Annotated in this window: 55 protein-coding genes, 1 tRNA gene and 1 other RNA gene (1 of these 57 running past the window's edge); 9 read left to right on the forward strand and 48 right to left on the reverse strand. The window is 73.4% G+C overall.

Annotated elements, in window-relative coordinates; genetic code table 11:
* Positions 1-475: 475 nt before the first annotated feature.
* From tyrS to Q0963_RS15355, 29 genes are all read right to left on the reverse strand, one after another.
* Positions 476-1,750: a tyrosine--tRNA ligase gene (gene tyrS, locus Q0963_RS15215; protein WP_299447694.1), complete on the reverse strand. Its 1,275-nt coding sequence runs from the start codon at positions 1,748-1,750 to the stop codon at positions 476-478.
* Positions 1,751-1,863: 113 nt separating this feature from the next.
* Positions 1,864-2,475 (reverse strand): DNA-3-methyladenine glycosylase, encoded by a 612-nt coding sequence (locus tag Q0963_RS15220; RefSeq protein ID WP_299447696.1) that lies wholly within the window; start codon positions 2,473-2,475, stop codon positions 1,864-1,866.
* Between the two features lie 25 nt (positions 2,476-2,500).
* Positions 2,501-3,946, reverse strand: coding sequence for an argininosuccinate lyase (argH, locus tag Q0963_RS15225; RefSeq protein ID WP_299447698.1), 1,446 nt, complete (start codon positions 3,944-3,946; stop codon positions 2,501-2,503).
* The gene (gene argR, locus Q0963_RS15230; protein ID WP_299447700.1) at positions 3,943-4,446 is read right to left on the reverse strand and encodes an arginine repressor; all 504 of its coding nucleotides are present in this window, start codon (positions 4,444-4,446) and stop codon (positions 3,943-3,945) included. Before argR ends, argH begins: the two co-directional genes overlap by 4 nt.
* Positions 4,443-5,390, reverse strand: a complete 948-nt coding sequence (gene argF / locus Q0963_RS15235) for an ornithine carbamoyltransferase (RefSeq protein ID WP_299447702.1) — start codon at positions 5,388-5,390, stop codon at positions 4,443-4,445. The genes argR and argF overlap by 4 nt, the downstream gene beginning before the upstream one ends.
* Positions 5,387-6,607: an acetylornithine transaminase gene (locus Q0963_RS15240; protein ID WP_299447704.1), complete on the reverse strand. Its 1,221-nt coding sequence runs from the start codon at positions 6,605-6,607 to the stop codon at positions 5,387-5,389. Before Q0963_RS15240 ends, argF begins: the two co-directional genes overlap by 4 nt.
* A complete protein-coding gene (gene argB, locus Q0963_RS15245) occupies positions 6,600-7,547 on the reverse strand; it encodes an acetylglutamate kinase (protein WP_299447706.1) in 948 nt (315 codons plus the stop codon). Before argB ends, Q0963_RS15240 begins: the two co-directional genes overlap by 8 nt.
* Positions 7,548-7,570: 23 nt before the next feature.
* A complete protein-coding gene (gene argJ / locus Q0963_RS15250) occupies positions 7,571-8,722 on the reverse strand; it encodes a bifunctional glutamate N-acetyltransferase/amino-acid acetyltransferase ArgJ (RefSeq protein WP_299447708.1) in 1,152 nt (383 codons plus the stop codon).
* Complete coding sequence (locus Q0963_RS15255) at positions 8,722-9,126, reverse strand: ACT domain-containing protein (protein WP_299447828.1); 405 nt, start codon at positions 9,124-9,126, stop codon at positions 8,722-8,724. Before Q0963_RS15255 ends, argJ begins: the two co-directional genes overlap by 1 nt.
* A 5-nt stretch (positions 9,127-9,131) precedes the next feature.
* Entirely contained in the window at positions 9,132-10,172 is a 1,041-nt protein-coding gene (gene argC / locus Q0963_RS15260; RefSeq protein ID WP_299447710.1) for an N-acetyl-gamma-glutamyl-phosphate reductase, read from the reverse strand.
* 158 nt (positions 10,173-10,330) lie between these two features.
* Positions 10,331-11,155, reverse strand: coding sequence for an SDR family NAD(P)-dependent oxidoreductase (locus tag Q0963_RS15265; RefSeq protein ID WP_299447712.1), 825 nt, complete (start codon positions 11,153-11,155; stop codon positions 10,331-10,333).
* Positions 11,152-13,701, reverse strand: a complete 2,550-nt coding sequence (pheT, locus tag Q0963_RS15270) for a phenylalanine--tRNA ligase subunit beta (protein WP_299447714.1) — start codon at positions 13,699-13,701, stop codon at positions 11,152-11,154. The genes Q0963_RS15265 and pheT overlap by 4 nt, the downstream gene beginning before the upstream one ends.
* A complete protein-coding gene (gene pheS, locus Q0963_RS15275) occupies positions 13,701-14,795 on the reverse strand; it encodes a phenylalanine--tRNA ligase subunit alpha (RefSeq protein ID WP_299447716.1) in 1,095 nt (364 codons plus the stop codon). Before pheS ends, pheT begins: the two co-directional genes overlap by 1 nt.
* A gap of 105 nt (positions 14,796-14,900) precedes the next feature.
* On the reverse strand, positions 14,901-16,100 hold the full coding sequence (locus Q0963_RS15280; RefSeq protein WP_299447718.1) for an MFS transporter: 1,200 nt from the start codon (positions 16,098-16,100) through the stop codon (positions 14,901-14,903).
* An 85-nt stretch (positions 16,101-16,185) separates the two neighbouring features.
* Entirely contained in the window at positions 16,186-17,253 is a 1,068-nt protein-coding gene (locus Q0963_RS15285) for an ATP-binding protein (RefSeq protein WP_299447720.1), read from the reverse strand.
* Positions 17,254-17,313: 60 nt separating this feature from the next.
* On the reverse strand, positions 17,314-18,123 hold the full coding sequence (locus Q0963_RS15290; RefSeq protein ID WP_299447722.1) for an RNA methyltransferase: 810 nt from the start codon (positions 18,121-18,123) through the stop codon (positions 17,314-17,316).
* Positions 18,124-18,137: 14 nt separating this feature from the next.
* The gene (gene rplT / locus Q0963_RS15295; RefSeq protein ID WP_299447724.1) at positions 18,138-18,515 is read right to left on the reverse strand and encodes a 50S ribosomal protein L20; all 378 of its coding nucleotides are present in this window, start codon (positions 18,513-18,515) and stop codon (positions 18,138-18,140) included.
* A gap of 49 nt (positions 18,516-18,564) precedes the next feature.
* Positions 18,565-18,759 (reverse strand): 50S ribosomal protein L35, encoded by a 195-nt coding sequence (gene rpmI / locus Q0963_RS15300; protein WP_299447726.1) that lies wholly within the window; start codon positions 18,757-18,759, stop codon positions 18,565-18,567.
* 56 nt (positions 18,760-18,815) lie between these two features.
* Positions 18,816-19,559, reverse strand: a complete 744-nt coding sequence (gene infC / locus Q0963_RS15305) for a translation initiation factor IF-3 (RefSeq protein ID WP_299447728.1) — start codon at positions 19,557-19,559, stop codon at positions 18,816-18,818.
* A gap of 258 nt (positions 19,560-19,817) precedes the next feature.
* The gene (locus Q0963_RS15310) at positions 19,818-20,546 is read right to left on the reverse strand and encodes an SseB family protein (protein ID WP_299447730.1); all 729 of its coding nucleotides are present in this window, start codon (positions 20,544-20,546) and stop codon (positions 19,818-19,820) included.
* Positions 20,543-21,286: a bifunctional 1-(5-phosphoribosyl)-5-((5-phosphoribosylamino)methylideneamino)imidazole-4-carboxamide isomerase/phosphoribosylanthranilate isomerase PriA gene (gene priA, locus Q0963_RS15315; RefSeq protein WP_299447732.1), complete on the reverse strand. Its 744-nt coding sequence runs from the start codon at positions 21,284-21,286 to the stop codon at positions 20,543-20,545. The genes Q0963_RS15310 and priA overlap by 4 nt, the downstream gene beginning before the upstream one ends.
* 206 nt (positions 21,287-21,492) lie before the next feature.
* Positions 21,493-22,134: an imidazole glycerol phosphate synthase subunit HisH gene (gene hisH, locus Q0963_RS15320; RefSeq protein WP_299447734.1), complete on the reverse strand. Its 642-nt coding sequence runs from the start codon at positions 22,132-22,134 to the stop codon at positions 21,493-21,495.
* Positions 22,131-22,799 carry a hypothetical protein gene (locus Q0963_RS15325; protein WP_299447736.1) on the reverse strand — a complete coding sequence of 223 codons (669 nt, stop codon included), beginning with the start codon at positions 22,797-22,799 and terminating at the stop codon, positions 22,131-22,133. Before Q0963_RS15325 ends, hisH begins: the two co-directional genes overlap by 4 nt.
* A 4-nt stretch (positions 22,800-22,803) precedes the next feature.
* Entirely contained in the window at positions 22,804-23,418 is a 615-nt protein-coding gene (gene hisB / locus Q0963_RS15330) for an imidazoleglycerol-phosphate dehydratase HisB (protein WP_299447738.1), read from the reverse strand.
* Positions 23,415-24,539: a histidinol-phosphate transaminase gene (locus tag Q0963_RS15335; RefSeq protein WP_299447740.1), complete on the reverse strand. Its 1,125-nt coding sequence runs from the start codon at positions 24,537-24,539 to the stop codon at positions 23,415-23,417. The genes hisB and Q0963_RS15335 overlap by 4 nt, the downstream gene beginning before the upstream one ends.
* Positions 24,540-24,610: 71 nt before the next feature.
* The gene (gene hisD, locus Q0963_RS15340) at positions 24,611-25,960 is read right to left on the reverse strand and encodes a histidinol dehydrogenase (protein WP_299447742.1); all 1,350 of its coding nucleotides are present in this window, start codon (positions 25,958-25,960) and stop codon (positions 24,611-24,613) included.
* A 62-nt stretch (positions 25,961-26,022) separates the two neighbouring features.
* Entirely contained in the window at positions 26,023-29,019 is a 2,997-nt protein-coding gene (locus Q0963_RS15345) for a bifunctional [glutamine synthetase] adenylyltransferase/[glutamine synthetase]-adenylyl-L-tyrosine phosphorylase (protein ID WP_299447744.1), read from the reverse strand.
* Positions 29,020-29,026: 7 nt separating this feature from the next.
* Positions 29,027-30,364: a type I glutamate--ammonia ligase gene (gene glnA, locus Q0963_RS15350; protein WP_299447746.1), complete on the reverse strand. Its 1,338-nt coding sequence runs from the start codon at positions 30,362-30,364 to the stop codon at positions 29,027-29,029.
* 95 nt (positions 30,365-30,459) lie between these two features.
* The gene (locus tag Q0963_RS15355; RefSeq protein WP_299447748.1) at positions 30,460-32,796 is read right to left on the reverse strand and encodes an immune inhibitor A domain-containing protein; all 2,337 of its coding nucleotides are present in this window, start codon (positions 32,794-32,796) and stop codon (positions 30,460-30,462) included.
* 287 nt (positions 32,797-33,083) lie between these two features.
* Between Q0963_RS15355 and Q0963_RS15360 the strand changes: the two genes are divergently transcribed.
* The 3 genes from Q0963_RS15360 (at position 33,084) to Q0963_RS15370 (ending at position 37,123) form a co-directional block, all read left to right on the forward strand.
* Positions 33,084-35,471 (forward strand): immune inhibitor A domain-containing protein, encoded by a 2,388-nt coding sequence (locus Q0963_RS15360; RefSeq protein ID WP_299447750.1) that lies wholly within the window; start codon positions 33,084-33,086, stop codon positions 35,469-35,471.
* An 87-nt stretch (positions 35,472-35,558) separates the two neighbouring features.
* Positions 35,559-36,440, forward strand: a complete 882-nt coding sequence (gene panB / locus Q0963_RS15365) for a 3-methyl-2-oxobutanoate hydroxymethyltransferase (protein WP_299447752.1) — start codon at positions 35,559-35,561, stop codon at positions 36,438-36,440.
* Positions 36,441-36,448: 8 nt separating this feature from the next.
* Positions 36,449-37,123 (forward strand): bifunctional 2-polyprenyl-6-hydroxyphenol methylase/3-demethylubiquinol 3-O-methyltransferase UbiG, encoded by a 675-nt coding sequence (locus Q0963_RS15370; protein WP_299447754.1) that lies wholly within the window; start codon positions 36,449-36,451, stop codon positions 37,121-37,123.
* Between the two features lie 6 nt (positions 37,124-37,129).
* Here Q0963_RS15370 and Q0963_RS15375 read toward each other — a convergent pair whose 3' ends face one another.
* The gene (locus Q0963_RS15375; protein ID WP_299447756.1) at positions 37,130-37,336 is read right to left on the reverse strand and encodes a methionine aminopeptidase; all 207 of its coding nucleotides are present in this window, start codon (positions 37,334-37,336) and stop codon (positions 37,130-37,132) included.
* A gap of 43 nt (positions 37,337-37,379) precedes the next feature.
* On the opposite strand from Q0963_RS15375, the gene map reads away from it, so the two are divergent.
* The 3 genes from map to Q0963_RS15390 are packed head-to-tail and all read left to right on the forward strand — an operon-like array spanning position 37,380 to position 39,512.
* Positions 37,380-38,252, forward strand: a complete 873-nt coding sequence (gene map, locus Q0963_RS15380) for a type I methionyl aminopeptidase (RefSeq protein WP_299447757.1) — start codon at positions 37,380-37,382, stop codon at positions 38,250-38,252.
* A complete protein-coding gene (gene ppgK / locus Q0963_RS15385; RefSeq protein WP_299447759.1) occupies positions 38,249-39,028 on the forward strand; it encodes a polyphosphate--glucose phosphotransferase in 780 nt (259 codons plus the stop codon). Before map ends, ppgK begins: the two co-directional genes overlap by 4 nt.
* A 7-nt stretch (positions 39,029-39,035) precedes the next feature.
* The gene (locus tag Q0963_RS15390) at positions 39,036-39,512 is read left to right on the forward strand and encodes a DUF1772 domain-containing protein (protein ID WP_299447761.1); all 477 of its coding nucleotides are present in this window, start codon (positions 39,036-39,038) and stop codon (positions 39,510-39,512) included.
* Between the two features lie 12 nt (positions 39,513-39,524).
* On the opposite strand, the gene Q0963_RS15395 is transcribed toward Q0963_RS15390, so the two are convergent.
* From Q0963_RS15395 to Q0963_RS15430, 8 genes are all read right to left on the reverse strand, one after another.
* The gene (locus tag Q0963_RS15395; protein WP_299447763.1) at positions 39,525-40,184 is read right to left on the reverse strand and encodes an MBL fold metallo-hydrolase; all 660 of its coding nucleotides are present in this window, start codon (positions 40,182-40,184) and stop codon (positions 39,525-39,527) included.
* A gap of 46 nt (positions 40,185-40,230) precedes the next feature.
* On the reverse strand, positions 40,231-40,887 hold the full coding sequence (locus tag Q0963_RS15400) for a B12-binding domain-containing protein (protein WP_299447765.1): 657 nt from the start codon (positions 40,885-40,887) through the stop codon (positions 40,231-40,233).
* A gap of 309 nt (positions 40,888-41,196) precedes the next feature.
* Complete coding sequence (locus Q0963_RS15405; RefSeq protein ID WP_299447767.1) at positions 41,197-41,454, reverse strand: Txe/YoeB family addiction module toxin; 258 nt, start codon at positions 41,452-41,454, stop codon at positions 41,197-41,199.
* Positions 41,451-41,696 carry a type II toxin-antitoxin system Phd/YefM family antitoxin gene (locus Q0963_RS15410; RefSeq protein WP_299447769.1) on the reverse strand — a complete coding sequence of 82 codons (246 nt, stop codon included), beginning with the start codon at positions 41,694-41,696 and terminating at the stop codon, positions 41,451-41,453. Before Q0963_RS15410 ends, Q0963_RS15405 begins: the two co-directional genes overlap by 4 nt.
* Positions 41,697-41,846: 150 nt before the next feature.
* Positions 41,847-43,019, reverse strand: a complete 1,173-nt coding sequence (locus Q0963_RS15415) for an IS110 family transposase (RefSeq protein ID WP_367180075.1) — start codon at positions 43,017-43,019, stop codon at positions 41,847-41,849.
* A 259-nt stretch (positions 43,020-43,278) separates the two neighbouring features.
* Positions 43,279-44,376: a Gfo/Idh/MocA family protein gene (locus Q0963_RS15420; RefSeq protein ID WP_299447771.1), complete on the reverse strand. Its 1,098-nt coding sequence runs from the start codon at positions 44,374-44,376 to the stop codon at positions 43,279-43,281.
* A gap of 255 nt (positions 44,377-44,631) precedes the next feature.
* Positions 44,632-45,011: RNase P RNA component class A (rnpB, locus tag Q0963_RS15425), an RNA gene on the reverse strand.
* 20 nt (positions 45,012-45,031) lie between these two features.
* On the reverse strand, positions 45,032-46,480 hold the full coding sequence (locus tag Q0963_RS15430) for an RNB domain-containing ribonuclease (protein ID WP_299447773.1): 1,449 nt from the start codon (positions 46,478-46,480) through the stop codon (positions 45,032-45,034).
* A 32-nt stretch (positions 46,481-46,512) separates the two neighbouring features.
* Between Q0963_RS15430 and Q0963_RS15435 the strand changes: the two genes are divergently transcribed.
* Both Q0963_RS15435 and Q0963_RS15440 read left to right on the forward strand, forming a co-directional pair.
* Positions 46,513-47,259 carry a YaaA family protein gene (locus Q0963_RS15435; protein WP_299447775.1) on the forward strand — a complete coding sequence of 249 codons (747 nt, stop codon included), beginning with the start codon at positions 46,513-46,515 and terminating at the stop codon, positions 47,257-47,259.
* Positions 47,260-47,335: 76 nt separating this feature from the next.
* Entirely contained in the window at positions 47,336-48,229 is an 894-nt protein-coding gene (locus Q0963_RS15440; RefSeq protein WP_299447777.1) for an oxygenase MpaB family protein, read from the forward strand.
* An 18-nt stretch (positions 48,230-48,247) separates the two neighbouring features.
* On the opposite strand, the gene Q0963_RS15445 is transcribed toward Q0963_RS15440, so the two are convergent.
* The 3 genes from Q0963_RS15445 to Q0963_RS15455 are packed head-to-tail and all read right to left on the reverse strand — an operon-like array spanning position 48,248 to position 50,373.
* Complete coding sequence (locus Q0963_RS15445; RefSeq protein ID WP_299447779.1) at positions 48,248-48,715, reverse strand: SRPBCC family protein; 468 nt, start codon at positions 48,713-48,715, stop codon at positions 48,248-48,250.
* Positions 48,716-48,740: 25 nt separating this feature from the next.
* The gene (locus tag Q0963_RS15450; protein WP_299447780.1) at positions 48,741-49,955 is read right to left on the reverse strand and encodes an O-succinylhomoserine sulfhydrylase; all 1,215 of its coding nucleotides are present in this window, start codon (positions 49,953-49,955) and stop codon (positions 48,741-48,743) included.
* 4 nt (positions 49,956-49,959) lie between these two features.
* Positions 49,960-50,373, reverse strand: coding sequence for a rhodanese-like domain-containing protein (locus Q0963_RS15455; protein ID WP_299447782.1), 414 nt, complete (start codon positions 50,371-50,373; stop codon positions 49,960-49,962).
* A 91-nt stretch (positions 50,374-50,464) separates the two neighbouring features.
* Between Q0963_RS15455 and Q0963_RS15460 the strand changes: the two genes are divergently transcribed.
* Positions 50,465-51,025, forward strand: coding sequence for an NYN domain-containing protein (locus Q0963_RS15460; protein WP_299447784.1), 561 nt, complete (start codon positions 50,465-50,467; stop codon positions 51,023-51,025).
* 31 nt (positions 51,026-51,056) lie between these two features.
* On the opposite strand, the gene Q0963_RS15465 is transcribed toward Q0963_RS15460, so the two are convergent.
* The 7 genes from Q0963_RS15465 to Q0963_RS15495 all read right to left on the reverse strand — a co-directional run.
* Positions 51,057-51,977 carry a reverse transcriptase-like protein gene (locus Q0963_RS15465; RefSeq protein WP_299447786.1) on the reverse strand — a complete coding sequence of 307 codons (921 nt, stop codon included), beginning with the start codon at positions 51,975-51,977 and terminating at the stop codon, positions 51,057-51,059.
* On the reverse strand, positions 51,974-52,711 hold the full coding sequence (locus Q0963_RS15470; protein ID WP_299447788.1) for a zinc ribbon domain-containing protein: 738 nt from the start codon (positions 52,709-52,711) through the stop codon (positions 51,974-51,976). The genes Q0963_RS15465 and Q0963_RS15470 overlap by 4 nt, the downstream gene beginning before the upstream one ends.
* Complete coding sequence (locus Q0963_RS15475) at positions 52,708-53,559, reverse strand: Nif3-like dinuclear metal center hexameric protein (protein ID WP_299447790.1); 852 nt, start codon at positions 53,557-53,559, stop codon at positions 52,708-52,710. Before Q0963_RS15475 ends, Q0963_RS15470 begins: the two co-directional genes overlap by 4 nt.
* Before the next feature lies 1 nt (position 53,560).
* A tRNA-Val gene (locus tag Q0963_RS15480) sits at positions 53,561-53,633 on the reverse strand.
* Positions 53,634-53,702: 69 nt separating this feature from the next.
* Positions 53,703-54,182, reverse strand: a complete 480-nt coding sequence (locus Q0963_RS15485; RefSeq protein ID WP_299447792.1) for a peroxiredoxin — start codon at positions 54,180-54,182, stop codon at positions 53,703-53,705.
* A gap of 61 nt (positions 54,183-54,243) precedes the next feature.
* Positions 54,244-54,681, reverse strand: coding sequence for a DUF3052 domain-containing protein (locus Q0963_RS15490; protein ID WP_299447794.1), 438 nt, complete (start codon positions 54,679-54,681; stop codon positions 54,244-54,246).
* 36 nt (positions 54,682-54,717) lie between these two features.
* Positions 54,718-55,847, reverse strand: partial view of a PH domain-containing protein gene (locus Q0963_RS15495; protein ID WP_299447796.1) — the 3' portion only. It continues 430 nt past the right edge of the window; the window shows 1,130 of its 1,560 coding nt (coding positions 431-1,560); the start codon falls outside the window, past its right edge; it ends in the stop codon at positions 54,718-54,720.

A 55,847-nucleotide genomic window follows, 5' to 3' on the forward strand; every position in this document is an offset into this window, starting at 1 on the left:
CACACCCGATGCGACGAGGTAATTGGCATCGATTTTTGACACGCTGTTGAGTTCTCAAGGATCGGACGCGCACCAACCACATCGCTCAAAGAGCTCATCGTCGGGGCTGCCGTTCGGAGGTCGTCACGCCGGGGGCTTCGCTCCCGGGCAACCACTCCAACTTACCCTCCCCGCTCCGCCCTGGTCAAACTCGGCCCTGCAAGAGGTCCGTGCTCGCCCCAGGTGGTCCGGGGGCCACGCCGACCGCGGCGGACGCGAACGCCCGTCATGGTCTTTCGTGGCTGTCAGCTCGTGGGACCGGCCTACTTGGTGCGGGGCTGGACGGCCCTGCCGCTTGGTGTCCGGTGCTCCCTCTCGGGCTGACGTCGAAAACTGTAGATCACCGACGGCGGCCAACACAAATCCGGGTGCCGGTGCCGGGTCCTGGCGCCCAGGAGCGTTGCCGCACAGCGACATCGGCGGCCCCACGCACGAGTCAGGCGGTCGATGGGGTGTCGACGAGCCCGGCCGCCAGGTTCTTGCGTCCACGGCGGAGGACGACGACGCCGCCGGGAAGGACGTCATTGTCGCCGAGCGCGCTCTCGGGGTCGGCGACCTTGACCCCGTTGACGGACGCGCCGCCCTCCCCCACCGTGCGTCGCGCCGCGTTACGCGACTCCGCGAGCCCGACGGCAACGAGGGCGTCGACGACGGACATCCCGACGCTGACGGCGCCGCTCGGCAGCTCGGACGCGGCGTCCCGCAGGGTGGCTGCGTCGAGCGCACGGAGGTCGCCCTTGCCGAAGAGCGCTTCGCTGGCCGCCTGCACCGCACTCGTGGCAGCGGGCCCGTGCACCAGCGTCGTGACGTCGGCGGCGAGGCAGCGTTGAGCCGCGCGCTTCCACGGCTCGTCGGCCAGCTGACGCTCGAGGTCGGCGATCTCCTCGGCACTGCGGTCGGTGAAGACCTTGAGCAGCGTGACCACCGACGCGTCCTCGACGTTGAGCCAGTACTGGTAGAAGGCGTAGGGGCTGGTCATGTCGGCGGACAGCCAGATGGCGTTGCCGGCGCTCTTGCCGAACTTCTCCCCCGAGCTGTCGGTGAGGAGCGGCGTCGTCAGCAGGTGCACCGAGCGCCCCTCGACCCGGTGGATGAGGTCGGAGCCAGCGACGAGGTTGCCCCACTGGTCGCTGCCGCCCGTCTGGAGCGTGCACCCGTACTGGCGGTAGAGCTCGAGGTAGTCCAGCCCCTGGAGCAGCTGGTAGCTGAACTCGGTGTACGAGATGCCCTCGTCGCTGGCGAGCCGCGCGGCGATGGCGTCCTTTCGGAGCATCTGGTTGACCCGGAAGTGCTTGCCCACGTCTCGCAGGAAGTCCAGCGCCGACATCCCCTCGGTCCAGTCGAGGTTGTTCACGAAGACCGCGGCGTTCTCACCGGAGGTGTCGAGGAAGGGGCGGACCTGCTCCTGGATGCGCGCCACCCACTCCGCGGTCTGCTCCTTGGTCTTCAGCCCGCGCTCCGACGTCGGCCGGGGGTCACCGATGAGCCCGGTCGAGCCGCCGACGAGGCAGATCACCCGGTGCCCCGCGCGCTGGAGGTGGCGCAGGACGACGAGCTGCACGAGGTTGCCGAAGTGCAGCGAGGGCGCGGTGGGGTCGAACCCGCAGTACGCCGTGATCGGCCCGTCGGCGAGTGCCTGGCGCAGCGCGGACTCGTCGGTGGTCTGGGCCACCAACCCCCGCCACTGCAGCTCGTCGAGGATGTCGGTCACGGTGGGTCCTTCCGGGTCGCCGGTGCCGGCGTCGCACCGGCCGCCCCAGCCTGCCACGCCGGCCGCGGGCGATGTGTGCCGGGAGCCCGGGGTGGACGTCGACCGATGGCACGTCACCGTCTGCGCCGCACCGCGGGCCGGTAGGGGCTGACGCTGGGCTCGCCGTCGAGCCAGAACCGCCACGGGAACGCCTCCCCGTCCCCACCCGGGCCGCTGACCCCGACCCGGGGGCCGGTGCGGATGTCCGCGGCAGCGTGTTGGCGCCTGGGCACGGTGAGGCGCGCTGCCGTCGCGGGGTCGAGCAGGTCCAGCCCGTTCTGCTCCCGCCCCAGGCCGAGGGTCACCGCGAGCCGCGCCGGGCCTCTTGCCCAGTCCCGCTCCCGCACCCCGGCCCGGCGGACCGCCGCGACCTCGTGCCCCGCCTCGACCTCCCCCGCCCGGAGCAGCACGGCCGACGCCTCGCCCTCGGGCCCGGTGACGACGTTGGCGCAGAAGTGCATCCCGTACGTGAAGTACACGTACAGCCGGCCGGCGCGCCCGAACATCACCTCGGTGCGTGGGGTCCGGCCACGGTAGGCGTGCGAGCCCGGGTCGACGGCCCCCGCATAGGCCTCGACCTCGGTGATCCGGACCGTCACCCCCGCATGGGTCACCCGCGCTCCGAGCAGCGCGGGTGCGACCTCGGTGGAGTCGCGGGCGAGCAGCGCGGCGAGCGGGTCGGTCATGGGCCCAGTCTGGCTCGGCCGCAGGTCAGCGGGCGGTGGGGAGGTCGGCCGTCCACACCCGGGCCTCGGCCGCCGTGGCCACGACCCGCTCCAGCTGCTCGGCGACGCGCACCGGTGCGGTGCCGCCCTGGCCCGAGCGCGAGGCCAGCGACCCCTCGACCGAGAGCACCTCGCGGACCCCGGGCGTCAGGTGCTCGCTGATGGCCGCGAGGTCGTCGTCGGAGAGGTCCCACAACTCGATGCCGCGCGCCTCGCACGCGCGGACGCAGGCGCCCGCGACCTCGTGGGCGACCCGGAACGGCACTCCCTCGCGGACGAGCCACTCGGCGATGTCGGTGGCCAGCGAGAACCCCTGGGGCGCGAGGGCGGCGAGCCGGTCGGTGTCGAAGGTCAGCGTCGCCACCATCCCCGAGAACGCGGGGAGCAGGACCTCGAGGGTGTCGATCGCGTCGAACACCGGCTCCTTGTCCTCCTGGAGGTCGCGGTTGTACGCCAGCGGCAGGCCCTTGAGCGTCGTCAGCAGGCCAGCGAGGTCGCCGACGAGCCGGCCGGCCTTGCCGCGTGCGAGCTCCGCGACGTCGGGGTTCTTCTTCTGCGGCATGATGCTCGACCCCGTCGAGTACGCGTCGTCGAGGGTGACGAACGAGAACTCCTTGGTGGCCCAGAGGATGACCTCCTCGGCGAGGCGGGACACGTCGACGGCCGTCATCGCCGCGACGAACGAGAACTCGGCGGCGTAGTCGCGCGAGGCGGTGCCGTCGATCGAGTTCTCGACCGCTCCCGCGAAGCCGAGGTCGGCGGCGACGGCCGCCGGGTCCAGGCCGAGCGAGGAGCCCGCCAGCGCGCCGGAGCCGTAGGGCGAGAGGCCCGCCCGGGCGTCCCAGTCGCGGAACCGGTCGACGTCGCGGAGCAGGGCCCAGGCGTGGGCCAGGAGGTGGTGGGACAGGAGCACCGGCTGGGCGTGCTGGAGGTGGGTCCGGCCGGGCATCGGCACCCCGTGGTGCCGGCGGGCCTGGAGGACGAGGGCGTCGACGACGTCGAGGACCAGCCCGGCCACGAGCCGCGCGTGCTCGCGCAGGTACATCCGCCCGAGGGTCGCGATCTGGTCGTTGCGGGAGCGCCCGGCGCGCAGCCGGCCTCCGACGTCCGGCCCGGCCCGCTCGATGAGGCCGCGCTCGAGCGCGGTGTGGACGTCCTCGTCGCCCTCGGCGGCGACGAAGGCCCCGGACTCGACATCGGCCCGCAGCCGCTCCAGCGCCGCGAGCATGGCCTCGAGCATCTCGTCGTCGAGCAGGCCGGCCCGGTGCAGGACCCGGGCGTGGGCCCGCGACCCCGCGATGTCGTGGAGCGCGAGGCGCCAGTCGAAGTGCGTCGACTTCGACAGCGCCGCCAGGGCGTCGGCGGGCCCTCCGGAGAAGCGTCCGCCCCACAGGCTGACGGCCGCCGGGGCGCTCGGGTCGGGCGAGGTCACGAGGGGTCCTTCCGGGTGTACGACATCAGGCGGTCGACGACCTCACGGCTGCGCTGGGGCCCCGACGTGATGACCATGATCGTGTCGTCACCGGCGATGGTCCCCAGCACCCCCTCGACCGTCGTGTGGTCGATGGCCGAGGCGAGGAAGTTCGCCGCGCCCGGGGGCGTCCGCAGGACGACGAGGTTCGCCGAGTGGTCGGCCGAGACGAGCAGCTCCTGGCAGCGGGTCTGCAGGCGCGAGACGCGCTCCTCGGTGGCCGCGGCCACCCGGACCGTGCGGTCGCCGCCCTCACCCGGCACGGCGTACACGAGGTTCTTGCCGACCCGGACCCGCTCGGCGCCGACGTCGACGAGGTCACGCGACAGCGTCGCCTGGGTGACCTCGATGCCGTCGGTGGCCAGCAGGTCGAGCAGGTCGGTCTGGCTGCGGACGGGCTCGGCACGCAGGATCTCCACGATCCGCTGCTGCCGGGCCGCCCGGCTCGTCGAGACGGTCATGCCGACACCTCCGAGTGCTCGAGTAGCCAGGACAGGAGGGCCTTCTGCGCGTGGAGGCGGTTCTCGGCCTCCTGCCAGACGTGCGAGCGCGGCCCGTCGATGACCGCGGAGGTCACCTCGTGGCCCCGGTACGCCGGAAGGCAGTGCAGGAAGACCGCGTGGTCGGCGGCCTGGGCCATGAGCGCCTCGTCGACGCGGAAGGGCTCGAACGGGCCGTCGGTGCCGTGCCGGGTGTCCGACTCCTCCTCCTGGCCCATCGACACCCACGTGTCGGTCGCGACGACGTCGGCGCCCCTCACCGCCGTGACGGCGTCGTCGGTGACGAGCACCGACGCCCCGGTCCGCGCGGCGATCTCCTCGGCCCGGGCGACGACGGCCGCCGACGGCTGGTGGCTCGGTGGTGCGCCGACCCGCACGTGCACCCCGGCGGTGGCCGAGGCGAGCAGGTAGGAGTGGGCCATGTTGTTCGCGCCGTCCCCGACGTAGGCGAGGGTGCGACCGGCGAGGTCGCCGAGCAGCTCGCGCACGGTGAGGAGGTCCGCGAGGGTCTGGCACGGGTGGAAGTCGTCGGTGAGCGCGTTGACGACCGGGACCCCCGCGTACTCGGCCATCTCCTCGAGCTTGGCCTGCTCGAAGGTGCGCCACACCACCGCCGCCGACTGCCGGCCGAGGATCCGGGCGACGTCGGCGACGGGCTCGCGCACGCCGACCCCGGCGAGCCGCCCGTCGACGACCATGGGGAACCCCCCGAGGCCCGAGACGGCGCCGACGAAGGAGACCTGGGTGCGCAGGGTCTGCTTGTCGAAGAGGATCGAGACGGTCTGCGGGCCCTCGAGGCAGCGGTCGGAGAACGGGTCCGCCTTGAGCGCCAGGGCCCGGTCGAGCACCTCGCGCTGCTCGTCCGGGGTGAGGTCGTCGTCGCGCAGGAAGTGACGCAGGGTCATCGGTTCTCCTCGGTGGCCGCGTCGAGGAGCCCCGGCAGGGCGTCGACGAAGAGGTCGAGCTGGTCGGTGGTGACGACGAAGGGCGGCGCCAGCCGGATGGCGTCCGGTGCGACCGGGTTGACGAGGATGCCGGCGTCCCGTGCGTGGGCGGCCACCGAGGGCGCCCACTCCCCCGCCAGGGTCACCGCGCGCAGGAGGCCGGCCCCCCGGATGCCCGTGACCCGGGGGTCGCCGAGGCCCAGGACCCGCCGCTCGAGGTGCTCGCCGGCTGCCCGGACGTGGTCGAGCAGGCCCTCGGCCACGATCGTGTCGAGCACGGCCAGCCCCGCGGCGCACGAGAGGGGGTTGCCCCCGAACGTCGTGCCGTGCTGCCCCGCTGCCAGCAGTGCCGTGACCTCGGGCCCGAACGTCACGAGGGCGCCGATGGGCACGCCACCGCCCAGCCCCTTGGCCACGGTCATCGCGTCGGGCACGACCCCCGCCTGCTGGCACGCGAACCAGGACCCGGTGCGCCCGACCCCGGTCTGGATCTCGTCGAGGACGAGCAGCGCCCCGGCCTCGGCGGTCAGGGCCCGGGCGGCCCGGAGGTATTCGGCCGTGGCCGGGACCACCCCGCCCTCGCCCTGGATCGGCTCGAGCACGACGGCGGAGGTGTCCGGCCCGACCGAGGACTCGAGCGCCGCGACGTCACCCCACGGGACGTGCACGACGCCGGGCAGCAGCGGCTCGAACGGCTCGCGGTACGCCGGCTTGTGGGTGAGGGCCAGGGCGCCGGTGCTCCGGCCGTGGAAGGCGCCCTCGGCCGCGATGATCCCCATCCGGCCGGTGCGCCGGGCGAGCTTGACGGCTGCCTCCATCGCCTCGGTGCCCGAGTTGCAGAAGAACACCGCCGAGCCGGCGGGGGCGCCCGCCACCTCCAGGAGGCGCTCGGCGAGCTCGACCTGGGGCACGGAGGTGTAGAAGTTCGAGACGTGGACGAGCTGGCCCGCCTGCTTCGAGACGGCCGCGACGAGCGCCGGGTGGTTGTGCCCGAGGACGGTGACGGCCAGGCCGCCAACGAGGTCGAGGTAGCGCCGGCCGTCGACGTCCCACACCCAGGCGCCCTCGCCGTGCTCCAGGACCAGCTGGGGCCGGCCGAAGACACCGAGCAGCGCCCGGTCGTACCGGCCCAGCCAGGCGTCGGTCTGCTTCCCTGCGGTCGGGGTGGGCTCACGCATCGTCGTCTCCGTCCTGGTCCGCCAGGACCATCGTGCCGATGCCCTCGGAGGTGAAGATCTCGAGGAGGACGCTGTGCGGCTGGCGGCCGTCGACGACGTGGGCCCGTGGCACCCCCGCCTCGACGGCCCGGATGCACGCCTCGAGCTTCGGGATCATCCCGGCCTCCACCCGGGTCAGCAGCTCGCGGGCGCGGCCGACCCGCAGCTCGGACAGGAGCGACCCGCGGTCGGGCCAGTCGGCGTAGATGCCTTCGACGTCGGTGAGCACGACGAGCTTGCGGGCGCCGAGCGCCGCGGCCAGTGCCGCGGCGGCGGTGTCGGCGTTGACGTTGAGGACCTGGCCGTCGTGGTCGAGGTCCGGGGCCACGGTGGACACGACGGGGATGCGCCCTGCGTCGAGGAGGTCCAGGACGGCCCGGGGGTCGACCTCGACGACGTCGCCGACGAGCCCGAGGTCGTGCTCCTCGCCGTCGACGGTGACGCCGCGGCGCCGCGCCCCGAACAGGCCGGCGTCCTCCCCCGAGAGCCCGACGGCGACCGGGCCGTGCTGGTTGAGCAGGCCGACGAGCTCGCGTCCGACCTGGCCGGTGAGCACCATCCGCACGACGTCCATGACCTCGGGGGTCGTGACGCGCAGGCCGCCGCGGAACTCCGACTGCAGGCCGAGGCGGTCGAGCATGCTCTTGATCTGCGGCCCGCCGCCGTGGACGACGACCGGGCGCAGCCCGGCGTAGCGGAGGAAGGCGATGTCCTGGGCGAACGCCGCCTTCAGCCCGTCGTCGGTCATCGCGTTGCCGCCGTACTTGACGACGACGAGCGCGCCGCGGAACGACTCGAGCCACGGGAGTGCCTCGACGAGGGTCGTCGCCTTCGACTGGGCGACCCGCAGCGCCGCGGCGTCGATCGCGCCGCGGAACGCCAGCTGCTCGGGTGGGGTCATGGGGGCCTTCGTCTCGGTCGTGCTCAGGTGGAGTAGGCGGAGTTCTCGTGGACGTAGTCGTGGGTGAGGTCGTTGGTCCAGACCGTCGCCGCGGCGTCACCGGCGTACAGGTCGACGACGACGTGCACCACCCGGCCCGACAGGTCGACGAGGGTGCGGTCCTCGCCCACGCCCCCGGCCCGGCACACCTGGACGCCGTTCATCGACACGTCGAGGGTCGCGGGGTCGAACGCGGCGGCCGTGGTCCCGACGGCGGCCAGGACGCGCCCCCAGTTGGGGTCGCCGCCGAAGACCGCGCACTTGAAGAGGGCGTTGCGGGCGATCGAGCGGGCGACCTCGAGCGCGTCGTCCTCCGAGGCCGCGGAGCGGACCTCGACGGCGATGTCGTGGTGGGCTCCCTCGGCGTCGGCCACGAGCTGGCGGGCCAGGTCGGCGCACACCGCCGTGACCGCCGCACCGAGGTCGTCGGGGTCGACCCGGCGCCCGGAGGCGCCGGACGCGAGGAGGACCACGGTGTCGTTCGTCGACATGCAGCCGTCGGAGTCGACCCGGTCGAAGGTCGTGCGCGTCGCCTCGCGCAGGGCCGCGTCGAGGGTCGGAGCGTCGGCGACCGCGTCGGTGGTGAGGACGACGAGCATCGTCGCGAGCGAGGGCGCGAGCATCCCCGCGCCCTTGGCCATCCCCCCGACCGACCAGCCGTCGTGGTCGGCGTGCGCGGTCTTCGGGACGCTGTCGGTCGTCATGATGGCCTCGGCGGCCGCCGGCCCTCCTTCGCCGGTCAACGACGCGGCCGCCGCGTCGACCCCGCGAAGCAGGCGGTCCATCGGCAGCCGTTCCCCGATGAGCCCGGTCGAGCAGACGACGACGTCACCGGCGGCCACGCCGAGTGCGGCGGCGACGTGCTCGGCCGTGGCGTGGGTGTCCTGGAAGCCGGGCACGCCGGTGCAGGCGTTCGCACCGCCGCTGTTGAGGACGACGACGTCGGCCCGGCCGTCGGCGACGACGGTGCGCGACCAGGTGACGGGGGCGGCTTCGACCCGGTTGCTCGTGAAGACGGCCGCGGCGGCGTGCTCCGGGCCGTCGTTGACGACGAGCGCGACGTCCGGGCGGCCGGAGGCCTTCAGGCCGGCGACGACCCCGGACGCCCGGAACCCCCGGGGGGTGGTGACCGACATCAGGACCCTCCCCCGCTCAACGTCGTCGGGGTGATGACGAAACCGGCCCGGCGCCAGGCCTGCGCGGCGTCGGCGGACCGGTCGCGCGGCACGAGGACCCAGTCGGTGTCGAACGTGGACAGGCCGAGCACCGAGATCCCGGCGTGGGCGAGCGGGGTGAGGATGTCGACGAAGACGCCGACGGCCGAGAAGGCCAGCGGCCCGGCGACCTCGACGGCGCGGAACGGACCCTCGCTGCGGGCGGCGGCCGGCACCACGTCGGTGGCGCAGACGATCGAGGTCTCGTCGGCGGTCCGGGTCAGCGACGCCAGCGGCCCGCGCTGCCAGTCGAAGTCCGGCTCCACTCCGCTGGGGAGCCGGACGATGGAGACGTCCTCGGGGTGCTCCATGAGGTGGAGCGGCATGGCGGTCACGGGGCGACTCCGGCCAGCGGGAGCCCGGTGGTCTCGGGGAGGCCGAGGGCGAGGTTGAGGCACTGGACGGCGGCCCCGGCCGTGCCCTTGGTGAGGTTGTCGACGGCCGCGACGACGACGACCCGGCCGACCCGATCGTCGAGGGTCACCTGGAGGTGGACGCAGTTGGAGCCGAGGACGCTCGCGGTGCTCGGCCAGCGCCCCTCCGGGAGGACGTGGACGAAGGGCTCGTCGAGGTATGCCACGTCCCAGGCCGCCCGGACCTCCGCGGCGGTCACCCCGTCGACGGCCCGCGCGGTGCACGTCGCGAGGATGCCGCGGGGCATCGGGGCCAGGGTCGGGGTGAACGAGACGGTGACGGGCCCACGACCGCACGCCGAGAGGTTCTGCTCGATCTCGGGGGTGTGCCGGTGGACCCCGCCGACGCCGTACGGCGACATGGAGCCCATCGTCTCGGCGCCGAGGAGGTGCGGCTTGAGGGAGCGGCCGGCACCGGAGGTGCCCGAGGCCGCGACGACGGTGATGTCGGCGGGCTCGACGACCCCGCCGACGAGGCCGGGTGCGAGGGCCAGCGAGACGGCCGTCGGGTAGCAGCCGGGGACGGCGATGCGGGTCGCCCCGGCGAGGGCGCCGCGCTGCGGGCCCTCGGCCGTCGGGAGCTCCGGCAGGCCGTAGGGCCAGGACCCCGCGTGGCTCGTGTCGTAGAACTCGGTCCACGCGTCGGGGTCACGCAGCCGGTGGTCGGCGCCACAGTCGACGACGAGGACGTCCGGCGGCAGGGCCTGCGCGATACGGGCCGAGTGGCCGTGCGGCAGGGCGAGGGCGACGGCGTCATGACCCGCGAGGACCTCGGGGGTCGTCTCCTCCAGGACCCGGTCCGCGAGCGGCGTCAGGTGCGGGTGGATGCTCCCCAGCAGCTCGCCGGCGTTGCCACCCGCGGTCAGGGCGCCGACCTCGAGATCGGGGTGCGCCAGCAGCAGCCGGAGGATCTCTCCCCCGGCGTACCCACTCGCTCCGGCCACGGCAACCTTCGGCATATGCATGACTATACAGAGTTCGCCAACTCCATGCACAACCACCCCATCACCCACCTCCCGGGCTTCCCGACTTTTCATGCCCCGGTCCGCGCGACACGCCGCTCAGGCGGCGGTTCGCGCGGACGCCGGCCTGAAATGTCGGGACAGAGCGGGTGAGGTCAGGCGAGGGGGTCGTCGTCGCGCAGGACGAGGTCGAGCATGCGCTCGCCCGGCTCGAGCCCGCGCTCGGCCATCGCGCGGAGCGAGTCCGGGGTGTCGACACCGGCCCGCACGAAACGCCCGGAGAACGCGTCGAGGTCACCGGAGGCCAGCGCGAGGACGAGCGACGTGACCTCCTCGGGCGAGGTCCACTCGGTGCGGCCGACGTGGGCGTCCATCGCCGCGGTCATGTCGGTGCGCACCACCCCCGGCATGAGGTCGAACGCCCGGATGCCGCGGTCCCAGCCGGCGAGGTGGGCCGAGCCCGTGATGCGCGCGAGCGCGGCCTTACTGGCGGAGTACGCGCTCGCGACCGCCCCGGCCCGGCGGGCCGACCCGGAGTTCACGTTGACCACCCGGCCACCGCCGGCCGCCACGAGGTGCGGGGCCACGAGCCAGGTCATGAGGTAGACGCCCAGGACGTTGACCTCGTGGGTGTACCACCACTGGTCGGGGTCGGAGGCGAACAGGTCGACCTCGGCGTCGATGACCCCGGCGTTGTTGACGAGGAGGTCGATGCGGCCCTGCCGCTCGACGATGTCAGCCACCCAGGCCGCCAGGGCCTCCCGGTCGGTGACCGGCGCGACCGTCGAGGACCCCCGCTCGACGACCCACCCGGCGTCCTCGAGCGCCATCGCGACGGCACGCCCGATGCCGCGCGAGGCGCCGGTGACGACGGCGACGAGGTGGCCGCCCCGCCCGGCACCGTCGTCGGTGTCGGGCTCGGGGGTCACGTCGCCCTCGTCGTCGACGGGCTCGGTGATGCCGGCCGCGGCCTCGCTCACGCCCGCTGCACCGCTCCGTGCGCCGCCGCCGCGGCGGCCACGGCGGCGTCCCGCAGCCGCGACACCTCCTCGGTCGTCAGGGTGCGCTCCGGTGAGCGGAAGGTCAGCCGGTAGGCGAGCGACTTGCGCCCCTCCCCCACCTGACCGCCCTCGTAGACGTCGAAGAGGTGCACCGCCTCCAGCAGGTCACCCCCACCGGACACCAGCGCCTCGCGCACCCCGGACGCCGGCACACCGCGGTCGACGACGAGCGCGACGTCGCTCTGGGCCATCGGGTACGTGGCGAGCGTGCGGGCGCGCACGGTGTGGTCGGCGGCGACGGTGAGGAGGTCGAGGTCGAGCTCGCCACCGACGGTGCGCTCGGGCAGCCCGAGGGCCTGGACGACCTTCGGGTGCAGCTCCCCGACCCGGCCGAGGACCGTGCCCTCGGCCAGCGCCACCCGTGCGCAGCGGCCGGGGTGCCAGGGCATGGCGTCGTCGGCCGAGACGACGACCTCGACGGCGAGCGCCTGCGCGACGGCCTCGACGAGCTCGAGCACGTCGGTGAGGTCGGCGCGACGACCGGCGCCCCACCACCCGGCGCGGTCCCGGTCGCCGGCGAGGAGCCACGCGACGTGCCGCGGCTGGTGCGGCACGGCCTCCCGGATGGTCGCGAGCACGGCGTCCGAGGGCCGGACCCCGACGTCCTCGGTGGGCGCCTGGCGCTGCGGGCCGGTGCGCGCCGTGACGAGCCCGAGCTCGAAGAGCGCGACGTCTTTCGCCCCCCGCGAGACGTTGCGCCGCAGGGCCTCGACGAGCGTCGCGACGAGGCTCGTGCGCATGAACGGCTCCTCGTCGGACAGCGGGTTCGCGATGCGCACGGTGCGGGCCGTCTCGGCGTCGACGTCGAGCCCGAGGTCGGCGAAGCGGTCGGCCCCGACGAACGGGTCGCTCCACACCTCGGCGAGCCCCTGGGCGGCCAGCAGGTCGGCGACGACCCGTCGCACCCGCTGGGCGTGCGTGAGCCCCGACCCGCCCGGAGGCGTCGGGAGCACCGACGGGATGCGCGCGTAGCCGTGGATCCGCGCGACCTCCTCGACGAGGTCCTCGGCGGTCGTGAGGTCCGGCCGCCAGGACGGCGGGGAGACCGTCAGCGCATCCCCGTCGGCGTCCACCGCGCAGCCGATCCGGCGCAGGATGTCGACGACCTCGTCCGCGGGGTAGTCGATGCCGACGAGGCGCGACGGGAAGGCCGCCGACAGGGCGATCGGCGCGGGCTCGGCCGGAGTGCCCACATCGGTGACGCCGGGGTCGACGGTGCCGCCGCCGTAACGGACGAGCAGGTCGACGGCGAGCTGGGCCGCGGCCGGCGCGAGCCCGGGGTCGACGCCGCGCTCGAAACGCCGCGACGCCTCCGACGGGAGCCGGTGCCGGCGTGCCGAGCGGGCCACGGACACGGGGTCGAAGTGGGCCGCCTCGATGAGCACGTCGCTGGTCGAGGACGACACCTCGGTGCTGGCGCCGCCCATGACGCCGGCGATGGCGATGGGCGTCTCGCCGCCGTCGGTGATGAGGAGGTCCCCCGGGTCCAGGGCCCGGTCGACGTCGTCGAGGGTGGTGAGCCGCTCGCCCGCGCGGGCGCGGCGGACGACGATGCGCTCGCCGAGCCGCGCGAGGTCGAACGCGTGCAGCGGCTGGCCGAGCCCGAGCATCACGTAGTTGGTCACGTCGACCGCCAGCGAGATCGGGCGCATCCCGGCCTCGGTGAGCCGGGCGCGCATCCACGCCGGGGTCGGCGCGGCGACGTCGATCCCCCGGACGACGCGAGCGACGTACCGGTCGCAGCCGAGGCGGCCGCGGACGGGTGACTCGTCGGTCAGCTCGACGGGGTAGCCGGTGTCGGTGGGGGCCGGGGCGGCGGCGGCGAGCGCGGTCACCGGGTCGGTGAACACCGCCCCGGTCGCGTGGCCGTACTCCCGCGCGACCCCGCGCACCGAGAAGCAGTAGCCCCGGTCGGGGGTGACGTTGACCTCGACGGTCTCGCGGTCGAGCCCGAGGATCGCGATGGCGTCGGCCCCGGGCACGCACCTGGCCAGCGTCTCGTCGTCCCCGGCGAAGCGCCGGGTGAGCACGATGATGCCGTCGTGGTCGTCGCCGAGGCCGAGCTCGCGCTCGGAGCAGATCATCCCGGCCGAGACGTGGCCGTAGGTCTTGCGCGCCGACACCTCCAGCGGGCCCTGCGGCGTCGGCAGGACACCTCCGGGCAGGATCACCGGGACGAGGTCGCCCTCGTCGAAGTTCGGCGCCCCGCAGACGATGCCCTGCGGCTCGCCGGTGCCGTTGGCGTCGCCGACGTCGACCTGGCACCAGCTGATGGTCTTGCCGTTCTTCTGCGGCTCACGCACCACCGAGAGGACGCGGCCGACGACGAGGGGGCCGGTGACGCCGCCACCGTGCAGCCCCTCCTCCTCGAGCCCGACCGCCACGAGCGCGGCGGCGATGTCCGCCCCGGTCGCGTCCGGGGAGACCGCGACGTACTCGCGCAGCCAGTCGACGGGAACCCGCATCAGATCTCCATCCCGAACTGGGCGTCGAAACGCACGTCACCCTCGATCATGTCGCGCATGTCGCTGACCCCGGTGCGGAACATCAGCGCCCGGTCCACGCCCATCCCGAAGGCGAAGCCGGTGTAGCGGTCGGGGTCGACCCCGCACGCGGTGAGGACGTTGCGGTTGACCATGCCGCACCCGCCCCACTCGATCCAGCCCATCCCCTTGCACGTCCGGCACTCGGGGTCCTCGCCGCGGCAGACGAAGCAGCGCAGGTCCATCTCGGCGCTCGGCTCGGTGAAGGGGAAGTACGAGGGCCGCAGCCGGGTCGTGATGCCCGCACCGAACAGCTCGGCGGCGAGCCGGTCCAGGGTGCCCTTGAGGTGGGCCATCGTGATGCCCTCGTCGACGGCGAGGCCCTCGACCTGGTGGAACGCCGGCATGTGCGTGGCATCGAGCTCGTCGGTGCGGAAGACCCGGCCGATGGCGGCGACGTACACCGGCACGCCGCGCTCGAGCAGGGTCCGGGCCTGCACCGGCGAGGTGTGGGTGCGCAGGACGAGGCCGTCCTCGGGCGGGTCGACGTAGAAGGTGTCCTGCATCTGGCGCGCGGGGTGGTCGATGTCGAAGTTCAGGGCGTCGAAGTTGAACCACTCCGCCTCGATCTCGGGGCCCTCGGCGATCTCCCAGCCCATCCCGATGAACAGGTCGGCGATGCGCTGCGACATGAGCTCGATGGGGTGGCGGCGCCCCAGCGGACGGCGCCCCGCGGGCAGCGTGACGTCGACGGCCTCGTCCACGAGGATGCGCTCGTCGCGCTCGGCCTCGAGTTCGGCCTGGCGGGCGGCGAACGCCTGGGCGACCCGGCCCCGGGCCTGGCCGACCCGCTTGCCGGCCTCGGCCTTGGCGCTGGGGGGCAGCGCCCTGATCTCGCGGTTCGCGAGCGCGAGCGGGCTCTTGTCGCCCTGGTGGGCTCCGCGGGCGGCCTTGAGCTCGTCGAGGGTCGACGCGGCCTGCGCGGCCGCCAGGGCCGCGGCAGCGGCGGCCTCGACGGCTGCGGGGTCGAGCGCGGCGACCTCGACGGGGTCGTAGCTGGTGTTGGGTCCGGACATCGCTTCCACTTCTTCGTCGGTGGGGGCGCGCCCGAGTCTAGGGAGCGCCGCTCCCCCGGTGCTGGACGGGGTTCATCCCGGACGGGGCGAGCCGCCGCGCGGGGCTCAGACCCGGCTGGCGACGCGGGCCTCCCGCGCCGTGGAGCGGCGGGCGACGACGAACGACCACAGGGCCACCGCGACGCCGACCGCTGCCACGGCGACGAAGCCCGCGCCGTGGCCGTACCCGTCGAGCGCCAACCCCGCGAACGGCGCCCCGAGCGCGCCGCCGGCGGTGATCGAGGAGCCGTGCCAGCCCATCGCCTCCCCCCGGGCGCGGGCAGGCACCAGGCGCGCGGCCTCGTCGACGGTGGCCGTGATCGCCGGGGCGCACAGGAGCCCCGCGAGGAGCGCGTACCCCGCGAGCTCCCACGGCGAGGACGCCAGCGCCATCGGCGCGGTGGCGAGGGCGAGGCCCAGCAGCAGCCAGCGGGCCGGGATCTCCCGGGGCAGGGCGCCGTAGACGAGGCCGCCGACGAGCGACCCCAGCCCCCACACGGCGAGGACGATCCCGATCTGGCCGACCGTGTCGAACTCGCGCATCGTCGCGACGATGGCCAGGTCGGAGCCCGCCAGCACCAGCGTCGAGGTGGCGGCGATCGCGCAGACGGCGATGAAGCCCGGGCGCAGCCAGGTCCGCCGGGGCGGCGCCTCCGCGCCCGCGGCGTCCTCGCCCTTGCCGCGCAGCGGGGGGTTCGCGATCCACAGGGCCACCCCGGCCGCGACCCCGCACATCTGCACGACGAAGAGCACCTTGGCGGTGCCCCAGTGGATCGAGGCCCAGACGGCCACGGCGGGCACCACCATGAAGCAGACCTCGATGATGGCGGAGTCCAGGGAGATGGCCGTCCTGCGTTGGTCCTCCGGCACCGCGGCGATGATCGCCTGGCGGATCACCGAGAAGGTGGGGACGACGAACAGCCCGGCCACCACCACGAGCACCAGCAGCGGCAGGTAGCCGACCCACGGAGCGATGGCCCAGCTCGTGCCGGAGATGAGCAGCGACGGGGCGACGACGCGGCGCAGCCCGTGCTTGTCGAGCAGCCGGCCGCGCCAGGGGCCGCTGATCGCGATGGAGATCGTCGCCGCCGCGGCCACGAGCCCGGCCTCGGTGTAGGAGCGGCCGAGCGCCGTGACGACATGGATGCTGACGAGGATGCCCGTCGCGAAGACCGGGGTCCGCACGAGGGCGCCGATGACGAGTGCCCGACGCAGGCCCTGGTGCGCGAGGACGCGCCGGTAGGGCTCGAGGGTCACTGTGCTCACGTGGACACCTTCTCAGTCGACCCGCGTCCTCGCCATTCAGGGGGTCGGCGGCACGAGGGGGCGGTGGGGCGCGGGCGCCGGCCGGTCAGTCGCCGTCGGGGAAGGTCGCGCGCATCCGGGCGCCGCCTCCGGGGGCGCTCTCGACGGCCACCTCCCCGCCATGGGCCTCGACGAGACCACGGACGAGATAGAGGCCGAGCCCGGTGCCGTGCTTGGCCCCGGCCTGCCAGAACCTCGAGAACACGAGCTCGCGGTGGTGGGGTGCGATGCCGTCGCCGTCGTCGCAGACGACGAGGTCGACGGCGGCCGGGCCCTCCCACGCCGCGCGCTCGACGGCCATCCGGACCCGGCCCTTGCCGTGCCGCAGCGCGTTGTCGACGAGGTTGGTGACGACCTGCTCGAAGCGGTCGGGGTCGGCCCAGAGCACGTCGACCCCGTCGGCGACGTCGATGTCGAACTGCGCGCGGTCCGCCCCGGCCACCACCCGACGCTCGACCTGCGCCTCGAGCCGGGGACGGACCTGCAGCGGCTGGGCGTGGACGGTGAGCCGACCCGTCCCGATCCGGGAGGTGTCGAGCAGCTCGGTGATGAGCCGGGTGACCCGGTCGGCGTCGGCCTCGATGGTCTCGAGCATGAGCCGCTTCTGGTCGTCGCTGAACCGGTCCCAGTTGCGCAGCAGCGTCGACGAGAAGCCCTTGACCCCGGTGAGCGGTGAACGCAGCTCGTGGGCGACGGAGGTGAGGAGCACCGAGCTCTCCTTCTCGGCCCGTCGCCGGCTCTCGGCGTCGCGGACCCCCAGGACGAGCGTGTTGACCGGCGCCCCCCGCTCGGCACGCACGTAGCGCGCCGTGACGAGCAGCTCTCGGCCCGACGGCAGGACGAGCAGGCGCTCACGGTGGCCCGTGCGGGTCTGCAGCCCCGACCACGGGTCGGTGATGTCCCACCACGAGTCCCCCGTGTGGTCGAGCAGCGGCACGGCCGTGCGGATGTCGCACCCGACGACCTCGTCGGCGGACAGCCCGGTGATCTCCTCGGCCCGCCCGTTCATGTACCGCACCACCCCGGGGTCCCCCACAGCGGTGATCAGCCCGTCCGGCAGGAACTCCAGGCCGTGGCCGGCGAGGTCGTCGGGCACCCCGAACCGTTCAACCATGTCGGGCACGTTACCCCGCGTCGCGCTCCGGGCGCTGGACGCCGGACCGTGGCGCGCACGTCATCCCGCGCCGCGCGCCGACCGCTGGACACCGGCCGACGCGTACAGGCACACGGTCGCGGCCATCGCGAGGTTGAGGGACTCGGCCCGCCCGTGGATGGGGACGCGGACGACCTCGTCACACCGATCGAGGGTGTCCTGGGGCAGCCCCCAGGCCTCGTTCCCCATGACCCAGCAGTGCGCGGCGGCGAGGTCGGCCTCGGGCAGCAGGGTGGTCCCGGACCCGTCGGCGGCGTAGCGGCGGATCCCGGCCCCCGCGAGCGCGTCGAGGGTGGCGTCGGTGTCGAGACCGGCGACGACCGGCAGGTGGAACAGTGATCCGGCCGTCGACCGGACGACCTTGGGGGCGAGGACGTCCACCGAGGCCGCGCTGACGAGCACGGCGTCGGCGCCGGCCGCGTCCGCGCCGCGGATGACCGTGCCGGCGTTGCCGGGGTCGCGGACGTTCGTCAGCAGCACGAGCAGCCGCGGGCCGGTGGCGAGCACCTCGGCGAGCGTGGTGTCGGCGGCGTCCACGACGGCGAGCACGCCCTGGGGCGCGTCTGCGTCGGACATCGCGGCGAGGACCTCCGTGGACACCTCGTGCACCCGCAGCCCGGCGTCGTGCGCGGGCCCGAGGATGTCGGCCGCGTAGCGCTGGGCGGCCTCGGCCGTGACGTAGACGTCGCGCACCCGCTGCGGGGCGTACCGGACGGCCTCGCGGACCCCTTGCGGCCCTTCGACGCCGAAGCGGCCGGTGCGTTGCCGCACCGGCCGCCTCTGGAGTGCACGGACCGCCCGGACCCGGTCGGATCCGGGGTTGGTCAGCACGGAGTGGTCGCCGTTCAGGCGGAGGCCTTCGCCTCGGTGCCCTGGTTCGCCTTGGCGATCTCGACGAGCGCGGTGAAGGCGGCCTCGTCGTTGACCGCGAGCTCGGCGAGCATCCGGCGGTCGACCTCGACCTCGGCGATCTTCAGGCCCTGGATGAACCGGTTGTACGTCATGCCGTTCGCGCGGGCCGCGGCGTTGATCCGCTGGATCCACAGCCGGCGGAAGTCACCCTTGCGGGCGCGCCGGTCGCGGTAGGCATAGCCCATGCTGTGCTGGACCTGCTCCTTGGCCTTGCGGTAGAGCCGCGAGCGCTGCCCGCGGTACCCGCTGGCTCGCTCGAGGACGACCCGGCGCTTCTTCTGGGCGTTGACCGCCCGCTTCACGCGTGCCACGTGAGTTCTCCTTGCTCTGCGTCAGTACAGGGGGGTGGGGAGGGGTCGCTCAGCGACCGAGGAGCTTCTTGACCTTCTTGAGGTCACCCGTGGAGACCAGGACGTCCTTGGACAGAGCGCGGGCCTTCTGCGGGGTCTTCTCGTGGAACTTGTGGACGTGGCCGGCCTGCTCGCGCATGACCTTGCCCGAGCCGGTGACCCGGAAGCGCTTCTTGGCGCCGCTGTGCGTCTTGTTCTTCGGCATGGTGCCGATCTCCTTGCGTCGTGTGCTGTCGGTAGTGCTGTTGTCCGGGGACGGGCTCAGCCCGCGTCCGTCGTCTCGCTCGCCGTGACCTGCTCGGCCGACTCGACCTGCTCGGCCGACTCGACCTGCTCGGCCGACTCGACCTGCTCGGCCGACTCGACCTGCTCGGCCGGCTCGACCTGCTCGGTGCTGGTGTCGACCCCGGCGTCGTCGGCGGCCTGGTCGGCCTTCGCGTCGTCACGGCGCTTGCGCTGCTCGGCCATCGCCTGCGCCTTCTTCTTCGTCGGCGCGATGACCATGACCATGTTGCGGCCGTCCTGCTTCGGCGCCGACTCGACGGTGCCGAGCTCGATGACGTCCTCCGCGAGGCGCTGGAGCAGCCGGAACCCGAGCTCGGGGCGGGACTGCTCGCGACCGCGGAACATGATCGTCACCTTGACCTTGTCGCCGCCCTTGAGGAACCGGACGACGTGGCCCTTCTTCGTGCCGTAGTCGTGCGGGTCGATCTTCGGGCGGAGCTTGATCTCCTTGATGACCGTGTTGACCTGGTTCTTGCGCGCCTCACGGGCCTTCACGGCGGCTTCGTACTTGTACTTGCCGAAGTCCATGAGCTTGGCGACCGGGGGCTTGGCCATCGGAGCGACCTCGACGAGGTCGAGGTCCGCCTCTGCCGCGAGGCGGAGGGCGTCCTCGACGCGGACGATGCCGACCTGCTCGCCGTTGGGGCCGACCAACCGCACCTCCGGAACCCGGATGCGGTCGTTGATGCGTGGCTCGCTGATGTGCTTCTCCTTCGTCACATGTCTGAACGGTGGCCGCCGACACGAGAAGAGGCTCCTCGCGGCGTGTGCGCGAGGAGCCTGGTTCCGTCCGGTCTGCGACGGGATGCCACGACACACCCGAAGGGGCGCGCGTGACGTCTCGTCACGGACCGGGGACCCGGCGACCTCGTGGTCGACGCGGGTGGAAGCCTGGCTTCTCTTGCACACCACCCCCGGGACAGCGGGGCGGTCGGTCAGCGCACAACGCTACCAGCACCCCCGCCGGGGCCGAAATCGTCAGACGATCCGGAACGCGAGGCCGTCGACCCGGGCCCGCAGCTCGCCGTCGGTGGCGAGCCGCTCGCCCACCCGGGTCGCGGCGGCCCGGACGTCGTCGGGGGCGAGGCCGGGCCGCAGCGTGAGCACGATCCCGAGGACGCCCTCCCCCGCCGGGGTGCCCTCCTCGAGGGTGTGCGTGACGATGTCGGGCTCGGCCGCGGTCGCGGCCGCGACGGCCCGCGCGACGAAGGGGTCGGTGGGTGCGGGCTGCCAGGGCCGCTCCTGGGCCAGCGCCCAGAGCATCGAGGGGCGCAGGACGCGGGTGGCCGGCCCGGCGACGTCGACGACGAGCACGTCGCAGGACTCCGAGACGGCGGCCTGCGCGGCCCGCGCGGGCGTCACCGGCACGGGCCGCGCGGCCGGGTCCCAGGCGGCGAGTGCGTCGGCGCCGGTGAACACCGGGAGCGCCCGGCGTCCGTCCGGGGCGACGAGGGTGACGGCGGCCATGTCGGTCCCCGTCTCGACCCGGTGCCCGTCGTGCTCGTCCTCGCCGGTGGCGGTGGCGACGACCGGGACGAGGAACCGCGACGCCTCGACGGCCCGCATCAGCGTCGCGTCGTCGGCGGTCCCGGCGAGCGCCGCGCGCAGCGCCGGGTCGGCCTCGCCGGTGTCGGTCTCGAAGCCCGACTCCGACAGCTCGCGTCCGCCCCAGGGGACCTCGGCGGAGTCGGCCCCGCCCGGGGTCACGGGCGGCCCGCGACGTCGAGGGCGGCCGGGAGGGTGAAGGCGCCGCGGTAGAGCGCCGACCCGACGATCGCGCCCTCGACGCCGTCGGCGACCAGGGTGCGGACCGCGGCGATGTCCTCGAGGGTCGAGATGCCGCCGGAGGCGACGACGGGCCGGTCGGTGCGTGCGCACACGTCCTGGAGCAGTGACAGGTTGGGCCCCTTCATCATCCCGTCCTTGGCGACGTCGGTGACGACGTAGCGGGAGCAGCCTTCGGCGTCGAGCCGGGCGAGGGTCTCCCACAGGTCACCGCCCTCGCTCGTCCAGCCCCGCGCGGCGAGGGTCGTGCCGCGGACGTCGAGGCCGACGGCCACCCGGTCACCGTGCTCGGCGATCGCCCGCGCGGTCCACTCCGGGTCCTCGAGGGCGGCCGTGCCGACGTTCACCCGGCGACAGCCGGTGGCCAGGGCCCGGGTGAGCGACTCCTCGTCCCGGATGCCCCCGCTCATCTCGACGTCGATGTCGAGCCGACCGACGATCTCGGCGAGCAGCAGCGCGTTGCTGCCACGGCCGAAGGCCGCGTCGAGGTCGACGAGGTGGAGCCACTCCGCCCCCTCCTCCTGCCACTGCAGCGCGGCGAGCAGGGGGTCGCCGAACTCCGCGCCGGAGCCGGCGACGCCCTGGACGAGCTGGACGGCGCGCCCCTCGACGACGTCGACGGCGGGCAGCAGCTCGAGGCGGGGCTGGTCTGGGGTGCTCACGCGGGGTCCTCCGGGGGCGGTGGGTCGGTCGGTGCCCCAGTCTGCCGCGTCCGGCGCCCCAGCCCGACCCCGACCCCGACCCCAGCCACCCCGCCCCGCCCCCCTCGGCTTTCTCGGGTGACCCGGGAAACCAGCGCTTCACCCGAGAAGCCTTCCCGGGGGAAGTGCGGGCTTATCGGGTCACCCGATAACACCTTGGGGCGGGGTCAGAGGGAGCGGACCCAGTTCTCGAGCAGGGCGAGCCCGGCCTCCCCGGACTTCTCGGGGTGGAACTGCGTCGCGCACAGCGGCCCGTTCTCGACGGCGGCGACGAAGCGCTCCCCGTGCGTCGCCCAGGTGACCCGCGGCCGGACCGCCGCGAAGTGCTCGTCCCCCGGCGCGAGGTCCCAGGTGTGGGCGGCGTAGGAGTGCACGAAGTAGAAGCGCTCGCCCTCGACCCCCGCGAACAGCATGCTGCCCGGCGCGGCCTCGACGGTGGACCAGCCCATGTGCGGCACGACGGGTGCCTGGAGACGCGTCACGGTGCCCGGCCACTCCCCCAGCCCGGGGATGGGCGTCGCGCTCGGCTCGGTGGAGCCGTCGAACAGCACCTGCATCCCGACGCAGACGCCGAGGACGGGCCGCCCGCCCGCGAGCCGCCGGTCGATGACCAGCGGCCCGCCGGCGTCGGCGAGCCCGGCCATGCACGCGTGGAAGTTGCCGACCCCGGGGACGAACAACCCGTCGGCCGCCAGGGCGGCGGCGCCGTCGGAGGTGAGCTCGACGTCGGCACCGACGTGCTCGAGGGCGCGCACGGCCGAGTGGACGTTGCCGCTCCCGTACTCGAGGACCACGACGGTGCGGCTCATCGCGGCCCGTCCGCGGCGCTGCCGGGCGCCCGCCCACCCCAGGCCGACTCCCACTCGGCGCGGTGCTGCGCCTCGTCGGCCATGAGCCGGTCGAACATCAGGACGCCCCGCGTGCCGGGCTCGACGTCGCTGGCGCCCGGGCAGTCACCGCGCACGAGGAGGTCGTGCCCGGGGAGCCCGAGGAGCCCGAGGACGGTGACGAGCACGTCGAGCGCCGTGCCCTCGCCGGAGCGGAGCACGGCGGCGAGGTCCTGGGGGGAGGTCCGCCCGGCGGCCCCGGCGGCCCCGACGAGCGAGGGCAGCCCGAGCCGGGAGAGCGAGGGGGTCTCGACGACCCCGATGGACGGCTGCCAGACGAGCCAGCGCTGCCCGGCGCGGAGCCCGGTGGGCTGGAGCGTGAACGCGGCCTTGCCGTGCAGGTCGAAGAACCCGAGCACCGGCTTGCCCCCGCGGGGGGCCGGCCGGGCCGCGAGGACCTCGAGCGCGACGTCGTACGGGGCGGCGCTGCGCGCCTCGGACTCGGCGACGGTGACGCCGGTCCAGCCGTCGAGCGGGGCCATCGTGGCGGAGACGAGCCCACGACGGAGCCACCGGCCGACAGCGGCCGGCGGCCGGCGCACGAGCAGCAGCCCGTGCCCGGCGCCGGTGCGGACGTCACCGGCCACGGGGTTACAGGGCGCCCTTCGCGCTCGGGACACCCTCGACGCGCGGGTCGCGGGCGAGCGCGGCACGCAGGGCCCGCGCGAGCGCCTTGAACTGGGCCTCGACGACGTGGTGCGGGTCGCGGCCCGACAGCACTGTGACGTGCAGGGCGATCTGGGCGTGGAAGGCGAAGGACTCCAGGACGTGCCGGGTGAGCGAGCCGACGTAGTGGCCGCCGATGACGGCGTACTCCTGGCCGGCGGGTTCGCCCTCGTGGACGACGTACGGCCGGCCCGCCACGTCGACGACCGCCAGCACGAGCGCCTCGTCGAGCGGGACGGTGGCGTCGCCGAAGCGCGCGATGCCCGACTTGTCGCCGAGGGCCTCCCGGACCGCCTGCCCGAGGACGATCGCCACGTCCTCGACGGTGTGGTGCGCGTCGACGTGCGTGTCGCCGTCGGCGGAGACGGTGAGGTCGATGAGCGAGTGCTTGGCGAGGGAGAGGAGCATGTGGTCGTAGAAGGGCACCCCCGTGCTCACCTGCCCGCGGCCGGTGCCGTCGAGGTCGACGGTCACCTCGACGGTGCTCTCGGACGTGGCCCGGCGCACGGTGGCGGTGCGGTGGGTCGGGGCGGTGCTCACTGGGTCGCTCCTGCGTGGGTCGGGACGAGCACGGCGAGGGCGTCGAGGAACGCGGTGATCTCCTCGGGTGTCCCGGCCGTGACACGAAGATAGTGGGGAATGCCGACATCTCGGATGAGGACGCCCCGGTCGAGCAGGGCCTGCCAGGTGAGACGGGCGTCGGCGAGGCCGCCGAACAGGACGAAGTTCGCGTCGCTGGGGACCGGGTCCAGGCCCATCGCGGTCAGGCGGTCGACGATGCGGTCGCGCTGGTGCTTGACCACCTCGACGGTCTCGAGCATGAGGTCGGCGTGGTCGAGGGCGGCGAGGGCCACGGCCTGGGTGGGGGTCGAGAGGTGGTACGGCATCCGGACCAGCCGCAGCGCGTCGACAAGGGCCGGGTCGGCCGCGAGGTAGCCGAGCCGGCCCCCCGCCAGGGCGAACGCCTTGCTCATCGTGCGGGTCACGACGAGGCGGGGGCGCCCGCTCAGCAGCGTGAGGGCGGACGGGGCGCCGGGGCGGGCGAACTCGGCGTACGCCTCGTCGACGACGACGAGGCCGTCGGTGGCGTCGTACACGGCCTCGACGACGTCGAGGGTGAGCGCCGTCCCCGTCGGGTTGTTCGGGGAGCAGAGGAAGACGACGTCGGGCCGGTGCTCACGCACCTGGGCCACCGCCGACGCCGCGTCGAGGTCGAAGGCGCCGGCCCCGGGGACCCCGCGCAGTCCGTCGACCCAGGCCGTGCCCGTCGTCGTCGTGATGATCGGGTGCATCGAGTACGCCGGCGTGAAGCCCAGCGCGGTGCGGCCCGGCCCGCCGAAGGCCTGCAGCAGGTGGAGCAGGACCTCGTTGGACCCGTTGCCCGCCCACACCTGGTCCGGCGCGACGAGGGTCCCCGCGCGGGACAGGAAGCCGGCGAGCGCCTCGCGGAGGCGGGTGAACTCGCGGTCGGGGTACCGGTTGAGGCCGCGGGCGGCCTCCTCGACGGCGCGCGCCATCGCCGCCACGACGACCTCGGGCACGGGGTAGGAGTTCTCGTTGGTGTTGAGCGCGACGGGGACGTCCAGCTGGGGCGCGCCGTAGGCCGACCGACCCCGCAGGTCCGGCCGCAGCATCGCCTCGACCGTCGCGCGCGCATCCATGCCCGAGAGTCTAGGAGGCGTGCTGGACGCGTCCGACGCGGCGACCACGGACCGGCCGCGGACCGCGACCGTCAGGCTCCCGGCTCGACGTCCGGGACGCGGGCGAGGACGGCCTCGCCGTGGGCCGGCAGGTCCTCGGCGCGGGCCAGCGTCACGACGTGGCCGCCGACCTCGCGCAGCGCGGCCTCGTCGTACTCGACGACGTGGATGCCGCGCAGGAACGACTGCACCGACAGCCCGCTGCTGTGGCAGGCGCAGCCGCCGGTGGGCAGGACGTGGTTGGAGCCCGCGCAGTAGTCACCGAGGCTCACCGGCGCCCACGTGCCGACGAACACGGCGCCGGCGTTGCGGACCCGCGCGGCGACGGCGGCGGCGTCGACCGTCTGGATCTCGAGGTGCTCGGCCGCGTAGGCGTTGACGACGTCGAGGCCCACCTCGAGGTCGTCGACGAGCACGATGGCCGACTGCCGGCCGGCGAGGGCCTCGGCCACGCGCTCGGTGTGCTTCGTGGCGGCGACCCGTGCGACGAGGGCAGCCTCGACCTGCTCGGCGAGGGCCGGGCTGTCGGTGACGAGGACCGCCGCGGCGAGGGGGTCGTGCTCGGCCTGGGACACCAGGTCGGAGGCGACGTGCTCGGCGTCGGCGCTCGCGTCGGCGAGCACCGCGATCTCGGTGGGGCCCGCCTCGGAGTCGATGCCGATGAGCCCCTTGAGCAGGCGTTTGGCGGCCGTGACGTAGATGTTGCCTGGGCCTGTGACGAGCGAGACCGGCTCGCAGACGTGCTCGCCCTCCTCGAAGCCGAAGGCGAAGGCGGCGACCGCCTGGGCACCGCCGACCGCGTAGACCTCGTCGACCCCGAGGAGCGCGCAGGCGGCGAGGATCGTCGGGTGCGGCCAACCGCCGTGGTCGCGCTGCGGCGGGCTCGCCACGGCCAGGCTCGGCACGCCGGCCGCCTGGGCGGGGACGACGTTCATGACGACGCTGCTCGGGTACACGGCCCGGCCGCCGGGGACGTAGAGCCCGACGCGGTCGACCGGCACCCACCGCTCGGTGACGGTGCCACCGTCGGCGACCCGGGTCGTCGTGTCGGTGCGCCGCTGGTCGTCGTGGACGATGCGGGCCCGGCGGATGGACTCCTCGAGAGCGGCCCGGACGGCGGGGTCGAGGGAGTCGGCGGCCTGCTGGACGACCTCGGCCGGGACCCGGATGGAGGGGGGCGCGACACCGTCGAAGCGCACGGCCGCCTCCTGCAGGGCCGCGGCCCCGCGCGCCCGGACGTCCTCGACGATGGGGCGGACGGCCCCGAGGGCGGCCTCGACGTCGAACTCGGCACGGGGCAGTGCGGTGCGCAGCTCGCGCAGGCCGGGTCGGCGACCGCGCAGGTCGAGACGGGCGAGAACTCCGGCGGAGGGATCGGGCATGGGGCCAAGTCTAGGTTTCGTGCCGGGCGGTGGGACCGGCCGCCCACCGGGGCCCGCCCGGCTCAGCCCTCGAAGAACTCCTCCTCGTAGGCGACCCGGGCGCGGCGGGCGGCCCGCCGGTACCGCTCCGCGAGCTCCTGGCCGCTGCCGGCCTCCATGCCGAGGATCCGGGCGACCCCGTCGGCATCCCGGTCGTACGTCGGCACGGCGTCGCTGGCCTTGCCCCGGAAGAGCATGCTCGCGTTGCGCATCGCCGACGCGAGCCGCCACGCCGCGGCCAGCGCCGACGCGTGGTCGGGGGTGAGGAGGCCCAGCCGCTGGGCGGCCTCCAGGGCCTCCAGGGTCGAGGTGGTCCGCAGCTCGGGCCGCGCGTGGGCGTGGCGGAGCTGGAGGAGCTGGACGACCCACTCGACGTCCGACAGCCCGCCGTGCCCGAGCTTGAAGTGCGTCTTGCGGTCGGCCCCGCGCGGGAGCCGCTCGGCCTCGACCCTCGCCTTGAGGGTGCGGATCTCGCGGACCTGGGCGGCGTCGAGGCCGCCCTCGGGCCAGCGGATCGGCGCGATGAGCTCGAGGAAGCGCGCCGCGAGGTCCTCGTCGCCGGCCACCGGCGCGGCCCGCAGCAGGGCCTGCGCCTCCCAGACGAGGGACCAGCGGGAGTAGTACTCGCGGTACGAGGCGAGCGAGCGGACGAGCGGGCCGTTCTTCCCCTCGGGCCGCAGGCCGGCGTCGACGTCGAGCACGGGGTCCGGGCCGCTGCGCCCGAGGAGGGAGATGAGGAGCTTGACGACCTCGATCGCCTGCTGCTGCGCCGCGTTGTCGTCGGCGCCGGGCAGGGGGTCGTGGACGAACATGACGTCGGCGTCGGAGCCGTACGCCTGCTCGCCTCCCCCGAGCCGCCCCATCCCGACGACGAGCAGGCGGGTGAGCGGCTCCTGGCCGTCGCGCCGGCACACCTCGCGGTGGCACACCTCGAGGGTCACCTCGAGCAGCGCCGAGGTGAGGTCGGTCATCGAACGGCCCTGCTCGACGAGGCCCAGCGTGCCCGACAGGTCGGCGACCGCGACCCGGAAGAGCTCGGAGCGCCGGATGGTCCGGGCCGCGAGCACGGCCGACTCGGCGTCGTCCTTGCGCCCGGCCGCCGACCGCATCCGGCGCAGCACCTCCTCGCGGGAGCGCGGCGTCATCCCGCCCGGGTCCCCGAGGAACTGGACGCACTCGGGCGCCTGCTCGAGCAGCGCGGCGGCGTACCGGCTGCGGGCGAGGGTGTGGGCGAGCCGTTCGGCCGCGGACCCCTCGTCGCGGAGCAGCCGCAGGTACCAGTGCGTCGAGCCGAGCTCGTCGCTGATCCTGCGGAACGCGAGCAGCCCGGCGTCGGGGTCGGCCTCGTCGGCGAACCAGCCGAGCATCACCGGCAGCAGCTGGCGCTGGATGGCGGCACGCCGGCTGACCCCCGCCGTCAGGGCCTCCAGGTGCCGCAGGGCTCCCGCGGGGTCGCGGAACCCCAGCGCCGAGAGGCGCTCCCTGGCGGCCTCCGGGGTGAGCCGGACGTCCTGGTCGGAGAGCCGGGCCACCGCCGACAGCAGGGGCCGGTAGAAGATCCGTTCGTGCAGGCGGCGCACCTCGCGCCGACGGGCCCGCCACTGCTCCAGGATCTTCTCGTCGGGCGAGGTCCGCAGCCCCATCGCCCGCCCGAGCCGGCGCAGGTCCTGGTCGGCCACGGGCATGAGGTGCGTCCGCCGGAGCCGGTGCAGCTGGATGCGGTGCTCGAGGGCGCGCAGGTACCGGTAGGCGGCACCGAAGGTGGCGGCGTCCTCACGGCCGATGTACCCGCCCGCCGAGAGTGCGTCCAGCGCGTCGAGCGTGCTCGTGCCGCGCAGGGTCTCGTCGGCCCGGCCGTGGACGAGCTGGAGCAGCTGGACCGAGAACTCGACGTCGCGCAGACCACCCGGGCCCAGCTTGACCTGACGCTCCGCCTCGGCCTTGGGGATGTGGTCCTCGACCCGGCGGCGCATCGCCTGGACGTCGCCGACGAAGTTCTCGCGGGAGGACGCCTGCCACACCATCGGGCGGACGGCCTCGAGGTAGGCCTCGCCGACCTCCGGGTCACCGGCCACCGGCCGGGCCTTGAGCAGCGCCTGGAACTCCCACGTCTTGGCCCACCGCTCGTAGTAGGCGCGGTGGCTGGCGACGGTCCGCACGAGCGGCCCGTTCTTCCCCTCGGGCCGCAGGGCCGGGTCGACCTGCCACAGCGAGCCGGCCGGGGTGGCCGCCGAGCAGAGCCGCATGAGCCGGGTCGCGAGGTCGGTGGCCACGACGAGCGCGTCGTGCTCGTCGACGCCCTCGGCCGGTTCGGCCGCGAAGATGACGTCGACGTCGGAGATGTAGTTGAGCTCGTGCCCGCCGGTCTTGCCCATCGCGATGACGGCGAGGCGCGCCGAGTCGGCGGCCGGCCCGGCCTCGGCCCGCGCCAGCTGGAGCGCGGCCTCGAGCGCGGCGCCGGCGAGGTCGGCCAGCGCGGCGGCGACGTCCGGGAGGACCTCGAGCGGGTCCTCGGCGGTGAGGTCGGCGACGGCGATACCGATGAGCTGCTCGCGGTAGCAGATGCGCAGCACGTCGGCCGGCGGCACGTCACCGGGCTCGAGGACGGCCCGCACGAGCCGGTCGCGCCGCTCCTGCGCGGTGAGCGGCCGGGCCTCGGTGGCCGCCGTCCAGTGTTCGGGGTGGGCGACGAGGTGGTCCGCGAGCGCGGTGGACCCGCCGAGGACCGCGAGGAGCCGGGCCCGCTCCACCGTGTCGTCCTTGATCGCGGCGACGACCTCGGCCCGCAGGCCGGGGACCTCGGCGACGGCCTCCATGAACCGGACGAGCGCCAGCAGGGCCCCGTCGGGGTCGGCCACCCGCGCGAGGCCCTCGCTGAGCCCCCCGGCGTCGATCCGGTCGGGCGAGCCCGCGATGCCCTCGAGCGCGGGGTCGTCGAGCAGGGCGTTGGCACGCCCGGGGTCGTCGAAGCCCAGCCTGGCGGCCCCCGCCGGGACGGACTCGGGGGCGCGCGAGCTCATCGCGCCCTCACAGGCTCGGCAGGTACCGATCGAGCTCGAAGGGCGTGACCTGGTTGCGGTAGTCGGCCCACTCGGCGCGCTTGTTGCGGAGGAAGAAGTCGAAGGTGTGCTCACCGAGGGTCTCGGCGACGAGCTCGCTGTTCTCCATCGCCTCGATCGCCTCGGCCAGGCTCGCCGGCAGCGGCTTGATCCCCATGGCCCGCCGTTCGCCGTCGGTGAGGGTCCACACGTCGTCCTCGGTCTCGGGCGGCAGCTCGTAGCCCTCCTCGATGCCCTTGAGCCCGGCGGCGAGCAGCACCGCGAAGGTGAGGTACGGGTTGCACGCGGTGTCGATGCTGCGGACCTCGACGCGGGTGCTCTGCCCCTTGTCGGGCTTGTACATCGGCACCCGCACGAGCGCGGAGCGGTTGTTGTGGCCCCAGGTGAGGTATGCGGGCGCCTCGGCCCCGCCCCACAGCCGCTTGTAGCTGTTGACCCACTGGTTGGTGACGGCGGCGGTCTCGGCGCCGTGCCGCAGCAGGCCCGCGATGAACTGCCGGCCGACCTTGGAGAGCTGGTACGGGGCCCCGGGCTCGTGGAAGGCGTTGGTGTCGTCCTCGAAGAGCGACATGTGGGTGTGCATGCCCGAGCCGGGGTGCTCGGCGAACGGCTTGGGCATGAACGAGGCGTAGATGCCCTGCTCGAGCGCGACCTCCTTGACGACGGTGCGGAAGGTCATGATGTTGTCGGCGGTCGAGAGCGCGTCGGCGTAGCGCAGGTCGATCTCGTTCTGGCCGGGGCCCGCCTCGTGGTGGCTGAACTCGACGGAGATACCCATGTCCTCGAGCATCGTGATCGCCGCGCGCCGGAAGTCGGCGCTCGACCCGTGCGGGGTGTGGTCGAAGTAACCGGAGGTGTCGATCGGGACGGGGCGGTCGCCGGGGTTCCAGCCCTGCTTGAGGAGGAAGAACTCGATCTCGGGGTGGGTGTAGAAGGTGAAGCCCATGTCGGACGCCTTCGCCAGCGCCCGCTGCAGCACGTGCCGGGGGTCGGCCATGCTCGGGGCGCCGTCGGGCAGGGTGATGTCGCAGAACATCCGGGCCGTGCCGTTGCTCTCGCCCCGCCAGGGCAGCACCTGGAAGGTCGACGGGTCGGGCTTGGCGAGCATGTCGGCCTCGTACACCCGGGCGAAGCCCTCGATGACCGAGCCGTCGAAGCCGATCCCCTCGGCGAACGCGCCCTCGAGCTCGGCGGGGGCGACCGCGACGGACTTCAGGGTGCCGAGCACGTCGGTGAACCACAACCGGACGAACCGGATGTCGCGCTCTTCGATGGTGCGGAGGACGAACTCCTGCTGACGGTCCATGTCCCGCATCCTGCCGCATCGAGGTGACGGCCGTGTGACGGCACGGCAGAGGGGCCCGGGCATCGTGCCCGGGCCCCTCCGTCGACCTGCGGAGGTCAGTCGGCGAAGTCCACCGACAGCTTCAGCTGGTCACCCTTCTTCATGGACTTGTCCACGGTGATGCTCGTTCCCGAGCCCGCCACCTTGGTGGAGCTCCACGGGTTGTCCGCGGTCCAGTACCGGTTCGGGTTCGTGTCGTCGAAGGTCGGGATGCCCTTGCTCGACGGAACCGTCGTCGGGACGCCGTTGCGGTGGAAGGTGACCGCGTCGGTCTTCTCCCGGCCGAAGGTGGCGTCGAACGGCTGCCGGCGGTTGCCGAGCTTCGCGCCGTCGGGGAACGTCACCGGCGCCGGCCGGGCGTCGACGGGCAGCACGAGACCGGCACCGGGGTGCGTGCTCGTGTTGTTGTCGTCGTACTCGCCGTTCATGAACCACACGAGCAGGCCGTTCTGGTACGGGAACCGCTCGACCCAGTCGGGCCGGGTGTTGCCCCACCCGAAGTTGTACGGGCCGGTCTCGAGCACCGCGTCGTAGCCGCTGTACACCCGGTTCTCGGCCAGGTACATGTCCCGGACCTGCTTGCTGGTCGTGCCGTTGATGATCTCGAAGCCGCCGGCGGCGGTCCAGTCACCCGCACCGTTCTCGACGTCGTCGGTCGTCGTCGTGCCGTCCACCGTGATGGCGACGTCGTCGATGAAGACCTCGCTGCCCACTCCGCCGTCGGTGACGAAGCGGAACCGGAACATGGCGTCCTGGCCGGCGGCCTCGGACACGTCCCAGTCGACCTTGGTCCACGCGACGTCGCTGCCCGCGCCGTCGACGCTGCCGTCGAGGGGCTCGCCCACCTGGGTCCACGAGGAGCCACCGTCGGTGGAGACCTCGCCGTACAGGTAGTCGTAGTCCTCCTCGATGTCACCCGAGATGTACGCGCTCACCGAGGCGCTCGAGGCGCCGGTGAGGTCGAGGTCGCGGGTGAGCGTCGCGGAGATGTCGTTGCCGTAGCCGCTCCACCACTCGCCCTCACCGGAGTGCGGCTCGTTGTGCTCGGTCGTCACCGTCCGCTCGGGGAGCGGGACGATCACGGCCTGCGGCAGGATGCCGTTCGCCGCCTTCTTGTCCTTGACGACGCGGTCGGCCGGACCGACGGTGAGGTCGGTGTCCTGCCCGTACGGCACGACCTGGTAGTCGAGCCAGCCGAGCTGGAGCTTCTCCCAGGCACCCATGTACCCGGGGGTGGTGCCGATGGCGTCCTTGCCGTGGTTCAGCCACGAGCCGCCGGACATCAGGGTCCAGAAGCCGGTGCCGTTGTCGCCGCCGGCGGTGTCGTACAGGTCGGGCAGGCCGAGGTCGTGGCCGAACTCGTGCGCGAACACGCCGAGGCCGCCGTTCTCGGGCTCGGTGGTGTAGTCGCCGATCCACATCCCGGAGTCACCGAGCGGCACCCCGCCGAGCTTGTTGAACTCGGGCCCGGTCTTGCCCACGTTGCTCGAGTAGGCGTACCAGCGGTGCGACCAGATGGCGTCGGCGCCCTGGGCGCCGCCACCGGCCTCCTCACCCTCGCCCGCGTGGATGGCCTGGAAGTGGTCGATGTAGCCGTCGGGCTCGTTGAAGACGCCGTCGCCGTCGTAGTCGTACCGGTCGACCTTGTCGAACTGGGCGAGGTACTGCTTGATCTCGGCGTCGGTCTTGCCGGCGGCCTTCTCGGCGTCGTACCAGGCCTTGGCGGTGTCCCGCACGAAGGGCCAGTAGGTCGCGGACGAGGAGTACTCGTTCGAGCCGTAGCGGGCCTCGTTGTAGGGGACCTTGACCCAGTCGGAGACGTCACCCTTGGCGAGGAAGCGGCCGTTGGACTGCTCGAGGTAGAAGTCCTTGAACGACTCGCCCTCCCCGAACATCATGTCCTGGTAGTGCGCGCGGTCGAAGTCCGGCAGCCAGTACGTCGAGTTGTTGTCGGTGCTGTCACCGTCCCAGTCCCGGTCGGGCTCGGGGATCTCGTTGCGCTGCGGGCCCGGCTCGCCGCCGGTGCCCGCGTTCACCTGGTCGCCGAACTCGACGAGGATGGTGAGGATGTCGGCCTCGCGGTTGACCGGGTAGTTGACGTACTTCTTCTGCTTCTTGCCCTTGGCGTCCTTGCCCTTGCCCGCGACCTCGATCACCCGGTTGCCGTTGATCGTCCGCGTCGTGGCCTCGCCGTCGATGAGCTGCTGGATCGCGTCCTGACGCAGCTCGGCCTGGGCCTCGGCCAGTGGGTTGGGCAGGTTGTCCTGCTTGGCTGTGCCCTTCTCCGGGGTGTCCGGAGCCACCGGGACTGCCGTCGCCGCTGCGGGTGCCAGCGTCAGGGCCAGGGCCGCGACGGCCATCCCCGAGACAGCGCTTACCTGTCGTCTCTTCACGAGTCTCCTCCATGGGTTGCGCTCCACCCCCTGTCAGCGCGGAGCCTGGCGACCCTAACCACACGATCGCCGCCGGATCTGCCAAGGCTTCGTCAGTTTTTCGTCAAGAGCGGGCATGACCTAGCGATCGTGGCGTCCATCCGGGCCGCTACGAAGGTCACGAATCGGTAACGGGGCCCGTCCGGGTCTGGTCACGCCCACCCGCCGACCCTGAGGATCGTCCTGTCCCCGCCGCTGACCGCGAAGGGGAATCCACGGGTATCCGATCCGGACAGGGGATCAGCACTGTGAACAGTCACCGCACCTTCCGAGGCGCCCGGGGCGTCGCCGTCGCCGCGACGGGGCTCCTCGTCGCCGGGCTCATGGCGACCGGCCCCGCGCAGGCCGCACCACCGGTCGACGTGGGCGCCGAGCCCGCCGCCGACTCCGGGCACGTCCCCGAGCATCCGCTGCCCCTCGCGCGCAAGAAGGCGGCGCAGACCGAGGCCGCGATCCAGAAGCGGGTCGAGGGCGACAAGGCCTACCAGGGCAAGACCGCCAAGGTGGGCAAGGGCCAGTACGTGCAGCTCCAGCGTGAGGGCACCGACCCGGTGTTCGTCATCATCGTCGAGTTCGGCGACGAGCAGTACCCCAACCCCCTGTTCCAGGGTCCCCCCGCCGACGGCAGCACCACCGACGTCACCGGGCCGCGTCACAACGAGATCCCCGAGCCCGACCGCAGCGTCGACAACAGCACCCTCTGGCAGGCCGACTACGACAAGGCCCACTACGAGGACATGTACTTCAACCGGATGGCGAAGTACTTCGAGACGCAGTCCTCCAACCGGTACTCCGTCGACGGCGCGGTGCACGGCTGGGTGCAGGTTCCCTTCAACGAGGCCCTGTACGGCCGCGACTACTGCGGCGGCATCGTCTGCGCCACCTCGAAGGCGCTCTCGCGGGACGCGATGGCCGTCTGGGTCCAGCAGCAGCTCGACGCGGGTCAGACGATGACCCAGATCGTCGACTACCTCAAGACCTTCGACGTCTGGGACCGCTACGACCTCGACGGTGACGGCAACTTCGCCGAGCCCGACGGGTTCATCGACCACATGCAGGTCGTGCACGCCGGCGGCGACCAGGCCGCGGGCGACCCGAACCAGGGCAGCGACGCCATCTGGAGCCACCGCTGGTACAGCAACCTCCAGGGCGGCGGCCCCGGCGGCCTGCCCGGTGTCAACATCGGCGCCAACGGCGGCATCGTCAGCAGCAGTGAGATCCCGAACAACCCCACGGGCATCTGGCTCGGCGACTACACGGTCCAGCCCGAGAACGGCGGGCTCGGCGTCTTCGCGCACGAGTACGCCCACGACCTCGGCCTGCCCGACCTCTACGACACCTCCGGCAACACCGGCGGCGCCGAGAACTCCACGGGCTTCTGGACCCTGATGTCCTCCGGCTCGAACATCGGCGACGGTGGGCCGGACGGCATCGGCGACGCCCCCACCGACCTCTCCGCGTGGGAGCTGCTCCAGCTCGGCTGGCTCAACCCTCAGGGCAGCAAGGGCCCGTTCTACGAGGTCGCCTTCGCCGGTCAGAAGTCGACGCACAAGCTCGGCCCGAACGTGCCGGCCACGAAGTCGCCCCAGGCGGTCTTCGTCGTCCTCCCGGACAACGTCGTCCCGCTCGAGCTCGGCGCCCCGGCGGACGGAGACACGTTCTTCTACAGCGGCTCCGGCGACGACCTCAACAACACGATGACCCACGGCGGGATCACCGGCACGTCCCTGACGGCGCAGGTCCGCTACGACATCGAGGAGGACTGGGACTACGCGTTCCTCGAGGCTTCGACCGACGGCGGCTCGACGTGGCTCCCGGTGGCGACCAACCTCTCGGACACCAGCGGTGACCAGAGCGGCTTCAACACGAGCAAGACCGGTCTCACCGGGGTCGTGGCCGACTGGGCCGACCTGACGGCGACGCTGCCGGCCGGGACCAACAGCGTCCGGTTCCGGTACCAGACCGACGCCGCCGTCTCGAACCCCGGTTTCCAGGTCGACGCGATCACGGTCAGCGGGACCGCCCTCGACGACGGCTGGACCTTCGACGGGTTCCGCGAGACGACGGGGTCCGAGGAGCAGTCCTTCTTCAACGCCTACGTCCTGGAGAACCGGCAGTACGACGGGTACGACGCCTCGCTGAAGACGGCGTACAACTTCGGGTTCCTGGACTCGCGGCCCGACTGGGTCGAGACCTTCCCGTACCAGAACGGCCTGCTCGTCTGGTACTGGAACGACGAGTTCACCGACAACAACGTCGGCGACCACCCCGGCGGGGGCCTCCTCCTCCCGGTCGACGCGCACCCGACGTTCCACCACTACGCCGACGGGACGCTGATGCGCCAGCGGATCCTCTCGTACGACTCGACCTTCGGGACCGAGCGCACGGACCGGATCACGATCCACAAGGACAGCCAGCCCGCGAGCATCCCGTCGCAGAAGGCCGTCCCGACCTTCGACGACACCAAGACGTGGTGGTACGACTGCGACACGCACGCCTGCACGGGCGACCACGTCGGCCGGTACCAGCCCGGCTGGACCGGGGTCGACGTGCCGAAGACCGGGACCACGGTCACGGTCAACGGCGCCACGACCGGCGGCCACCTCAACGTCACGGTGGCCCCGAAGAAGAAGTGACGGCGGCCGGCCCCGGCCGGCGCGTCGCGGGAGCCCCGGTGGTCATCGACCACCGGGGCTCCCCTCCGTGCGGCCTACGATCGACCCATGAGCGAGCCGACGCCGTCCTCCACGACTCCCGCCACGGAGTCGACCGCGCCCTACGGCACCGGCGCCCAGGCCGCGCCGCAGCGCCGGGTCCGGGTGCCGCACCTGCAGGCGATGAAGGAGCGCGGCGAGAAGTGGGCGATGCTCACCGCGTACGACATGTACACCGCCGAGATCTTCGACGAGGCCGGCATCCCGGTCCTGCTCGTCGGTGACTCGGCCGGCAACAACGTTTACGGCTTCGAGACGACGGTGCCGGTCACCGTCGACCACCTCGTCCCGCTCGTCCGCGCGGTCACGAGTGCCGCCCGCCGGGCGATGGTCGTCGCCGACCTGCCGTTCGGCTCGTACCAGGCCAGCCCCCAGCAGGCGCTCGCGACGGCGACCCGCTTCATGAAGGAGGGCCTGGCCCACGCGGTCAAGCTCGAGGGGGGCAGGCCGATGGTGCCGGAGGTCGAGCTGCTCGTGCGCGCGGGCATCCCGGTCATGGGACACATCGGCTTCACCCCGCAGAGCGAGCACGTGCTCGGCGGCTACAAGGTGCAGGGCCGCGGCTCGGGCGCCGAGAAGCTCCTGGACGACGCCCTCGCCCTCGAGGCCGCCGGCTGCTTCGCCGTCGTCATGGAGATGGTCCCCGCCCCCGTCGCTGCGGAGGTGACCGCAGCCCTGCGCATCCCCACCATCGGCATCGGCGCCGGCCCCGACTGCGACGCGCAGGTCCTGGTGTGGCAGGACATGGCCGGCCTGCGCGGCGGCCGAGCCCCCCGCTTCGTCAAGAAGTACGCCGACCTGCGGGGTGACCTGCGCCGGGCGGCCGAGGCCTACGCCACCGAGGTGGCCGACGGCTCGTTCCCCGCCGCCGAGCACTCCTTCGAGTCCTGAGGAACCACGTGAGCACCTGGGACCGTCCGAGCGGCATGTGGACCTCGACCAACCCGCAGTCCCGCCCCGGGCCGAGCACCCGCTGGGCGGGGCTCCAGCGCGGCCGGGACGCCGCCCGCGCCTACCGCCAGCGGTTCCTCGACCTCGAGGCGGCCGGTGCGGACCTGCACGGCGAGGCCCGGTTCGTCACCGAGCTCGCTCCCCCGCCGTCCCGGGTCCTGGACGCCGGCTGCGGCTACGGCCGGGTCGCCAGCGAGCTGACCCGCCTCGGGCACACCGTGGTCGGGGTCGACGCCGACCCCGACCTCATCGCGCTCGCGCAGGAGGACCACAACACCCCGTTCGTCGTCGCCGACCTGGCGACCCTCGACCTGCGCCACGAGCAGGAGTTCCACGTCGTCCTCATGGCCGGCAACGTCGTGCCCTACCTCGCCGACGGGACCCTGCCGCAGGTCCTGGAGCGGCTCGCGGCACACCTGGCCCCGGGCGGCTACCTCGTCGCCGGCTTCAGCCTGCCGGGCTCGCTGCCCGAGAACGCCGCGCCGGTCACGACCGCCGCCTACGACCGGTGGGCCCGCGCCGCCGGGCTGTCGTACATCGCCCGCTGGTCGTCGTGGGACAAGCAGCGGTTCACCCCGTCGAGCACCTACGCGCTCTCGGTGCACCGCGTCGTCAACGGCTGAGGCGGCTCAGGCGTCGGGCTCGGCCGTGGGGCGCACACCGCGCTCATCCCACTCGCGGTCCTCCTCGTCCCACCGCTCGGTGTTCTCGTGGGCGGTCCGCAGCGCGTTCGCCGCGGCCTCCTGCGAGTCATACGGCCCGAGCACGGTGGCGTCCTGGCTGCGCGAGTCGTCGGTCTCGACCTCGCCGGTGTCGACGTTGAACCAGTAGTGCATTGCGGGTTCTCCTTCGTGAGGGCGGTCTGCCTAGACTCACCGTATGCCGTCGACGTACGCCAGTGTCGCCCCCGGTGCGGTCTCCCCGCGCCGCACCGTGCCGGCCTCGATCCCCCGGCCCGAGTACGTCGACAAGCCGTCGCCGTCGCCGTACACCGGGCCGGAGGTCAAGGACCCCGAGACCATCGAGAAGATGCGGGTCGCCGGGCGGATCGCCGCCAACGCGATGGCCGCCGCCGCCGCCGTCATCGCCCCCGGGGTGACCACCGACGAGCTCGACCGGGTCGGCCACGAGTACCTCCTGGACCACGGCGCCTACCCCTCGACCCTCGGCTACAAGGGGTTCCCCAAGTCGCTGTGCACGTCGGTCAACGAGGTGGTGTGCCACGGCATCCCCGACGACCGGCCGCTCGAGGAGGGCGACATCGTCAACATCGACATCACCGCGTTCGTCGACGGGGTCCACGGCGACACCGACGCGACGTACCTGGTCGGCGAGGTCGACGAGGAGTCCAGGCTGCTCGTCGAGCGCACCCACGAGGCGATGATGCGCGGCATCCGCGCCGCGCGCCCGGGCCGCGAGATCAACGTCATCGGCCGGGTCATCGAGTCCTACGCGAAGCGCTTCGGCTACGGGGTGGTGCGCGACTTCACCGGGCACGGGATCGGCACCGCGTTCCACAGCGGGCTCATCGTCCCTCACTACGACGCCGCGCCGTCGTACGCCACGGTCATCGAGCCGGGCATGACCTTCACCGTCGAGCCGATGCTCAACCTCGGCACCCACACGTGGGACATGTGGGACGACGGGTGGACGGTCGTGACGAAGGACCGCCGCCGTTCGGCACAGTTCGAGCACACGATCCTCGTCACCGAGCACGGCCCCGAGATCCTCACCCTGGGAGATGCAGCATGAGCACCGGACACCCCCTCGGCATCGACGTCGGCGGCAGCGGGATCAAGGGCGCCCCGGTCGACCTCGTCACCGGTGACTTCGCCCAGAAGCGGCTGCGCATCGACACCCCCGCGATCTCCACCCCGGAAGCGGTCTGTGACGTCATTGCCACCGTCGTCGAGCACTTCGACGAGGTGCGCAGCGGCTCGCCCATCGGCGTGACCATCCCAGGGGTCGTCCAGCACGGCGTGGTGAAGACCGCCGCCAACATCCACCCGTCGTGGATCGGCTGCGAGATCGAGAAGCTCCTCGAGGACCGCCTCCAGCACGACGTCGTCGTCGTCAACGACGCGGACGCGGCCGGGGTCGGCGAGCTCCACTACGGCGCCGCGAAGGGGCACGAGGGCCTCGTCGTGCTCACGACCCTGGGCACGGGCATCGGCACGGCGATCTTCAACGAGGGCGTCCTCGTTCCCAACTCCGAGCTGGGCCACCTCGAGATCGACGGCTACGACGCCGAGACCCGGGCCGCCAGCTCGGTGAAGACCCGCGAGGGCCTCAGCTACCCGGAGTGGGCCGAGCGACTCCAGGTGTACTACCGCCGGCTCGAGGACCTGCTGTGGCCCGACCTCATCGTCGTCGGCGGCGGGGTGTCCAAGGACGCCGACCAGTTCCTCCCCCTCCTCGACATCCGCACCCCGATCATCCCGGCGGTGCTGAAGAACAAGGCGGGCATCATCGGCGCCGCGGTGCTCGCGACGGCCGCGCAGCGCAAGCACGGGACGCACACGGCCTGAGCCGGTCATGCGCGCACCCGTCGTCCTGTCCGTCGTCGCCTCGGTGGCGACGGCCCTGAACGCGGGCGTGTTCTTCGCTTTCTCGACGTTCGTCATGCGCGCCGTCGACGACCTCGGGCCGGCCGGCTCGGTCCGGGCGATGCAGGAGATCAACCGGCGCGCGCCGACGCCGGCGTTCATGACGCTGCTGTTCGGGTCGACGCTGCTCGCTCTCGGGTCCGGGGTCGTCGCGCTCGTCGGCGCGGGCCCGGGCCGCTGGTGGGCCGTCGCCGGGGCGGTGGCCGCGGTGGCCGCGCTCCTGGTGACCATCGCGGTCAACATCCCGCTGAACCAGCGCCTCGACCGGGCGGACCCCGGCGGGCCGGACTCGGCCGACCGGTGGCGGGAGTTCGCGGCGCCGTGGCTGCGGGCGAACCACGCCCGGGGCGTGCTCGGGGTGCTCGCCTCGCTGCTGCTCGCGGTCGCCGCCGTCGCCGCGGGCTGAGGCCGGAGGGGGCTACTCCCCCGCGCGGAACTCCACCGCGCCGCGGCCGGCGAGGTCGTGGATGCGGGTCTCGTCGTGGCCGAGCCGCGCGGCCTGCCCCAGGTACAGCTCGCGCCCCCGCCGCTGCAGCAGGCCGTCGTGGACGGGGACCGCGTGCGGCGCCCCGAGCCGACGCAGGAAGCCGGTCATGTCGCGGCTGCGCGCCCAGGGCGCCTGGAGCGGGAACGCGAGCACCTCGACCGGGCCGGGGTCGGCGTCGAGCGCGTCGCCGGGGTGGAAGAACGCGGGCTCGCCGTCGGCGTCGAGGCGGACGCCGACGTTGGGGATCCGCGGGATGTCCTCGTGGATGAGCGCGTGGATGGTCCCGACAGGGGTGATCCGCACCGGTCCGACCGTCGAGGTGCCGTCGTGCGCCTCCGCGTCGACGCCCAGGCCGGCCAGCACGTCGGCGCTGCCCGGGTCGCAGACGACGCGGGCGTCGGGGTTTGCCGCCACGATGTCGGGGACCCGGCGCGGGTCGAGGTGGTCAGGGTGCTGGTGGGTCACGAGCACGGCGTCGAGGTCCCGCAGGGTCAGGACGTCGTCGTCGCTGAACGTGCCGGGGTCGATGAGCAGCCGGATGTCGGCCATCTCGACGAGCAGGCAGGCGTGGCCGAGATGGGTGATCCGCATACCGCCACGCTAGTCCCCGGGCGGCCTTCGGGGGGAAGAGCCGCGGTCAGCCGACGGCGGGCTCGGCGAGCCGGGCCCCCACGGCGTCGACGAGCTCGGCCGCCTCGACGAGGTCGGCGGACAGGACGGTGAGGTCCCGGGGCGGGTCGGGCAGGGCCATCGCTCCCTCGCCGGCGATGAAGACCGGCACGGACCGTGCGAGCCGGGTCAGGGACGGCAGCCGGGCCTCGAACGCCGAGCGGCGCACGCCGGCGAGGACGCACGCGTCGGCGCCCAGGAACCGGGCCGCCTCGCCGATGGCGGTCATCGGGGTGTTGGCGCCGAGGCTCACGACCCGCCACCAGCGGGCGTGCAGCATCGCCCCGAACAGCTCGAGAGGCAGGTCGTGCAGCTCGCGCGGCGGGCAGGCGAGCACGACGGTACGGACCTGGCTGCCGTGCACCGGGAGCCGCAGCTCGCCGAGCACGCCGCGGACCGCGCCCGAGACGAAGTGCTCGTGGACGACGCCGAGCCGGCCGGACTCCCAACCGTCGCCGACGTCCTTGAGCACCGGCAGGATGACCTGGGTGACGGTGGCGTCGACCCCGGAGATCAGCAGGGCGTCGAGCAGGACCTCGCGGACCGTCGCTCCGTCGAGATCACGCGTCGCCGCCAGGACGCGGGCACGCGCCTCCTCGAGATCAGGCGTGGTCGCCGGACCCATGCACACTCCTCCGGGTCGGGGCATCGGGTCCTGGCACAATACCCGCCGCGGCGCCGGTCCAAGCACCCACGCGCACCCCGCGCAGTCATAGGGGCTGGCGCGACACCACCCTGCGGGCCGTCCACGAGTCCCCCGGCTTCGTCCTGGTCTGCGGTGCGCGGAGGTTGCGGGCGCTGCCTTCTTCGTCGCGGCACGTACGCCCACACCGCCCAGAAGGGGCTACCCCTTGCTCGCCCGCCATCGAGGGGAGGCAACACGCCGATTACGAGCCGCTCGACCGCGCGGATCGCGGCAGGAGCGGTCGACTCGTCAGGAGTAGTGGAAGCGGGCCTGGAGGATGATCAGATCATCGCCGTCCACGAGGTAGACGAGCCGGTGCTCCTCGGTGATCCGACGTGACCATGCGCCGGCCAGCATGTGCCGCAGCGGCTCGGGCTTACCGATGCCGGCCACTGGGTCACGCAGCGCGTCATCGATGAGTCGGTTGATCCGTTTGAGCATCTGCCGGTCAGCGGCCAGCCAGTAGGTGTAATCCGCCCACCCGTTCGGTGTGAAGACCAGCCTCATCGCACCAGGTCGTGCTCGTCCCGCTGTCCGGACTGCGCCTGCTGCAGGCTCTCGAGCAGGTGGCGGGCGTTGGCGGGGACCCGCAGCAGGTGGGCCGTCTCCTCGAGCGCGTCGAAGTCCGCGCGGGACATCAACACCGCGTCGCCGCGGCGGGAGGTGATCTCGATCGGAGTGCGGTCCTCGTTGACCTGTTCGATCAGCGGAAACAAGTTCTTCCGTGCCTCGCTGGCGGTGACAGCCATGATCTCTCCTACTGGTACAGGATCTTGTACCAGTGTGCCACGATCCGCGTGCGCCGACAAACGCCCTCCATTCGGCAGAGTGGAGGGCGTTTCGCACCTGCGTCCTTTCGGCTCCCTTCTGTTGTCAACCGGTGGCGTCGAGGACTCTCTTCACAGCGGTCGGGGTCGGGCGTAGCGTCGTGGGTGCGGGTCCGGGAAGTGGCTGATCCGAAGTGCCGGTGTGCGGGTTGGAGCCGGCCGCGCTGGATTCTTGAGACGCCCCGCAGTGCCCTCCCGGACCCGCGTCCACCCCTGTGCGAGGTGCGGACGCGGCGTCGGCGACGAGCTGTCGGAAATGGCGTCGGAGATCCGCCGCTTGAGGCAGCGGATGGCTTCGAGGGGTCGTTTCCCGGCGGCGCGCTTGCGCCGGTAGTAGGCCCGGCCTTCGGTGTCCAGGCGCAGCTGGCTGATCGCGGCGATATGGATCATGTGGTTGACCCGCCGGTCTCCGGCGCGGGAGAGCCGGTGGCGGGACTGCTCCCCGGAGGAGGCGTCCAGGGGCGCGGTGCCGGTCCAGGACGCGAACCGGTTGCGGTCGGCGAACCGGGTCACGGCCCCGACGTCGGCCAGGATCCTGGCCGCGACGACGGGCCCGACGCCAGGCAGGTCCATCAGGTGCGACCCGCGAGCCAGCACGATCGCTTTGAGCTCGGCGGTGGTCTTCTTCATCTTGGTCTCGACCGCGACCAGCTCCGCGAGCTCTTCGGCAGCGATCCGCCGGCGGGTCTTCCCGGCGATGTCCCGTGGTCGGACCGAGGCCAGCATCCGCTTGGCTTGGCCGGTGGTGATGTCTTTCTTGGCCTGTCCGGGAAGCAGTTCCGCCAGCAGGGCCTGCAGCCGGCCGACGGTTTGCACCCGCCGACGGGTCAAGGCCTCACGCCGCTCGACCAGCATCCGCAACGCCTCGAGCTCCGGATCGAGAGCGAGGACCCGCAGGCCCTTGGTGCGGACCGCGACCATGGCGATGGAGTGCGCGTCGTGGGCGTCGCTCTTGCGATTGTGGCCGGTGTCGAACAGCCGCACCCGAGCGGCGAGCTTGGCCGGGACGTCGACCACGTGCTCACCGGCCTCCAGCAGCCGCTGCGCGAGTGGCCGGCCGACCCCGTTGGCGCCCTCGACCGCCCAGGTCCGTTCCGGCCAGGCCTTGGCGTACTTGACCATCGCCGCGTAGCCGGCCTTGTCGGTGGTGAACCGGCCACCGCCGAGCTTGCGTTCACGGTCGTTGACGACCTCGATCGTCGCCGACAGCTTGTGGGGATCGACCCCAATGATCACGTGACTCATGCGCTGCTCCTGCCTGCGCTCGATCCAATGGAGACGGCGAGGTGGGCAGTGCTACTACGAGCAGGGCAGTCCCTTCTTGAGCCACGCCTCGTCACGGTGACCGGCGGGCCGCAGCCCGAAAGTGAGCCACACCGTCAATGCTGGTGGGCAGCCGCAAGGAGAGCCGCCCGCCGATCACCTGGACCGAGTCTGGCCAGACACCGGTCCTACGTGAATCGTCTAGTAGCCGCAAGTCGACGCGTCTGGCAGCACGTGCCCCTCACAGGACCTGGGCTGTGCCCGTCAGGTTCGATGCGACGGCTGCGTCGATGATCCGCTGGACCGCGTGGCCGTCGCTGAAGCTGGGGCTGACGGCCAGGTCGTGGATGATCGCGTCGATGAAGAGGCGGGGCCCGATCGACTGGGACATGAACACCTCGAACATGTCATCCGGGTCGGCCCCGTCGAGGTACGTATCGGGGATGGTGAGCGTCGCGGCACCGGACGCTCCTCGTCGTAGACCCCTGATCTCAGAAACTCCCGGGTCTGTCCACGGGTCGCACCGGGCCTCGAGGGTGCCGTCGCTGCCGCTGATGACCACGACCTGCCCAGAGTGGTGGAGGTCGTCCCCGGTGATGTTCGGCGACCCGACGTGCACGGCGCCGTGGGCACCGCCGACGAAGTCGAGGAGCAGGTAGGCGGAGTCGTTCGCGTTCTCCATCGGGGTGCCGTCCTCGTCGAGCATCTCGACGAAGTTCCGGAGGGTGGCACTGACCCTGACGACGTCGCCGAGGAACCACCGAGCCAGGTCGATCATGTGTGCGCCGAGCTCGCTCGCCGCCCCTTTGGCTCGCCGAGCGTCGAAGGCCCAGCGATGGCCGGCGATGTCGCTGTCCGGGAACCAACCGGTCGGCCAGGAGAAGTACGCCTGGTACGGCTCGCCGACATATCCGTCGTCGAGCAGCTGCTTGACGAAGCGGTAGTGCGGGAGACCCCGGTTGGTGAACTGGATCATGTGCTTGACGCCCGCAGCTTCTGCTGCGTCGAGCATCTCCTGGGACTCGGCCGTGCTGAACGCCATCGGCTTCTCGCACAGCACGTGCTTCCCGGCCTCCAGGGCCGCCATCGTCATCGGGTGGTGGAGGTCCTCCGGTGTCGCCACGATGACCGCGTCGAGAGGAGCTTGGTCGATCATTGCCCGGTAGTCGGTGTAGACGCCGGGCACCCCGTGCTTCTCGGCCAGTGCCTCAGCGCGTTGTCGGTCGCGTCCACAGATCGCGACGACGCCGCCCGACTCGTGGGAAGCGACCGCTGGAAGGTGGAAGCCGTCGGCCCAGTCGCTCGTGCCGATCAGCCCGATACGAACCTGTTCCCTCATCGGGCACCTCCCGGACAGCCCCACGAACGTCGACGATGACGGAATGCCATGTCGGCACCGACTACCCAAGCACACCTCGTCCGAGGGCGCCAAGGACCGTGCAGCGTCCCTGCCGTCGCTGATCCGACCTACCTGGGTGCGGTTGCCCGCAGGTTCGACGACGCCGGCTACCCCGAAGCACCGCCGGGCCAAGGAACACCTCGGGACCGACCGTGGTGTCTCCGGCTGGGTGAGCGCGGGTCAGCCACGGTGAAGTGGACGAGTCGGGCTGTAGGCCGGGTTCTGTCCCGGGCCGCCGTTGCCGGCGACCCGGTGACGGTCATCCATCTCGGGTGGCCGTTGCCGACCACCTCCAGCGCCCTACCCGCGTGCTCGGGCGGGCCGCCCTCGAACGCACGCTGTCTGGGCTTGCTCCGGATGGGGTTTACCGAGCCGACCTGGTCACCCAGGCCGCTGGTGGTCTCTTACACCACCGTTTCACCCTTACCCGCACCGCTCGCGCGGTGGGGCGGTCTGCTTTCTGTGGCACTGTCCCGCGGGTCACCCCGGGTGGCTGTTGGCCACCATCCTGCCCTTCGGAGCCCGGACCTTCCTCGGCGGTGGTCACCCACCGACGCGACCGTCCGCCCGACTCGTCCGCGACCAGTCTAGGGGGTCAGGCGCGCACGAGGACCAGCTCGCCGGCGGCGACGTCGGCCCGCTCGACCCGGACCCGCACCCGCTCCCCCAGCGGCGCCCGGTCACCGGCCGCCTTCGCGAGCACGGGCGCGTCGACGAGCTGGACCTCCATGCCGTTCTCGAGGTGGTCGACGACGACGGCGTCGAGGACGTCCCCGACCCGTCGGCTCAGGACGGCGGCCTCGGTGGCGTTCGCGCAGGCGCGCTCGGCGGTCCGGGCCACCCGGTCGGAGGCCCGCATGAGGTGGGGCAGCTCCGGGAGTGCGGCGCGCACCTCGGCCGGCACGGCAGCGCCGCGGCTCACCGCCTCGCAGACGACGAGCCCGAAGCGGTCGACGAGGCGGCGCAGCGGCGCCGTCACGTGGGCGTACGGCGCGGCGACGGCGGCGTGCTCGCGCTCGGCCGGTGCCGCACCGTCGAAGGCCGTGTAGCCCGCGCCCCGGAACAGGGCGGTGGCCTCGTGGATGAGGGCCAGGTGGCGGGGGTCGGTGCGGTCCAGGCCGCGGACGAGGTCGCCGTACGAGGTGCCCTCGGGCCAGTCGACGTGCAGGCCGCGCGCGGCGCGCCGGAACCGCGCGAGCGCCTCGTCGGTGGGCGGCGGCATGGTGCGCAGCACCCCCACGCCGGCCTCGAGCATCATCGACGCGGCCGCCATCCCGGTGAGCAGCGAGAGCTGGGCGTTCCACTCCTCGGCGGCGACCGGCGGACGGAACTCGAGAGTGAAGCCGCCGTCCGGCCGCTCCGTGACCTCCTGCTCGGGCATCGGCAGGCTCGCCCCGCCCCGGGCGCGCTCCTGGGCGATCCGCCGCTCGCCGACCTCCTTCAGGAGCAGGAGCACCTCGTCGGCGGTCCCGGCGTCGACGTCGGCCTGGACCGCGTCGTACTCGAGCCGCGCGGTGCTGCGCACGAGGGCGCGCCGCACCTCGGACCCGACGAGCACGCCGTCGCCGTCGAGGCGCAGGTCCCAGACGAACGCCGGACGCACCTGACCGGGGAGCAGGCTCGCCGCCGCCTCGGACAGCACCGTCGGGTGCAGCGGGACCCGCTCGTCGGGGCAGTAGACGGTCTGGCCGCGCTGACGGGTGGCGCGGTCGAGCGCCCCACCCGGCCGCACGAACGCCGGCACGTCGGCGATGGCGTAGCGGATGCGATGGCCGGCGCCGGCCCGCTCGATGTGCAGGGCCTGGTCGAGGTCCATCGAGCCCGGCGGGTCGAGCGTCACGTACGGGACGTCGGTCTCGTCGCGGGAGGGCAGCTCCGGGGGCGAGGCGGCGACCCGCTCGGCCTCGGCGAGCGCGTCGGCGGGGTACTCCTCGTCGATCTCGAGCTCGGCGCGGACGGCCTCGAAGCGGGCCCGCAGCGCCTGCTCGACGTCGCGGGTCGTGTCGAGGTCGGTGGGGCGCAGCACGACCCGGGGATGCGGCATGGGGCCCAACCTAACGTCCGTAGGCTGTGCCGGTGCTCATCCTGCTCCCGCCGTCGGAGTCGAAGTGGAACCGCCCGCGTGGGGCTCCGGCCGACCCCGGCACCTGGTCCTTCCCCGCGCTGGCACCGGCCCGTGCCCGGGTCGCCGAGGCCCTGGCGGAGGTGAGCCACACCCCCGAGGCCGCGGACGTCCTCGGCGTGTCCGCCGCGCTGCTCGGCGAGGTCGCCCGCAACACCCGGCTCGACGTGCTCCCCGCGACGCCCGCCGCGCAGGTCTACACGGGGGTGCTCTACGACGCCCTCGACCTCGGGTCGCTCGACGCATCCGCCCGGCGCCGGGCCCAGCGGTGGCTCGTCATCGTGTCGGCCCTGCACGGCGCGGTGCGCCTCACCGACCGCATCACCGCGTACCGGCTCGCCATGGGCGTCGACCTGCCGGGGGTCGGCCCGCTCGCCGCGTGGTGGCGTACTGCCCTCGACGCGCCCCTGACCGAGGCGGCCGGGCGCGGGGTGGTGCTCGACTGCCGGTCCGCCGCGTACGGCGCCGCCTGGCGGCCCGGGCCGGACCTCGCGCAGCGATGGGTGCAGGTGCGGGTCCCGGGCGCGAGCCACATGGCCAAGCACACCCGCGGCCTCGTGGCCCGGCACCTGTGTGTCGCCGGGGTCGCCGCCCGGTCGGTGCCCGCTGTCGCCGACGTCGTCTCCGGCGCCTTCGACGTCGACCTCCACGAGCCCGCCCGCCGCGGCGCGCCTTGGGTGCTCGACGTCCTCCCCCGCTGACCCAACCTTCGACACCGGGAAGCGCGCGGGCGCCGCGGGCCGTTGTCCGGGTGAGACCGAGGACCGACGGAGGACGATGACGGCCATCGACGCAGTGACGCGCAGTGCCCAGCGACGGCTCGGGCAGGCCCTGCGGGCCCGGGTGGCCGGGGACGACGCCCCCGACCGCGCCCGGGTCATCTGGGGCAAGCCCGGCGAGCGCTGGTTCAGCCCCGCGGACCCGGTGTGGCGGGTGCACGCGGACGCCGCGATGTTCCCCGGCGGGGTCGCCGCCCTGCTGCTGCAGTCCCTGCACCCCTCCGCGATGGCCGGGGTCGCCGGGCACAGCGGGTACCGGGGCGACCCGTGGGGCCGCCTCCAGCGCACCTCGCACTTCCTCGCCACGACGACCTTCGGGACCGTCGAGGACGCCGAGGCCACGATCGCGCGGGTGCGGAGCATCCACGACCGGGTCCGCGGCCGGGACGACCGCGGCCGTCCGTACCGGGCCTCGGACCCGGACCTCCTGCGCTGGGTGCACGTCGCGGAGGCGTGGTCCTTCCTCGCGGCCTACCAGCGCTTCGCGGCCTCACCGCTGGGGGTCGACGAGGCCGACGCCTACGTCGAGCAGGCCGGTCTGGTCGCTCGGCGGCTCGGCGCCACCGAGGTCCCCACCACCGTCCGTGGCCTCGACGCCGCGATCGAGGCGTACCGCCCCGTCCTGCGGGCGAGTGACGCGGCGCGCGACGCGGCCCGGTTCCTGCTGCTCGACCCTCCTCTGCCCTGGACGGCGCGCCCCGGGTACGGGCTCATCGCGGCCGGTGGGGTCGCGACGCTGCCGGACTGGGCCCGGCGCGAGCTGCGTCTCCCGGTGCCCGCCGCCGCGGCGCGGGCCGCCGGGGTGTTGGGCCTGGTCGGAACCCGGACCGTGCGCTGGGCGATGGCCGGGGTCGCCCAGGAGCGCCAGGTGGCCGGGGCGGAGCGCCCGTGAGTCGCGCCCGGAGGACCCTCAGCCCTCGGCGGTGACGATCTCCTCGATGCGCTCGAGCGTGGCCGCCATGTTCGTCCGGGTCTGCGCCTCCATGCGGCGGACGAACGGCTTGCTCGGCAGCGCCTCCTTCGAGATGTCCCACGTCTCGGTGACGAGCGTCCCGCCCTCGACCGGCTCCAGCTCGTAGCGCCAGATCCGCCCGCCGAGGAGGTTGGACAGCGGCCCCCCGGCCAGCGTCTGCCAGGCGATCCGCCGGTTCTCGACGAGCTCGACGACGGTGTTGCTCGTCGAGTACGACAACCCGATCTTCATGTCCATCCCGAAGCGGTCACCCATCCCGAGCCGGCGCCCACCGCTGCGTGCCGCCTGCACCGATCCGCCGCCGTCGATGCGCGCGTGCCCCTCGGGGTCCGCGAGCAGGTCGAAGATGGGCTCCGGCGGTGCCGGGATGAGCCGCTGGACGGACACGGTGTCGCGAGAGGTCATACCGCGACGCTAACAAACCGCCGGGTCAACGGCGGTGGGCCTCCGCCGCCGCCAGCGCCTGGTCGACGTCCTCGGTGAGGTCGGCCAGGTCCTCCAGGCCCACCGAGATCCGCACGGTGCCGTCGGTGATGCCCACCGCGGCTCGCGCCTCCGGGGTGAGGCGGCGGTGGGTGGTCGTCGCCGGGTGGGTCGTCAGCGACTTCGCGTCCCCCAGGTTGTTCGAGATGTCGACGAGGCGGAACGCGTCGAGCATCGCGAAGGCGGCGTCCTTGCCACCGTCGACGTCGAGGGTCACGACCGTCCCGGCGCCGCCCTCCAGCTGGCGCAGGGCGAGCTCGTACTGGGCGTGGCTCGGCAGGTGCGGGTACACGACCCGGCTCAGGCCACGCCCCTGCCCCATCCAGCGCTCCAGGGTCCGGGCGAGGTCCAGCGCCGAGCCCGCCATCGCCCGGACGCGCAGGTCGAGGGTCTCCAGGCCCTTGGCCATGAGCCAGGCCGTGAACGGCGACATGGCGGGGCCGGTGTGCCGCATGAGGTTCTTGACGGGCCCCTCGATGTAGTCCGCCGGGCCGAGGATCGCCCCGCCCAGGGCGCGACCCTGGCCGTCGATGTGCTTGGTCGTCGAGTACACGACGACGTCGGCGCCGTGCGCCAGCGGGTGGCTGAACACCGGCGTCCCGAAGACGTTGTCGACCACGACCGTCGCTCCGGCGGCGTGGGCGAGCTCGGACACGGCCGCGATGTCGACGAGCTCCTGCATGGGGTTGCTCGGGGTCTCGAAGAACACCGCCGTCGTGGGCCGGGCGAGCGCCTCGCGCCACTGGCCGAGGTCGGCCCCGTCGACGAACACCGTCTCGACGCCCCACCGCGGGAGGATCTCGTCGAGGATCACGAAGCACGAGCCGAAGAGGGCCCGCGACGCCACGACCCGGTCGCCGGCGCCGCAGAGTGCCGCGAGCGCGGTGAACACCGCGGACATCCCCGACGCGGTGGCGAAGCAGGCCTCGGCGCCTTCGAGGAGCCGCATCCGCTCCTCGAAGACGGTGACGGTGGGGTTGCCGTACCGGCTGTAGATGTAGTGGTCGACCTCGTCGGCGAAGGCCGCCTCGGCCTGGGCGGCGGACTCGTAGACGAAGCCGGAGGTCAGGTACATCGCCTCGGCGGTCTCGTCGAAGCCGCTGCGCGACAGGCCACCACGGACGGCGCGGGTGCGCGGGCGGGCGTTGTCGGGCAGCGTCATCTGCTCAGCCCTGGCGCCACGGCAGGCCACTGTTCTTCCAGCCGCCGACGGTGCGGTGCTGGGCGGCGTCGTGCTGGCCCTCGAACCCGTCCGCGACGTTGTACGCCGGGCCGAGCCCGGCCGCGGTCAGCGCCTCCGCCGCCGCCCGGGACCGTACCCCGCTACGGCAGAGGAGGTACACCGGCCGGCCCGGGTCGAGCCCGAGGGCGCGGACCTCGTCGACGAAGCCGTCGTTGCGCGTGCCGCCCGGGTAGTGGGACCACTCGACGAAGGCGGCGGCCCGGCCGGCGACCCCGAGGTCCGGCACCCCGACGTAGGTCCACTCCGCATGCGTGCGGACGTCGACGAGGAGGGCGTCCTCGGGTCCGGTGACGGCCTCGTACGCCTCACGGGGGCTGACGTCGCCTGCGTAGCTCATGGTCCGAGCCTAGGACGTGCGGGCGCCCGGCGACGGGGCCATCTCAGCACCGGAGCGCGCCCCCGAGGACCCCAGCCCCTACGCTGCTCCCATGGGCGAGGAACCGCGCAGCACGTATCTCCTCGTCGACGGGGAGAACATCGACGCCACTCTCGGCACCTCGATCCTCGGTCGGCGTCCCCGGCCCGAGGAGCGCCCGCGCTGGGAGCGACTCCTGCAGTTCGCCCAGGACCGGTGGCAGCAGCCCGCGACCGGCCTCTTCTTCCTCGCGGCGAACACCGAGCTCCCGATGTCCTTCGTCCAGGCGCTCCTCGCCATCGGGTACCGGCCGGTGCCGCTGTCCGGCGGCGCGGGCCAGAAGGTCGTCGACATCGCGATCCAGCGGACCCTCGAGGAGCTGCGGCACCGCGACGCGGACGTTCTCCTCGTCAGCAACGACGGCGACTTCGTCGAGCAGGTCGGCGCGCTCCTGGACGGGCGGCGGGTCGGGGTCGTCGGGTTCGTCGAGTTCCGCAACCACGCCTTCGTCGAGCTGACCGACCAGGGGCTGGAGACCTTCGACCTCGAGTACGACGTCAGCGCCTTCAACGCCCGCCTGCCGCGGGTGCGGGTCATCCCGATCGACGAGTTCGACCCGGCCGACTTCCTGTAGCCCGCCCGGGCGCCCTCGGCGCCCCGGCCGGTCAGGTGCGGTTGGTGAAGGCGACCGACACGTCGTCGTCGGACCACACCTCGACGCCGGCGAGCGAGCCCGGCGCCACGGCGATCCGGCCCTGCCGCTCCGGCGGGACGCCGAGGACGTGGCCCAGCACGGCCCGCACCGTGTCGGCCGGACACACGACCACGGTGGTCCCCCCGCGTGCCACGACCCGGCTCCAGGCGTCGACGACGTCACCGCCGGCCGACCACCCCGCGTCGACGACCGACTTGGCGGCGAGCACGTCGCCCACCTCGGCGGCGGTCTCGACGGCGGCGTCGCCGGGAGCCGTGACGAGACATCGGGGCGCGGCACCGAGCAGCCGCCCGACCGCGGCGGCCGCGCTGGCTGCGCCGTCGCCCTCGGCGGCCGCGACGAGCACGACCCGGACCGGGGTGCCCTCTCGCTTCGCCACCGGGGCACAGGCCGCCGCCGGGGCCGGGTCGGGGTCCGTGACGTCGCCGAGATCGTGGCGCCGGTCGATGGTCAGGCCGTCCATGCCGTCGTTGGACAGGGCGTCGGCGGCCGCGTTCTCGGCCCGGGGCATCCACTCGTAGCGCACCGACCCCCCGGCCGCGCGGATCGCGTCGGCGATGTCGCGTGCCTCGAGCGCGAGCCGGCGCATGTCCTCGTGCTTGATCTTCCAGGTGCCCGACATCTGCTCGACGACGAGCTTGGAGTCCATCCGCACGAGCACGTCGGCGCCCGGGTCGATGGCGTGCGCGGCCGCGAGCCCGGCGATGAGCCCGCGGTACTCGGCGACGTTGTTCGAGGCCTTGCCCAGCGGCTCGGCGCGCTCCGCGAGGAGGGCACCGGTCGCGGTGTCGCGGACGAGGGCGCCGTACCCGGCCACCCCGGGGTTCCCGCGCGACCCGCCGTCGGCCTCGACGGTGAGCCGCCGGCTCACAGTCCCGACTCGGGGGTGCGCACGAGGATGCGGCGGCACTCCTCGCAGCGGAGCACCTCGTCCTCCTCGGCGCCACGGATCCGCTGGAGGTCGACCGGGTTGAGCTCGAGCTGGCAGCCGCCGCACCGACGCTGCCGCAGCGGCGCCGCCCCGGTGCCCGAGGTCGTGCGGATCTTCTCGTACAGGGCGACGAGGTCCGCCCCGGCCTCGTCGACGATGGTCTCGCGCGGCGCGGCGACCTCCGCGGCCTCGGCGTCGAGCCGGCTCAGCGCGGCGTCACGGTCCGCCACGAGCGCGTCGATGCGCTCGGTGAGCCGGGCGCGGCCGGCCTCCAGCTCACGGACGTCGTGCTCGGCGGCCTCCGCCCGCTCCATGACCTCGAGCTCGACGTCCTCGAGCTCGCTCTGGCGCCGCTGGAGCGACTCCAGCTCGTGCTGGAGCGCCTGGAGGTCCTTGGCCGTCCCGGTCCCCGCGTCGAGCCGGGCCCGGTCGCGGGCGGCGCGGTCGCGGACGAGCTGGACATCGGCCTCGGCCTTGGCGACCTCGCGCTGGACGTCGCCGAGCTCGGTGCGGGAGCGGACGAGCTGGTCGTCGAGGAGCCGGGCCTTGTCCTCGAGGTCGGCGAGCTCCGCGAGCTGCGGGAGGGTCCGGCGGGCGTGCGCGATCTGGCCGAGCCGGGTGTCGACGGCCTGGAGGTCGAGCAGCCGCAGCTGCCGGGCGGACTCGGCTCTCACGGACTACCTCCCTCGTCGGCACCGACGACGAACGTCCAGGGGTCGGTGCGCACTGTGCTGATGTGGGTCACCACCCTAGTGGCGCCCGCACCGAGCGCCGCACGCAGTGCCCGGTCCGCGCGGAGCAGCCACACGTACTCGCTGGCCCAGTGGCCGGCGTCCACGAGGTACGGCGGCCCGCCGCGGCTCTCCTCGCGGGCCTCGAGCGCCGGGTGGTGCCGGAGGTCGGCCGTCACGTACACGTCGGCCCCGCCGGCCCGGACCGCGTCGAACAGGTCGTCGCCGGACCCGCCGAGCACCGCGACGCGCCGCACGAGGGCGTCCGGCGGGCCGGCCACCCGGATGCCGCCCGCCGTCGCCGGCAGGTGGGCCGTCAGGTCCTCGACGAACGTCCGCAGCAGCACCGGCTCGGCGAGGTCGCCGACCCGGCCCAGTGGCTGGTCCTCCACCATCGCCAGCGGCTGGGTGGCACCGAGGCCGCACGCGTCGGCGAGCGCCTCGCACACGCCTTCGGCCGCGACGTCCGCGTTGGTGTGCGCCACGTAGAGCGCGACGTCGCCGACGACGAGGTCGGTGACGGTGGCGCCCTTGGCCGACGTCGTCGCGACCGAGTGCACCCCGCGCAGCAACAACGGGTGGTGGGTGATCAGGAGGTCCGCCCCGAGGTCGCGGGCCTCGGCGACGACCGCCAGGGTGGGGTCGACGGCGAGGTGGATCCGCCGCACCGGCTGCTCGAGGTCGCCGGTGACGAGCCCCACCTCGTCCCAGGACTGCGCCGTGGCGGGCGGGTACAGGTGCTCGACGACGTCGAGCACCTCGTGCAGGGTCAACGGCTCGTCGTCGCTCATGTGGGCCCGGCCGGGATCGAACCGACGACCGACGCGGTGTAAACGCGGCGCTCTACCAGCTGAGCTACAGGCCCCGGGCGGCCCACCCTGCCACGGGTGGCACCGGCCGCGCGGTCATTGTGGCAGGTCGCGGGGCCACGCCGTCAGACGGCGAGGGCGGCGACCTGGGTGGGCAGCTCCGAGAAGTCCCGCTGCTCGCCGGTCTCGTTGATGAGCGTCCAGGCGATGCGGCGGTCACGGTCGACGAGGAAGGTGCCGCGCAGGGCGGCTCCGGTGTTCTCGTTGAGGACGCCGTAGGCCCGCGCGACGGCGCCGTGCGGCCAGGCGTCGGAGAGCAGCGGGAAGAAGTACCCCTGGATGTCGGCCCACGCCCGGACGCTGAAGATCGCGTCGCACGAGATGCACACGACCTGGAGGTCGTCGCTGACGAACCGCTCCAGGTGGTCGCGGATCTCGTCGAGCTCGCCGGTGCAGATCCCCGAGAACGCCCAGGGGTAGAAGACGACGACGACGTTGCGGTCGGCCGTGAGCGCCGAGAGCGACACATCCGCCCCGTTCTGGTCGCGGAGCGTGAAGTCTGGGGCCTCGTCACCGATCGAGAGCGGACGGGTGGGCAGGGTCATATGTCCATCCTGCCAGCCGGGACCCGCCCGACCCAGCCGGGCGTCCCGGCCTCTACAGGGGTCAGCGGCGGGCGGTCTTCGGGGCCACGAGCTTGTGCGCCCGCCAGGTGTCGGCCGCGTTGAACGTCCCGGCGAGGTGCAGGCCGGTGACGACCGCGGCCTCGTCGATGTCGCTCGGGTCGATCTCGTCGTCCCCGCGCGGGGTGAGGAGCACGACGAAGCCGCCCTCCTCGAGGACGCCGACCATGTCGACGAGCGCATCGCCGAGGTCGCCGTCCTCGGGGCGGAACCACAGGAGCACGGCGTCGGCGACGCCGGTGTACTCGTCGTCCTCCATCTCGGCACCGCAGGCGGCCTCGACGGCGAACCGGAACGCGTCATCGACGTCGGCGTCGTAGCCGAACTCCTGGATGACCTGGTCCCGGGCGAATCCGAGTCTGTCGACGGCCGCGGTTCCGGTGGTGCCCGGGTCCACCGGGGGCGGGGCGGGGGTGTTCACGCGGTCAAACCTCTCATATCGCTCGTCCTGAAGGGACTAGTCCACCAACGGGGGCGCGTCGGGTGCAAGCGGGTCCACGGTTTCGGCGACGGAGTGGGGGGCTCCGGCCGGCCCGCGGGTGCCGGTCGCGGGTCGTCGCGCCTCGCGCGCGTGGTCACCGACGACGGCGAGGAAGGCCTCGGCGTCGGCGGCGGCGAGGTGCGGGACGACGGCGGCGACCGGGCCGGGCGTCGAGACGACCCGGGCGCTCGCCAGGCCGAGGCGGGCCTGGAGCGGGCCACGGGACAGGGTGATCGACTGCACCCGGGCGTGCGGGACGAACACGGCGTGCCGGGTCCACCGGCCCGACCGGATGTGGACCGCGCCGGGCGACAGCGCGTAGCCGATGCGGCGCCACGCCCAGGGGTCGAGCAGGCGCGCCTCGCGGGGCGGGCCGACCCAGCCGGCGTCCGGGCCGGTGCCCTGCAGGGCGTCGAGCACCAGCGGGTCGTCGGGGCGCACCCCCAGCGTCGCGAGGACCAGCAACGTCTCGTCGAGCGTCCCGACCGGCAGCAGCGTCGTCTCGTCACCGCCGGAGTCGTCGCCCTGGACCCCGGCGACGTTGACCCGGACCCGCCACCAGCCCCACGGGCGCCACCACAGCGGCTGGACGGCCTCGACCGCCTGGAGCCGGTGCAGGGGCACGCTCGAGGTGCGCAGGTCGGTGAGGCCGTGCCGGACGCGGACCGAGGTGCCCGTGCGTGCGATCGAGAAGTTGCCGTGGACGAGCAGCTCCTTGACCCGGCCGATGGCCAGGCCGAGGACGACGGGGATGAGCGCGGGAGCGCCGGCGAGGACGCGGATCCCCTGCTCGGCGATCCCGACGGCGGTCAGCCCCACGAGGACGATGGCCCCGAGGACGATGGTGGAGCCGTGCAGGATCGTCGCGACGAAGAGCCGGTCGTTGGGGACGGTGACCAGCGGCGCCGCGTCCTCGGCGCGGACGGCCGCGGCCGGTGGCGCGCCGGGAGCGGCCGGGTCGCGGGGGTCGCGGGGGTCGGCCCAGGCGCCCTGCTCGTCGGCTCGACCCGCCAGCTCCAGCAGGTGGGCCCGGACCTCCTCGGCCCGGCCGGCGTCGAGGAAGGCGAGGGTCAGCTGGGAGTCCGACCCGCCCGCCGACTGGACGA

Origin of the sequence: uncultured Phycicoccus sp., from assembly GCF_947495705.1 — a bacterium.
Classification (GTDB): domain Bacteria; phylum Actinomycetota; class Actinomycetes; order Actinomycetales; family Dermatophilaceae; genus Phycicoccus.

What these genes read in the sequence shown, in the direction of transcription:
- Q0963_RS15450 (WP_299447780.1), bottom strand. Translation starts at nt 49,955, where the DNA reads ATGACGCTGCCCGACAACGCCCGCCCGCGCACCCGCGCCGTCCGTGGT.
- argF (WP_299447702.1), bottom strand. Translation starts at nt 5,390, where the DNA reads ATGACCCTGCGTCACTTCCTGCGCGACGACGACCTCACCCCGGACGAG.
- Q0963_RS15405 (WP_299447767.1), bottom strand. Translation starts at nt 41,454, where the DNA reads ATGAGGCTGGTCTTCACACCGAACGGGTGGGCGGATTACACCTACTGG.
- hisD (WP_299447742.1), bottom strand. Translation starts at nt 25,960, where the DNA reads ATGCCCGATCCCTCCGCCGGAGTTCTCGCCCGTCTCGACCTGCGCGGT.
- Q0963_RS15455 (WP_299447782.1), bottom strand. Translation starts at nt 50,373, where the DNA reads ATGAGCTACGCAGGCGACGTCAGCCCCCGTGAGGCGTACGAGGCCGTC.
- Q0963_RS15345 (WP_299447744.1), bottom strand. Translation starts at nt 29,019, where the DNA reads ATGAGCTCGCGCGCCCCCGAGTCCGTCCCGGCGGGGGCCGCCAGGCTG.
- map (WP_299447757.1), top strand. Translation starts at nt 37,380, where the DNA reads ATGCCGTCGACGTACGCCAGTGTCGCCCCCGGTGCGGTCTCCCCGCGC.
- Q0963_RS15415 (WP_367180075.1), bottom strand. Translation starts at nt 43,019, where the DNA reads ATGAGTCACGTGATCATTGGGGTCGATCCCCACAAGCTGTCGGCGACG.
- glnA (WP_299447746.1), bottom strand. Translation starts at nt 30,364, where the DNA reads ATGGACCGTCAGCAGGAGTTCGTCCTCCGCACCATCGAAGAGCGCGAC.
- Q0963_RS15375 (WP_299447756.1), bottom strand. Translation starts at nt 37,336, where the DNA reads ATGCACTACTGGTTCAACGTCGACACCGGCGAGGTCGAGACCGACGAC.
- Q0963_RS15430 (WP_299447773.1), bottom strand. Translation starts at nt 46,480, where the DNA reads ATGCCGCATCCCCGGGTCGTGCTGCGCCCCACCGACCTCGACACGACC.
- pheT (WP_299447714.1), bottom strand. Translation starts at nt 13,701, where the DNA reads ATGCGGGTTCCCGTCGACTGGCTGCGCGAGTACGTCGCGGTCTCCCCG.
- Q0963_RS15460 (WP_299447784.1), top strand. Translation starts at nt 50,465, where the DNA reads ATGGGCGAGGAACCGCGCAGCACGTATCTCCTCGTCGACGGGGAGAAC.
- argJ (WP_299447708.1), bottom strand. Translation starts at nt 8,722, where the DNA reads ATGTCGGTCACCACCCCCCGGGGGTTCCGGGCGTCCGGGGTCGTCGCC.
- Q0963_RS15220 (WP_299447696.1), bottom strand. Translation starts at nt 2,475, where the DNA reads ATGACCGACCCGCTCGCCGCGCTGCTCGCCCGCGACTCCACCGAGGTC.
- Q0963_RS15395 (WP_299447763.1), bottom strand. Translation starts at nt 40,184, where the DNA reads ATGCGGATCACCCATCTCGGCCACGCCTGCCTGCTCGTCGAGATGGCC.
- hisH (WP_299447734.1), bottom strand. Translation starts at nt 22,134, where the DNA reads ATGAGCCGCACCGTCGTGGTCCTCGAGTACGGGAGCGGCAACGTCCAC.
- Q0963_RS15400 (WP_299447765.1), bottom strand. Translation starts at nt 40,887, where the DNA reads ATGGGTCCGGCGACCACGCCTGATCTCGAGGAGGCGCGTGCCCGCGTC.
- Q0963_RS15240 (WP_299447704.1), bottom strand. Translation starts at nt 6,607, where the DNA reads ATGCGTGAGCCCACCCCGACCGCAGGGAAGCAGACCGACGCCTGGCTG.
- Q0963_RS15255 (WP_299447828.1), bottom strand. Translation starts at nt 9,126, where the DNA reads ATGCCGCTCCACCTCATGGAGCACCCCGAGGACGTCTCCATCGTCCGG.
- Q0963_RS15420 (WP_299447771.1), bottom strand. Translation starts at nt 44,376, where the DNA reads ATGAGGGAACAGGTTCGTATCGGGCTGATCGGCACGAGCGACTGGGCC.
- rpmI (WP_299447726.1), bottom strand. Translation starts at nt 18,759, where the DNA reads ATGCCGAAGAACAAGACGCACAGCGGCGCCAAGAAGCGCTTCCGGGTC.
- argR (WP_299447700.1), bottom strand. Translation starts at nt 4,446, where the DNA reads ATGACCGTCTCGACGAGCCGGGCGGCCCGGCAGCAGCGGATCGTGGAG.
- Q0963_RS15285 (WP_299447720.1), bottom strand. Translation starts at nt 17,253, where the DNA reads ATGGTTGAACGGTTCGGGGTGCCCGACGACCTCGCCGGCCACGGCCTG.
- panB (WP_299447752.1), top strand. Translation starts at nt 35,559, where the DNA reads ATGAGCGAGCCGACGCCGTCCTCCACGACTCCCGCCACGGAGTCGACC.
- Q0963_RS15390 (WP_299447761.1), top strand. Translation starts at nt 39,036, where the DNA reads ATGCGCGCACCCGTCGTCCTGTCCGTCGTCGCCTCGGTGGCGACGGCC.
- Q0963_RS15335 (WP_299447740.1), bottom strand. Translation starts at nt 24,539, where the DNA reads ATGGATGCGCGCGCGACGGTCGAGGCGATGCTGCGGCCGGACCTGCGG.
- pheS (WP_299447716.1), bottom strand. Translation starts at nt 14,795, where the DNA reads ATGTCCGGACCCAACACCAGCTACGACCCCGTCGAGGTCGCCGCGCTC.
- argC (WP_299447710.1), bottom strand. Translation starts at nt 10,172, where the DNA reads ATGCCGAAGGTTGCCGTGGCCGGAGCGAGTGGGTACGCCGGGGGAGAG.
- argB (WP_299447706.1), bottom strand. Translation starts at nt 7,547, where the DNA reads ATGACCCCACCCGAGCAGCTGGCGTTCCGCGGCGCGATCGACGCCGCG.
- Q0963_RS15475 (WP_299447790.1), bottom strand. Translation starts at nt 53,559, where the DNA reads ATGAGCGACGACGAGCCGTTGACCCTGCACGAGGTGCTCGACGTCGTC.
- Q0963_RS15485 (WP_299447792.1), bottom strand. Translation starts at nt 54,182, where the DNA reads ATGACCCTGCCCACCCGTCCGCTCTCGATCGGTGACGAGGCCCCAGAC.
- Q0963_RS15440 (WP_299447777.1), top strand. Translation starts at nt 47,336, where the DNA reads ATGACGGCCATCGACGCAGTGACGCGCAGTGCCCAGCGACGGCTCGGG.
- Q0963_RS15445 (WP_299447779.1), bottom strand. Translation starts at nt 48,715, where the DNA reads ATGACCTCTCGCGACACCGTGTCCGTCCAGCGGCTCATCCCGGCACCG.
- ppgK (WP_299447759.1), top strand. Translation starts at nt 38,249, where the DNA reads ATGAGCACCGGACACCCCCTCGGCATCGACGTCGGCGGCAGCGGGATC.
- Q0963_RS15410 (WP_299447769.1), bottom strand. Translation starts at nt 41,696, where the DNA reads ATGGCTGTCACCGCCAGCGAGGCACGGAAGAACTTGTTTCCGCTGATC.